Source organism: Candidatus Aminicenantes bacterium, from assembly GCA_026393855.1.
In the GTDB taxonomy this organism is placed as follows: Bacteria; Acidobacteriota; Aminicenantia; order Aminicenantales; family UBA4085; genus UBA4085.
Map to the genome: position 1 here is coordinate 1 of JAPKZJ010000061.1, position 57671 is coordinate 57671.

General features: G+C 64.4%; 50 protein-coding genes (1 of these 50 running past the window's edge). 23 read left to right on the forward strand and 27 right to left on the reverse strand.

Features of this window, described 5'->3' with window-relative positions:
- Window positions 1-212: 212 nt before the first annotated feature.
- From ltrA to lpdA, 12 genes are all read right to left on the reverse strand, one after another.
- Window positions 213-1613 (reverse strand): group II intron reverse transcriptase/maturase, encoded by a 1401-nt coding sequence (gene ltrA / locus NTZ26_05980; GenBank protein ID MCX6560048.1) that lies wholly within the window; start codon window positions 1611-1613, stop codon window positions 213-215.
- 463 nt (window positions 1614-2076) lie between these two features.
- Window positions 2077-3426, reverse strand: a complete 1350-nt coding sequence (locus NTZ26_05985; GenBank protein ID MCX6560049.1) for an NADP-dependent malic enzyme — start codon at window positions 3424-3426, stop codon at window positions 2077-2079.
- A 76-nt stretch (window positions 3427-3502) separates the two neighbouring features.
- Window positions 3503-3976 carry an NADH-quinone oxidoreductase subunit I gene (locus NTZ26_05990; GenBank protein MCX6560050.1) on the reverse strand — a complete coding sequence of 158 codons (474 nt, stop codon included), beginning with the start codon at window positions 3974-3976 and terminating at the stop codon, window positions 3503-3505.
- Window position 3977: 1 nt separating this feature from the next.
- The gene (locus NTZ26_05995) at window positions 3978-5051 is read right to left on the reverse strand and encodes an NADH-quinone oxidoreductase subunit H (GenBank protein MCX6560051.1); all 1074 of its coding nucleotides are present in this window, start codon (window positions 5049-5051) and stop codon (window positions 3978-3980) included.
- Window positions 5048-6580 (reverse strand): 2Fe-2S iron-sulfur cluster-binding protein, encoded by a 1533-nt coding sequence (locus NTZ26_06000; GenBank protein ID MCX6560052.1) that lies wholly within the window; start codon window positions 6578-6580, stop codon window positions 5048-5050. The genes NTZ26_05995 and NTZ26_06000 overlap by 4 nt, the downstream gene beginning before the upstream one ends.
- A complete protein-coding gene (nuoF, locus tag NTZ26_06005; protein MCX6560053.1) occupies window positions 6577-7797 on the reverse strand; it encodes an NADH-quinone oxidoreductase subunit NuoF in 1221 nt (406 codons plus the stop codon). The genes NTZ26_06000 and nuoF overlap by 4 nt, the downstream gene beginning before the upstream one ends.
- A gap of 51 nt (window positions 7798-7848) precedes the next feature.
- A complete protein-coding gene (nuoE, locus tag NTZ26_06010) occupies window positions 7849-8322 on the reverse strand; it encodes an NADH-quinone oxidoreductase subunit NuoE (GenBank protein ID MCX6560054.1) in 474 nt (157 codons plus the stop codon).
- Entirely contained in the window at window positions 8319-9653 is a 1335-nt protein-coding gene (locus NTZ26_06015) for an NADH-quinone oxidoreductase subunit D (GenBank protein MCX6560055.1), read from the reverse strand. Before NTZ26_06015 ends, nuoE begins: the two co-directional genes overlap by 4 nt.
- Entirely contained in the window at window positions 9650-10144 is a 495-nt protein-coding gene (locus NTZ26_06020) for an NADH-quinone oxidoreductase subunit C (protein MCX6560056.1), read from the reverse strand. Before NTZ26_06020 ends, NTZ26_06015 begins: the two co-directional genes overlap by 4 nt.
- On the reverse strand, window positions 10123-10599 hold the full coding sequence (gene nuoB / locus NTZ26_06025) for an NADH-quinone oxidoreductase subunit NuoB (GenBank protein MCX6560057.1): 477 nt from the start codon (window positions 10597-10599) through the stop codon (window positions 10123-10125). The genes NTZ26_06020 and nuoB overlap by 22 nt, the downstream gene beginning before the upstream one ends.
- 4 nt (window positions 10600-10603) lie before the next feature.
- A complete protein-coding gene (locus NTZ26_06030) occupies window positions 10604-10948 on the reverse strand; it encodes an NADH-quinone oxidoreductase subunit A (GenBank protein ID MCX6560058.1) in 345 nt (114 codons plus the stop codon).
- 54 nt (window positions 10949-11002) lie between these two features.
- The gene (gene lpdA, locus NTZ26_06035) at window positions 11003-12406 is read right to left on the reverse strand and encodes a dihydrolipoyl dehydrogenase (protein MCX6560059.1); all 1404 of its coding nucleotides are present in this window, start codon (window positions 12404-12406) and stop codon (window positions 11003-11005) included.
- A gap of 672 nt (window positions 12407-13078) precedes the next feature.
- Between lpdA and NTZ26_06040 the strand changes: the two genes are divergently transcribed.
- Both NTZ26_06040 and NTZ26_06045 read left to right on the forward strand, forming a co-directional pair.
- On the forward strand, window positions 13079-15934 hold the full coding sequence (locus NTZ26_06040) for a carboxypeptidase-like regulatory domain-containing protein (GenBank protein ID MCX6560060.1): 2856 nt from the start codon (window positions 13079-13081) through the stop codon (window positions 15932-15934).
- 15 nt (window positions 15935-15949) lie between these two features.
- Complete coding sequence (locus NTZ26_06045) at window positions 15950-17968, forward strand: heterodisulfide reductase-related iron-sulfur binding cluster (GenBank protein MCX6560061.1); 2019 nt, start codon at window positions 15950-15952, stop codon at window positions 17966-17968.
- 32 nt (window positions 17969-18000) lie between these two features.
- Here the strand turns inward: NTZ26_06045 and NTZ26_06050 are convergent, their stop codons facing one another.
- Window positions 18001-19041 (reverse strand): aminotransferase class I/II-fold pyridoxal phosphate-dependent enzyme, encoded by a 1041-nt coding sequence (locus tag NTZ26_06050; protein ID MCX6560062.1) that lies wholly within the window; start codon window positions 19039-19041, stop codon window positions 18001-18003.
- Between the two features lie 323 nt (window positions 19042-19364).
- Between NTZ26_06050 and NTZ26_06055 the strand changes: the two genes are divergently transcribed.
- From NTZ26_06055 to miaB, 9 genes are read left to right on the forward strand one after another with little or no spacing between them, the layout of a single operon-like run.
- The gene (locus tag NTZ26_06055; GenBank protein MCX6560063.1) at window positions 19365-20081 is read left to right on the forward strand and encodes a PASTA domain-containing protein; all 717 of its coding nucleotides are present in this window, start codon (window positions 19365-19367) and stop codon (window positions 20079-20081) included.
- Window position 20082: 1 nt separating this feature from the next.
- On the forward strand, window positions 20083-20751 hold the full coding sequence (gene rpe / locus NTZ26_06060; GenBank protein MCX6560064.1) for a ribulose-phosphate 3-epimerase: 669 nt from the start codon (window positions 20083-20085) through the stop codon (window positions 20749-20751).
- Window positions 20748-21731 carry an NAD-dependent epimerase/dehydratase family protein gene (locus tag NTZ26_06065; protein ID MCX6560065.1) on the forward strand — a complete coding sequence of 328 codons (984 nt, stop codon included), beginning with the start codon at window positions 20748-20750 and terminating at the stop codon, window positions 21729-21731. Before rpe ends, NTZ26_06065 begins: the two co-directional genes overlap by 4 nt.
- Window positions 21728-22552 carry an outer membrane protein assembly factor BamD gene (bamD, locus tag NTZ26_06070; protein MCX6560066.1) on the forward strand — a complete coding sequence of 275 codons (825 nt, stop codon included), beginning with the start codon at window positions 21728-21730 and terminating at the stop codon, window positions 22550-22552. The genes NTZ26_06065 and bamD overlap by 4 nt, the downstream gene beginning before the upstream one ends.
- Window positions 22553-22561: 9 nt before the next feature.
- Entirely contained in the window at window positions 22562-23356 is a 795-nt protein-coding gene (locus NTZ26_06075; GenBank protein ID MCX6560067.1) for a hypothetical protein, read from the forward strand.
- Window positions 23357-23368: 12 nt separating this feature from the next.
- The gene (locus tag NTZ26_06080; GenBank protein ID MCX6560068.1) at window positions 23369-24703 is read left to right on the forward strand and encodes a S8 family serine peptidase; all 1335 of its coding nucleotides are present in this window, start codon (window positions 23369-23371) and stop codon (window positions 24701-24703) included.
- Between the two features lie 6 nt (window positions 24704-24709).
- A complete protein-coding gene (recN, locus tag NTZ26_06085) occupies window positions 24710-26383 on the forward strand; it encodes a DNA repair protein RecN (protein MCX6560069.1) in 1674 nt (557 codons plus the stop codon).
- Window positions 26384-26406: 23 nt separating this feature from the next.
- A complete protein-coding gene (locus NTZ26_06090) occupies window positions 26407-26850 on the forward strand; it encodes a C-GCAxxG-C-C family protein (protein MCX6560070.1) in 444 nt (147 codons plus the stop codon).
- 54 nt (window positions 26851-26904) lie between these two features.
- Window positions 26905-28236 (forward strand): tRNA (N6-isopentenyl adenosine(37)-C2)-methylthiotransferase MiaB, encoded by a 1332-nt coding sequence (miaB, locus tag NTZ26_06095; GenBank protein ID MCX6560071.1) that lies wholly within the window; start codon window positions 26905-26907, stop codon window positions 28234-28236.
- A gap of 181 nt (window positions 28237-28417) precedes the next feature.
- Here miaB and NTZ26_06100 read toward each other — a convergent pair whose 3' ends face one another.
- Window positions 28418-29578, reverse strand: coding sequence for an HD domain-containing protein (locus tag NTZ26_06100; protein ID MCX6560072.1), 1161 nt, complete (start codon window positions 29576-29578; stop codon window positions 28418-28420).
- A gap of 34 nt (window positions 29579-29612) precedes the next feature.
- Window positions 29613-31856: a HEAT repeat domain-containing protein gene (locus NTZ26_06105; GenBank protein MCX6560073.1), complete on the reverse strand. Its 2244-nt coding sequence runs from the start codon at window positions 31854-31856 to the stop codon at window positions 29613-29615.
- 366 nt (window positions 31857-32222) lie between these two features.
- Here NTZ26_06105 and nusA point away from each other — a divergent pair, with 366 nt between their 5' ends.
- From nusA to NTZ26_06145, 8 genes are all read left to right on the forward strand, one after another.
- The gene (gene nusA / locus NTZ26_06110) at window positions 32223-33257 is read left to right on the forward strand and encodes a transcription termination factor NusA (protein MCX6560074.1); all 1035 of its coding nucleotides are present in this window, start codon (window positions 32223-32225) and stop codon (window positions 33255-33257) included.
- Between the two features lie 21 nt (window positions 33258-33278).
- Window positions 33279-35081, forward strand: a complete 1803-nt coding sequence (infB, locus tag NTZ26_06115; GenBank protein ID MCX6560075.1) for a translation initiation factor IF-2 — start codon at window positions 33279-33281, stop codon at window positions 35079-35081.
- A gap of 19 nt (window positions 35082-35100) precedes the next feature.
- A complete protein-coding gene (locus NTZ26_06120; GenBank protein ID MCX6560076.1) occupies window positions 35101-35379 on the forward strand; it encodes a DUF503 domain-containing protein in 279 nt (92 codons plus the stop codon).
- 8 nt (window positions 35380-35387) lie between these two features.
- Complete coding sequence (gene rbfA, locus NTZ26_06125) at window positions 35388-35753, forward strand: 30S ribosome-binding factor RbfA (protein ID MCX6560077.1); 366 nt, start codon at window positions 35388-35390, stop codon at window positions 35751-35753.
- Window positions 35734-36726, forward strand: a complete 993-nt coding sequence (locus NTZ26_06130; protein MCX6560078.1) for a bifunctional oligoribonuclease/PAP phosphatase NrnA — start codon at window positions 35734-35736, stop codon at window positions 36724-36726. Before rbfA ends, NTZ26_06130 begins: the two co-directional genes overlap by 20 nt.
- Window positions 36727-36730: 4 nt before the next feature.
- Window positions 36731-37660, forward strand: coding sequence for a tRNA pseudouridine(55) synthase TruB (gene truB / locus NTZ26_06135; GenBank protein MCX6560079.1), 930 nt, complete (start codon window positions 36731-36733; stop codon window positions 37658-37660).
- Window positions 37661-37730: 70 nt separating this feature from the next.
- Window positions 37731-38009, forward strand: a complete 279-nt coding sequence (locus tag NTZ26_06140; protein ID MCX6560080.1) for a DUF507 family protein — start codon at window positions 37731-37733, stop codon at window positions 38007-38009.
- Window positions 38006-38296 carry a DUF507 family protein gene (locus NTZ26_06145; protein MCX6560081.1) on the forward strand — a complete coding sequence of 97 codons (291 nt, stop codon included), beginning with the start codon at window positions 38006-38008 and terminating at the stop codon, window positions 38294-38296. Before NTZ26_06140 ends, NTZ26_06145 begins: the two co-directional genes overlap by 4 nt.
- Window positions 38297-38303: 7 nt before the next feature.
- Here NTZ26_06145 and rfbD read toward each other — a convergent pair whose 3' ends face one another.
- The 4 genes from rfbD to NTZ26_06165 form a co-directional block, all read right to left on the reverse strand.
- Complete coding sequence (gene rfbD / locus NTZ26_06150; GenBank protein MCX6560082.1) at window positions 38304-39170, reverse strand: dTDP-4-dehydrorhamnose reductase; 867 nt, start codon at window positions 39168-39170, stop codon at window positions 38304-38306.
- Window positions 39171-39276: 106 nt separating this feature from the next.
- Window positions 39277-40758: a PKD domain-containing protein gene (locus NTZ26_06155; protein MCX6560083.1), complete on the reverse strand. Its 1482-nt coding sequence runs from the start codon at window positions 40756-40758 to the stop codon at window positions 39277-39279.
- Between the two features lie 579 nt (window positions 40759-41337).
- Complete coding sequence (locus NTZ26_06160) at window positions 41338-42813, reverse strand: PKD domain-containing protein (GenBank protein ID MCX6560084.1); 1476 nt, start codon at window positions 42811-42813, stop codon at window positions 41338-41340.
- 84 nt (window positions 42814-42897) lie between these two features.
- On the reverse strand, window positions 42898-43590 hold the full coding sequence (locus tag NTZ26_06165) for a type 1 glutamine amidotransferase (GenBank protein MCX6560085.1): 693 nt from the start codon (window positions 43588-43590) through the stop codon (window positions 42898-42900).
- 111 nt (window positions 43591-43701) lie between these two features.
- Here NTZ26_06165 and NTZ26_06170 point away from each other — a divergent pair, with 111 nt between their 5' ends.
- A complete protein-coding gene (locus tag NTZ26_06170) occupies window positions 43702-44097 on the forward strand; it encodes an ACT domain-containing protein (protein ID MCX6560086.1) in 396 nt (131 codons plus the stop codon).
- 5 nt (window positions 44098-44102) lie between these two features.
- Window positions 44103-45152, forward strand: coding sequence for a glycosyltransferase family 4 protein (locus tag NTZ26_06175; protein ID MCX6560087.1), 1050 nt, complete (start codon window positions 44103-44105; stop codon window positions 45150-45152).
- A gap of 40 nt (window positions 45153-45192) precedes the next feature.
- Here the strand turns inward: NTZ26_06175 and NTZ26_06180 are convergent, their stop codons facing one another.
- Window positions 45193-46941, reverse strand: a complete 1749-nt coding sequence (locus NTZ26_06180; protein ID MCX6560088.1) for a carbon starvation protein A — start codon at window positions 46939-46941, stop codon at window positions 45193-45195.
- A 162-nt stretch (window positions 46942-47103) separates the two neighbouring features.
- On the opposite strand from NTZ26_06180, the gene NTZ26_06185 reads away from it, so the two are divergent.
- Window positions 47104-47493, forward strand: coding sequence for a biopolymer transporter ExbD (locus NTZ26_06185; protein MCX6560089.1), 390 nt, complete (start codon window positions 47104-47106; stop codon window positions 47491-47493).
- A 101-nt stretch (window positions 47494-47594) separates the two neighbouring features.
- Here NTZ26_06185 and NTZ26_06190 read toward each other — a convergent pair whose 3' ends face one another.
- The 7 genes from NTZ26_06190 to NTZ26_06220 form a co-directional block, all read right to left on the reverse strand.
- On the reverse strand, window positions 47595-48743 hold the full coding sequence (locus NTZ26_06190; GenBank protein MCX6560090.1) for an acyl-CoA dehydrogenase family protein: 1149 nt from the start codon (window positions 48741-48743) through the stop codon (window positions 47595-47597).
- Window positions 48744-48832: 89 nt separating this feature from the next.
- The gene (locus NTZ26_06195; protein ID MCX6560091.1) at window positions 48833-51331 is read right to left on the reverse strand and encodes a TIGR03960 family B12-binding radical SAM protein; all 2499 of its coding nucleotides are present in this window, start codon (window positions 51329-51331) and stop codon (window positions 48833-48835) included.
- Window positions 51324-52415, reverse strand: a complete 1092-nt coding sequence (gene rodA, locus NTZ26_06200; GenBank protein MCX6560092.1) for a rod shape-determining protein RodA — start codon at window positions 52413-52415, stop codon at window positions 51324-51326. Before rodA ends, NTZ26_06195 begins: the two co-directional genes overlap by 8 nt.
- A complete protein-coding gene (gene mrdA, locus NTZ26_06205; protein ID MCX6560093.1) occupies window positions 52384-54189 on the reverse strand; it encodes a penicillin-binding protein 2 in 1806 nt (601 codons plus the stop codon). The genes rodA and mrdA overlap by 32 nt, the downstream gene beginning before the upstream one ends.
- The gene (locus NTZ26_06210; GenBank protein ID MCX6560094.1) at window positions 54179-54661 is read right to left on the reverse strand and encodes a hypothetical protein; all 483 of its coding nucleotides are present in this window, start codon (window positions 54659-54661) and stop codon (window positions 54179-54181) included. The genes mrdA and NTZ26_06210 overlap by 11 nt, the downstream gene beginning before the upstream one ends.
- Window positions 54658-55497: a rod shape-determining protein MreC gene (locus NTZ26_06215; protein ID MCX6560095.1), complete on the reverse strand. Its 840-nt coding sequence runs from the start codon at window positions 55495-55497 to the stop codon at window positions 54658-54660. Before NTZ26_06215 ends, NTZ26_06210 begins: the two co-directional genes overlap by 4 nt.
- A gap of 19 nt (window positions 55498-55516) precedes the next feature.
- Window positions 55517-56548 (reverse strand): rod shape-determining protein, encoded by a 1032-nt coding sequence (locus NTZ26_06220; protein MCX6560096.1) that lies wholly within the window; start codon window positions 56546-56548, stop codon window positions 55517-55519.
- A gap of 134 nt (window positions 56549-56682) precedes the next feature.
- On the opposite strand from NTZ26_06220, the gene NTZ26_06225 reads away from it, so the two are divergent.
- On the forward strand, window positions 56683-57671 hold the 5' end (the start) of the coding sequence (locus NTZ26_06225; GenBank protein ID MCX6560097.1) for an oligopeptide transporter, OPT family. It continues 1024 nt past the right edge of the window; only the first 989 of its 2013 coding nucleotides appear in the window; it begins with the start codon at window positions 56683-56685; its stop codon lies off the right edge, out of view.

Genomic DNA, 57671 nt, shown 5'->3' on the forward strand with positions numbered 1-57671 from the left:
CCGTCCGGTTGCCGTCAATCTTCAGAAGCCCGCGCAGCATCAGGCCCAAGAGCCGCGACGGGAGCTTTCGCTCTTCGGGCGACGGCTTGGCTTTTTCCGGAAACGGGAGAAAAAAGGGCTCATCTCCCGGAGATGGGAGATATCGAGTAGGAGGGGGGCTTGCGCCCCCCGTCCTCTCACACCACCGTACGTACGGTTCCGTATACGGCGGTTCAGGACGTCGCTCGGGCTCCGAGGAAGCTGTCCAACAGTGACACGAGTCCTAAGCGGGTAAACTCGGCTTTTTGGTATGCCTCGTTCATGTGCGAGGCCCCGGCGTTCCACCAGGGTCCACGTCCGTTCGAAGCCGATTTCCAGGCCCGGTCTTGGTCCAGTCCGCGTTGCATCAGCTTTCGTCGTCGGGTCGCCGGACGCTTCCACTGTCGCCAGAGCACGCACCGGAGCTTCCTCCGGAGCCATTCGTCCAGCGTTTCGAAGACGATCCGCACCTCCGCTAATCGGAAGTACTCGAACCATCCCCGCAGCTTCACGTTCAGCGTCCCGATCAGCCTCAGGATGTTGCGGCCGCGTCCTTGCCGGAAGATGAGCCGAAGGCCGTCCTTCAGCCGCTTCTCCGATCGACGAGCCACCCGCATGCGCGGGCTCTTTTCCGAGGTGATCGAGTAGCCCAGGAACTTCAAGTCCCAGGGGCGGCCAACCGAGCTCTTCGTTGGATTGACCCGCAGATGCAGCCGCTTTCCCAGGAACCGGCTCACCGTCGCCATGACCCGCTCGCCCGCCCGTTTCGACCGCACGTAAATATTGCAGTCGTCCGCATAGCGGCAGAACCGGTGTCCGCGCCGTTCCAGATCCTTGTCCAGAACATCCAGCAGGATGTTCGACAGCAGCGGCGACAGCGGGCTGCCCTGCGGCGTGCCTTCCGTCCGAACCGTTTCCGGCCCGTCCGTCATCAGCCCCGCCTGCAGGAACCTCCGCAGTAGCCCGAGCAGCCGTTTGTCCTTGACCCGCCGCGCGACAAGCGCCATCAGCACGTCGTGGTTCACCCGGTCGAAGAACTTCTCCAGGTCGATATCGACAACCCATCGGAAGCCCTCCGCCACGTATCCCCTGGCCGTCTGAACTGCCTGCAGCGCGCTGCGCCCCGGTCGGAACCCGTAACTCGCGTCCGAGAACGTCCGATCCCAAGCCGGGGCCATCACCTGATGCATGGCCTGTCCGATCAACCGGTCCACCGCCGTCGGGATGCCAAGCTTTCGCACCCCTCCGTCCGGCTTGGGGATTTCAACTCCCCTCACCGCCTGCGGCTTGTATCGGCCTTCGAGCAGCTCCGCCTTGATCCTCGCCCAGTGGGTCTTCAGGTAGGGCTCCAGGTCCTCGACGGTCATCCCATCGATCCCCGGGCTGCCCTTGTTCCCTCGAACCCGTTTAAGGGCTCGGATCATGTTCTCGCGTTCGACCACCGCGTCCAGCCATCCTTCGTCCTCCGGATAGTCGGGCTCCGTCCCTGCCGTGACGTTTGACGCCTCCCTCCCGGAGTCCTTCGGCTTCCGGCCGTATCTCCCCCGATCGGGCTCGGGCCTCTCAGCCCTCTTCTCCGGCGTCTCCCTCGTCATCGAAGCTTCGGTCCTCCTATCGGTTCGTCCCGTTCGGCCCTTCAACCCGGTCGAGGGGTCTACTATGGCCTCGGCTGACTTCTGCCCGGCCTTCCCGCCCTCTCTCGAAGACAGTAGCCATGGGGCAACCGGACAGATCTCCCCGGGTCATGCACACCTGCTGTCCCGCCTATACCCGCCGCATATACGTCCGCGCGTTCCGGACAGGGTTGGGACGTTGAAGATTTTCGCCTTCTTATCCCGCGCGGCCGCCTCGATGCGATTCCTGTTCGTCGGGCCGGCGTTTTGCCTGCGGCTTCCTTCAGACCCCGCCTCGCGACGGGCGCCCTTGCCGTCCGGCTAACACTTCCTCCTGTCTGGCGTGTTCGGGACTTGCACCCTAAAGCAGGTGCGCCCTGCCGGGCGCACAAAAAAAAGGGGGAGAGCCTGGGCTCTCCCCCGAAAAAATCGTTGTTCGCTCGGATCACTTGTCCGGGTCGAGGATGAAGCCTTCCTTCATCATCCACTGGACTTCGTTGCGGGCGGCCCGGATGGTGTCGTTGGCCATCTTGAACCGTTCCTCGGCCGTGAAATGGAATCGGGCGACGCCTTCCTCGATGGCCTTGGTCCCGACGGCCACGGCCTCGCGCGGGAAAACCTCCCACTCGTCCATGTTCGGGATGATGTATTCCTCGTGGATGCCCTTGTCCTCGGCCACCTTGGCCAGCTCGCGGGCGGCGGCGACGCACATGCCGTCGGTAATCGTTCTGGCCCGGACATCGAGCGCGCCGCGGAAGATGCCGGGGAAGCCCAGCGAGTTGTTGACCTGGTTGGGGAAATCGCTCCGTCCGGTGGCCACGATCCGGGCCCCGGCCTCTTTGGCCTCCCAGGGCCAGATCTCCGGGATGGGATTGGCCTCGGCGAAGACGATGGCGTCTTTGGCCATGCCTTTGACCCACTCGGGCTTGATCGTGCCCGGACCCGGCGTCGACGCGCTGATGAGGACGTCGGCGCCCAGGAGGGCGTCGGCGATCGAGCCCTGCTTGCCCTTGGGGTTTGACCGCAGGCATATGTCCCACTTTTCCTTGAAGTTCTTCTGCAGGTTCTCCCGGTCGGCCCGGTCGCGGGACAGGATGCCCTTGGAATCGACCGAGAGCATGTTGTCCCCGTTGGCTCCGGCCAGCATGATCTGGTGGGCGATGTTGATGCCCGAGGCGCCGGCGCCGACGACGGTAATCTTAGCCTCGGCGATGTTCTTCTTGACGATCTTAAGGGCGTTGAGCAGGCCGGCCACGGTGACGCAGGCCGTGCCCTGCTGGTCGTCGTGCCAGACCGGGATCTCGCACTTGGCCCGCAGCTCTTCGAGGATCCGGAAGCACTTGGGCTGGGCGATGTCCTCGAGGTTGAATCCACCGAAGGACGGCTGGAGGGCCCGGCCGATCGCGATGATCTTGTCGGGATCCTTTTCGTCGAGGCAGATCGGGTAGGCGTCGACGCCGCCGAGGTACTTGTAGAGGATGCCCTTGCCCTCCATGACCGGCAGGCCCGCTTCGGGACCGATGTCGCCCAGTCCGAGGACTCGCGTCCCATCGCTGATGACGGCCACCGAGTTCCACTTGTTGGTGTACTCGTAGGCCTTCTGTTTGTCGGCCTGGATCTCCTTGCAGACGGCGGCGACACCGGGCGTGTACCAGATGGCGAAGTCGTTGAAGTCGCGGACCCGGCACTTCAGGCTTATGCCCATCTTGCCCTTGTAGAACTTGTGCAGGCGGGGGGCGTCCTTAGCCGGTTGGGCGGCTTTCTCGAGCAGCTCTTCGACGGTGACTTTCTTCATTCCGATGACCTCCTGTGGGATGAAAAGACGGAGGGTAATTATATGCGAACAGGGGTCAAAGTCAACGGGACCGGGCCTACCGCAGGAGCCGATCCAGGCTGTAAACGAGGTCCCGGCGCGATCCGGCAGCGAGGTCGATCGTCCCCGTATCCATCCGGATGGCGTCCTCGGGGCAGGCTTCGACGCAGAAGCCGCAGAAGCAGCAGCGGGCCAGATCAATCTCGAAGCGGGCGGCCGTCTTCTGGATCTCCGGGTCGGGGTCCTCGGCCGCTTCCACAAAGATGCACTCGGACGGGCAGACCGTGACGCAGAGAAGGCAGGCGACGCAGCGAGGCTTGCCGTCCGGGCGCGGCACGATCCGATGCAGGCTGCGATGGCGGGCCGCCAGAGGCTTCTTCTTCTCGGGATACTGGATGGTCACCGCCCCGCGGCGCCGGGTCTTGATCCCGACGAGGGCCAGGGTGTGGAAGACCATATTGACCAGGAAATGGCGGGCCGTGATGGCCGCGCCCCCGACCAGCGCCCAGAGAAGCCCGAGACTGCGCCGCATGTTATCTCCCCACCCACAGGGCCGTGGCGACGATGTTGAGCAGGCTCAAAGGGATCAGAAGCTTCCAGCCCAGGTCCATCAGCTGGTCGTAGCGCAGGCGCGGATAGGTCCAGCGCAGGAGAATCTGCAGCCAGCAGAAAAAGAAGACCTTGACCTGGAAGGCGAGGATGCGGACGGCCGCGACCAGCCAGGCGGGCCAGGTCCAGCCTCCGCCCCAGGGAAAATGGAAGCCGTCGGCCCCCAGCCAGGGAACCTGCCAGCCGCCGAAGAAAAGCGTCGTGATGAGCGCCGCCACGATGAGGACCTCCATGAAATCCGTCATCATGAACAGGCCCCATTTCAAGCCGCCGTATTCGGCGAAGAAGCCGATGATCTCGGACTCCCCCTCCGGCAGGTCGAAAGGCACCCGCTTGGTCTCCGCCAGGGCGGCGACGAAGAAGACCAGGAAACCCAGGGGCTGGAGGAAGACGCCCCAGCGGGGCAGGAAACCGGCCACCAGGCCGCCTTGGTAGGCCACGATTTCCGACATCCGCAGAGTCGGGAAAACCATGATCAATCCGACGAGCGACAGTCCCAGGGCCGCCTCGTAGGAGATGATCTGAGCGGCGCCCCGGACGCTGCCCAGGAGGGCGAATCGGCTGTTGGACGCCCAGCCGGCCAGAAGGACGCCGTAGACGCCGAGGGCCAGCATGGCCAGCACAAACAGCAGGCCGATGTCGGCATCGAAGACCTGGAGGGAGACGAGTCCGGAGCCGATGCGGATGGTCGGGCCGATCGGCACCGCGGCGATCGTCACGGCGACGAAGAAGAACGAGAGCAGCGGGGCCAGAGTGTGGAGGACGCGGTTGCCGAACCGCGGCACGAAGTCCTCCTTGAAGATCATCTTGATGGCATCGGCGATCGGCTGGAACAGGCCGACGATCCGCAAGCCCAGGATCTTGGCCCGATTGGCCCCGATCCGGTCCTGAATGACGGCGCTCTCCTTGCGCTCGAGCCAGGTCAGGTAGAGGGTGAAGACCAGGAACCAGACCAGCAGGACGGCGGTCTTGATGAAGAAGATCAGGATTTCGCTCATCGGCCGCCCCCGAGATCGGGATGAGCCGCCCGCATCGCCGCGGCCGCGAAGGAGGGATCGTCGGGCCGGCTGAAGACGGCGGCGTCCAGATCCAAGGCCGTCCCCAGGGAAGCCAGAATCCAGCTCTCGCTCCGGACATCGGGGCAGGGCGGATGGACGGGCTCGAACGCCTGGACGCGATCGCCCTCGCTGACGAACGTTCCGCTCTTCTCGAACACGCCGGCCGAAGGCAGGACAAGATCAAAGGCCTCTTCAAGCCCCGTCGGCTGGGGTGCGATCAAGATCTTCGTCCGGATAGCGGCGAGCGCGACGCCCGGCTCGCGCCAAGCGGCGATTCCCGCCGGGTCGGCCGCCAGGGCGATCAGCAGGGAGGAGCCCGTGACCGCGGCGGCCGGGTCGACGGATCGATCGAATCCGAGACGGTCCGCACCGCGGGCATTGGCCGAACGATCCGGCCGGAGGAGCAAGCCCTCCGCCGCTCCCTCCCGTGGGTCGAGAAAGGCGAACCGCTCGACGCCCAACCCGGCCCGGAACAGCGCCGAGGCCAGGAACAGCTCTTCCGCCGTCAGCCGGGAGCTTAAAAGGACGGCGATTTCCTTTTGTTTTCCGGTCGTCTTCATCTCCCGAAGCCGTTCGGCCAGATCTGCGATCAGCCTCTTCCAGTCCGCGGCTTCCCGTCCTCCGTGAAGACGGTTCTTGACCAGGCCCATCGACTCGTGGCGGCCGCGGTCGCAAAGCCACCAGCCGTTGATCTCCGGGTTGACACGAGGGCGGAACCGGAAAATGCCCGAAGATTCGGGCCGGCGGGCGAAGCCGGGGTGAAAATCCGCATCCATGGCGCAGCCGCGGGCGCAGAAAGGGCAGATCGTCGGCCGCGCTTCGAGGAACCAAGGCCGGGTCCGGAACCGGAAGCGGGCGTCGGTGATGGCGCCGACCGGGCAGAGGTCGACCAGGTTGCCGGCGTCGACGGAAGCCACCGGACGGTCGTCGTAAAGGCCGATCTCGGCCCGAACCCCGCGTTCAAAGAGGCCCAGTTCCCGAGTCCCGGTGATGGCGGCCAGGAATCGGACGCACCGGGTGCAGAGGACGCACCGTTCGCGGTCGAGGATGAGGCCGGCGCCGAGAGGGACGAGCTTGTCGCGCCGCAACTGTTCTTCGGCGAACGGCCCCGCGGTCAGCCCGTATTCGTGGGCGTAGTTCTGGAGCTTGCACTCGCCCGCCTTGTCGCAGATCGGGCAATCCAGCGGGTGTTCGGTGAGAAGAAGCTCCAGCACGGCCCGGCGGGCCTCGCGGACGGACGGGCTCGAAGTGGCGATCTTCATTTCCTCGCGCACGACGGTCGAACAGGCCAGCTCGAGCTTGGGCAGGCCTTCCACGGCCACCAAACAAATCCGGCAGCTTCCCTCCGGCGGCAGAGAAGCATGGCGGCAGAGGTGCGGAATGCGGATGCCCGCGGCCTTGGCCGCGTCGAGCACTGTGGCGCCTTCCCTGGCCCAGACGGGCCGGCCGTCAAAGTAAATCCGGATCATCGGGGCGCCTCCGGGGGCCGAGGATGGGCGACGGCTGCATCGAGCTCGGTGCGGAACTTGCGGGTCAGGGCCAGGATCGGCAAAGCCGCCGCGTCCCCCAGCGGGCAGAGCGTCCGGCCGCGGACGAGGCCTGCCACGCGCTCGATCTCCGCCGGATCGCCCGGCCGGCCTTCCCCTTTGGCCAGACGGGATGCGATCTTGGCCAGCCAGGAGGTTCCCAGGCGGCAAGGCGTGCATTGGCCGCACGATTCGTGGGCGTAGAACGAGGCCATGCGATCCAGCACGGTCACGATCGGCGTGTCGTCGGCGATGACGATGATCCCGGCCGATCCGAGCATGGAGCCTGCCGCGGCCAGGGAATCGACATCCATGGCAACGTTGATTTCGTCCGGGAGAAGAAGGGGCGAAGACAACCCACCGGGGATGACCGCTTTCAAGCGGCGGCCCGGGGGAAGCCCTCCGGCGTCTTCGAAAATGATCTCCCGCAGGGGGGTCCCGACCGCCCGTTCATACAGCCCGGGCCGGACGACCGTTCCGCTAACGCCGAACAGGCGGGTCCCTCCGTCCTTGGGCCGGCCCAGGGCAAGGAACGCCGCCGCGCCGTCCGCCATCAGACGAGGCAAATTGGCCAGCGTTTCGACGTTTTGAATCACGGTCGGCTGGCGGAACAGCCCGATCGTGGCGGGAAAGGGAGGCTTGAGCCTCGGCCAGCCGCGCTTGCCTTCGAGAGACTCCAGGAGCGCCGTCTCTTCGCCGCAGACATAGGCTCCGGCGCCGCGATGGACGAGAACATCCAGGCCGAATTCAGAGCCCAGGACGCGACGGCCCAGGCAGCCGCAGGCATAGGCCTCGGCCACGGCCGCCTCGAGCCGGCGGGCGATCATCTCGTATTCGCCCCGGATGTAAACGAACGCGGTATGCACCCCGACGGCGTAGGAGGCGATGATGATTCCTTCTAGAAGAAGGTGGGGGGTGCGCGTCAGGATGCGCCTGTCTTTGAAAGTCCCCGGCTCGCCCTCATCGGCGTTAACGCAGAGATAGCGCGGTCCGGCCCCGTCCTGGGGCACGAAGCCCCATTTGGCGCCGGCCGGGAATCCGGCGCCGCCCCGTCCCCGGAGAGCCGCTTTCCGGACCTCGTCCCGGACGGCCTCCGGCGTCAGGGAGGTCAGCGCCTTGCGGGCCGACTGGTATCCGCCGCCGGCTTCGTATTCGGCCAAGCGCCAGCTCCCGGCGTTCCGCGCGTCATTAAGCAAGAGGGCGGCCATGGGTTAGTCCAATCCCTCGAGCAGTCCGTCGACGGCCTCAAGATCGAGGCGGCCGTGCTCCTCGAAATCGATCATCAGGCAGGGCGAGTTCTCGCAGTTGCCCAGGCATTCGACCACGCTCAGGGTGAAGCGGCCATCCGGCGTCGTCTCGCCGGGCACGATGCCCAGGCGGGCGCGGAGATGATCCAGCAGGACGTCCCCTCCGCGCAGCGTGCAGCTCAAGTTACGGCAAACCTGGAGATGGTGGCGCCCGGACGGCCGGCGGCGGAACATTGTGTAGAACGTGACCGCCTCGCGGACTTGGATGGGGCGGAGCCCCAGCATCCCGGCCACCTCGACCTCCGCCGCGGGCGGAATCCACCCCATCTCTTCTTGGATCCGGTGCAGGGCCGGCAGCAGCGCCGCCTCGCGGGTCGGATAGCGTTCGGCCAGGCCGGCGATGCCGGCCCGGAGCGCGTCGGACAACGGCCCGCTCATCGATCCAGCTCCCCGCCGATCATATTCATTGATCCGAAGGTCGGGATGATGTCGGCGAGCAGGCGGCCGCGGATCAACTCTTCCAGGGCCGAAACAATGTGGAGGCAAGGCGCCCGCAGGTGAAGCCGGTAGGGACGATCCCCGCCGTCGGAGACGATATAATAGCCGAGCTCGCCGTTGCCGCCCTCGACCGAGGCGTAGACCTCGCCCTTGGGCGGGCGCAGGCCGTGCCCCGTCATGAAATACTGAAAGTGGCCGATCAGGCCGGCCATGGACGCGTAAGCGTCCTCCTTGGCCGGAGGGACGACGCCGGGAGCGCAGGCATAAAGACTCTCGAGCCGCTCCTTCTCGGATCCTTCGAGGTTCGGCGAGAGGATGATCCGGCCTTCGGGCTTTCGCCTCCTCGCCTCCCGGATGGCTTCGGCCGGCACCATGGCCCGCCCGTCCGCGGGGACGGCCGGGCCGGGATGCCTCTCCAGCCAGTCGCCGCACTGTTCGATCAGCCGCAGGCTCTGCTCCATTTCCAGCATGCGGACTTTGTAGCGGTCGAAGTTGTCCCCCCTCTCCCCCACCGGCACATCGAAGGCCAGGCGGTCGTAGACGAGGTAGGGCCGGGCCTTGCGGACGTCGTAGGCGAGGCCCGTCGAGCGGAGACAAGGACCCGTCCAGCCGTAGGCTAGGGCGTTTTCCCGGCTCATCACGCCCACGTCCCGGGTCCGGGCCAGGAAGATCGGGTTGCGGTCGAGCAGGCCGCGGACGTCCTTAAGGACCTTGCGGGTTTCCTTGACCGCCGTCCGGGTATCGGCCGCGAATCCGTCGGCCAGTTCGGCCCGGACGCCGCCGATCCGGATATAGGAGGTGGTCATGCGAGCGCCGGTCGTCCGCTCGATCACGTCCCAGAGAAACTCGCGGGCCTTCATCATGTAAAGGAAGACGGTGAAGGCGCCGCTTTCCATGGCCATCGCGGCCAGACAGGTCAGGTGGTCGGAGACGCGCGACAGTTCGCTCATCAAGACGCGGATATAGCGGGCCCGCTCGGGAATCTCCAGCCCAAGGAGCTTCTCCACGGCCAGGACATAGCCGAGGTTGTTGATCAGGGGAGAGACATAGTTCAGGCGGTCGGTATAGATGAGCAGGTTGAAGAAGGTTTTGCTCTCGCAGGTCTTCTCGAAGCCGCGATGCAGGAAGCCGATCTCGACCTCGGAGGCCAGAATCCTCTCGCCGTCCAGCTCGAGCATGATCCGGATCGTGCCGTGCATGGCCGGATGGGAGGGCCCCATGTTGAGCAGGAGGCTCTCCGGCCCGGCCTGGCGCTCGAGGCGCGTGGTCATGAGCCGGGCCCGTCCTGGCGGGGCGGAATCCGCGGCTGCCTCCGCCGCAGGGGGTAATCTTTTCGCAGCGGGTGGCCTTCGAAGCCGTCGTAGAGCAACAGCCGGCTGAGATTCGGATGGTCCGCAAAGCAGATCCCGAACAGATCGAAGACCTCGCGCTCCAGCCAGTCGGCGTTCTTCCACAGCCCGGTCAGGGAGGCGATCTCCGGATTCACGGCCGGCAGGCGAGCCTTGATCCGCACCCGGGCGTAAGTCTCCAAGCTTAAAAAATGGTAAACCATCTCGAACCGCCCGGACTCGTCCGGGCGGTCGACGCAGGTCAGGTCGAGGAGCATCGCCATCCGCGGCGGTCCGTCGCGCAGGAAGGCGGCCACGGCCGGAAGGTCTTCGGGACGGATCACGGCGACAGCGTCGCCCAGCGACAGCCCCGCCTCCAGGATCGCGCCCGGGCAGGCGTCCCGCAGCGCGTCTAGGGTTTTTTCTTCTTCCATCGCCAATCCGGTTCCAAGTGTTGGATCTTGTCTTGCAGCTTGAGGAGGGCGTCCAGGACCATTTCCGGCCGCGGCGGACAGCCGGGGATGTAGATATCCACGGGGATGATCCGGTCGATGCCTTGGACGACGGCGTAATTGTCATAGATGCCGCCGCTCGCGGCGCAGGCGCCGAAGGCGATGACCCACTTGGGCTCGGTCATCTGATCGTAAACGGTCTTGAGGACAGGGGCTAATTTCTGCGAAATCGTGCCGACGACCAGCAACAGGTCGGATTGGCGGGGCGAGAAACGCGTCCAACCGGCGCCGAACCGGTCGATGTCGAAGTGGGAGCAGGCGGCGGACATGTACTCCATGCCGCAGCAGGCGGTGACAAAGGGATAGTGAAAGAGGCTGTACTTGCGGCCCCAGCCCAGCATGGCGTTGAAGCTGGTCGTGATGAAGTTCCCGGACATCGGATCAGTCCCAAGTGAAGGCGCCCTTGGCCCAGGCGTAGGCCAGGCCGGCCGCCAAAATCGCGGTGTAGACGCTCATGGCCGCCAGGGCCGGGCCCTTGATCGAGCGCAGGACAAGAGCCCACGGGAAATAAAAGGCCGCTTCGACGTCGAGCAGGAGAAAGAGGAAGGCGACCAGGCTGAACTTGATGGGGAAAGGGCGGATCCCCTTCTGGAGCTCGGGGCTGCCGCACTCGAACGGCATCTCCTTGGCCGGGTTCGTCCGGCGCGGTCCAAGTACGGCGTTAAGAGAAAGGAGAATGAGGCCGAGCAGACCAAACAGCGCGAAGACGACGACGAGGGCATTCATGATTTTTCTGCGGTCGGAGGAATTTTATCGGAAAGGTAAGATTTTCGCAATGTCTCAATTGACGGCGTGGATGGCGACTCCTCCGACCTTGAGGGCGGCCTCCATGACCGCCTCGGACAGGGTCGGGTGGATATGGATGGAGCCGGCCACCTCGGCCGCGGTCAGCCCGCGAGTCATGGCCAGGGTCAGCTCCGCCAGCAGGTCGCTGGCGCAGGGACCCAGGATATGGGCGCCGAGGATCCGGTCGTCGGGCCCAGCCACGATCTTGACCTGCCCTTCGGCGCAGTCCATGGTCAGGGCCCGCCCGTTGGCCTGGAAAGAGAAGACTCCGATACGAACGTGGTCGGTCCGGGATCGGGCCTCCTCCTCCGTCAGTCCGACCGAGGCGAATTCGGGATCGGTGAAGACGGCCATCGGCAGCGCGTCATAGCGGACCGTCTCGCGGCCGCCGGCGGCGTTGGCGGCTGCCGCCAGCCCTTCGTGCGAGGCCTTATGGGCCAAGAGCTTGCCGCCGATGAGGTCCCCGATGGCGAAGACGCCCGGCACGATGGTGCGAAGGGTCTCGTCGGTCTCCAGGTATCCCTGGCGGCTGAGCGGAAGGAACGGCGCCCCGGTGAACAAGGATTCGGAATTGGGCTTGCGGCCCGCCGCCAGCAGGACCCGCTCGGCTTGGAACTCGAACGGGGTCTGATTCTTGAGGCAGGTTCCGGCCAGAATAGAGCGGCCGTCAGCCCGCCGGTGGGATTCGATTCGCATTTGGGTGAGGACTTTGACCCCCTGTCGCTTGAGGAGCAGCTCCAGACGGCCGGCCAGCTCGCGGTCGCTTCCCGGCAGGATCTGGGGCAGAATCTCCAACACCGTGACTTCGGTGCCCAGACGGGCGTAGATCGTGCCCATCTCCAGGCCGATCGCCCCGGCCCCGACGACGAGCAGCGACTTGGGGGGCGCTTCGAAGGCCAGCGCTTCCGTACTGGTGACGACGTCGGTTCCGTCCGCGGCCAGGAAAGGCAGGTTCGCGGCCCGGCTTCCGGAGGCCAGGATGATCGAACCGGCTTCATATTTTTTCTCCCCTTCACCGGTCCGGGCCAGAACGGTCCGCTCATCCGCAAGGATCGCCTCCCCCGCCACCACCTCGATGCCGCCGTGCTGCAGCAGGAATTCCACGCCCCGGACGAGACGGTCGACGACTTTGCGCTTCTCCTCCTGGACCTTGATCCAGTTGCAGCCGATCTGGGCGAGGGGTCCGGTCAGGGTCTTGCTGCGGCGGACCTCCTGAAAAACCTTGGTCTGATGGAGCAGATGCTTGGTCGGGATGCAGCCCCAGTTCATGCAGGTCCCGCCGACGCGATCGCGCTCGAAAAGGACGACGCTCCGGCCGAGCTGGGCGGCCCGGATGGCGGCGACATAGCCGCCGGGCCCGCCGCCGATGATGGCGATGTCTTTCTTGAGCGTTTCCATATGGATCTCCTCGTCCCGGCTTGAGGCCGGGGTTTCGACTTGAGGATTCTTACCATAGCCGAGTCGCCTTTCCTTTTCAAGCCGGACTCCCCCTCATGGTAGCCTATGCCGTTTGACTTGCATCTTCTCGTTCAGAAAAACGCAATCTTAAAACCAGGGCGAGGGACGTAGGGGGGATTCCATTGGAGAGGGAACCTTTAGCGGGTTCCCCGCTCCAACTGACTCCCTTGGCGGGGGAACCTTTGACAGGTTCCCCCTCCAACGCCAAGGGCTGCCTCCCTCTCAAGGATGCCTTTATCGTTTGACTTGTATTTTATCGTTCAGAAAATCGCAATCTTAAAACCAGGGCGAGGAGCGTAGGGGGGATTCCATTGGAGAGGGAACCTTTAGCGGGTTCCCCGCTCCAACTGACTCCCTTGGAGGGGGAACCTTTGCCAGGTTCCCCCTCCAACGCCAAGGGCTGCCTCCCCCTCAAGGATGCCTTTATCGTTTGACTTGTTTTTATCGTTCAGAAAATCGCAGTCTTTAAAACCAGGGCGAGGGGCGTAGGGGGCAAAACCCATCGGCGAGGGAGCGGGCACGGTCCTGTCCTCATCGGGCGAACGCTAAGCCCGATGAGGATAGGGAGCGACCGAGCCGGCCGGAGCGAACGCCCTCGCTGGGGGCGTGAGCGTGTTTTGCCCCCTATGCCCGGAGCCCTTCTTGACAGGTGAGGTCGACAATTGGACAATATGGCGAATTTTTCCTCCGGAGAGAATTCTGAAGACACTTCGCCGCTCCTCTCGTCGCTTGTTCCTGCTCTCTTGTTTTGCGGCCATCCTTTTTCTGGCGCCTTCGCCCGCTTCCGCAGCCTCAGGAAAGATCTGGGGTCGCGTCCTGGACGCCCGAAACCGTCCTCTCCCGAAGGCTTTCGTTTCGTTGTTGCCGGGCACCGGCGGTTCGGGATCGGAGACGATATCCGACAAAAACGGCTATTTCGGCTTCATGTCGATCGCCCCCGGGCTCTATTCGGCCAGGGCCTGGAAAGATGGCGCCGGGGCGGCCGAGAAGCGCGGACTGATGGTCACGGACGCGTCGGACATCGATATCGAATTCGTCCTGGCGCCAGATGCCAGGGGAGCTTTGGAGAGCGCCGCCGCCAAAGCCGTCGATTTCTCGGCCGTCGGCGCCCAAACGACGATCACCGCCGATCAGATCGACCTCCTTCCCTCCGGGAACTCGCTTGGATCCCTCCTGGAGAACCAGGACCTCTCGGCCACCACGAACCGGATCGATGTAGGCGGACTCTGGGCGACGATGCCGTTCGTCTATGGTGCCCGGGGCGGCGTCTCCTGGACGCAAAACGTCGTCCTCCTCAACGGCATGGATGTCAGCGATCCCTATGAAGGCGGCCGGGCCCTCTGGCTTCCCGACGTCTTCAGCCTGGCTTCGATCGGACACGACAACGCCATCCTGCCCGTTCAGGCGACGACGCCGGGCGGTCAGCTGTCTCTGACGCCGCGCGCGGGAACCGCCGAATTCCATGCCGCTTTCCGCGCCTTCTACACCGACAAATCGCTGAGCGCCGACAACATCACCCCCGCCCTTCAAAGCGAAAACCTGTTCGAAACCAACACCTTCAGCCGGGCCAGCGAATACGATTTCCAGCTTTCGGGGCCTCTCTCAAGCCGCGGGGCGACCTTCTTCACGGCCTGGTCGGAGCGCTCCATCGGACGCAACGCGGCCGGATTTTCGCCCGAGGACCGGTCGTCCCTGCTGTCGGGATTGTTCACTGCGGCCATCCCGGCGGCCGGCAACGTCCTCAAGTTTGTCTGGGTCGGGCAATCCGCCGCCTATGATTCCTACGGCTCGGATCGGGATGTGGCCTGGGAAGCCACCTCCCGGCGCAAGGTCCTCTCCGGCATCCTGCAGGCGATCTACGAAACGCGCCCCGAAGGCCTCCACCACAGTCGTTTAGGGCTGAGCTGGGCGGTCTCCAAGACCACCGACGGGCTTCAGGCCGAAGCCGGCGGACAGCCCTGGCTGGACATTTTCACCCGGGCGGCGGGCCGCGCTCCCGCGTCTCTGCAAGACGGGCTTCGTCAGAAGCTCGTCCTATCCTACGAGGGGGCATCGCTCTTTCCCGGTCTCGGCGACACCGATCATCGGGTTGAATACGGGGCTCAGATTCGCTCGTCGTCCGCCTCCCTGACCACGACCGTCCCCCGGAACACGGTTCTTCGGTATTACGGCCCCCGGGCGGCCGAGGTCGCGGTGTCGTCGGGTCCGTTCGATTCGCGGCTCTCCTCATTGGAAGCCAACGTCTTCCTTCAGGACGCGATCACCCTCTCCGGGCTGATCACTCTCCGAATCGGCCTCAACGCCTCCGTCCTTTCGGCCGGCAACCGGACCGCGTCGGTCCACTGGATGTCCGTCTCGCCCCGGGCCGAGCTGACCATCCCGCTCTCCCTTCGCAAGACCTCGACGTTCAAGATCGCCTTGGCCCGTTATGATCTCCAGCTTCCACTGAACACGCTGCTCTGGGGCGATCCGGGCGCGCCCGGGGCCCTGGTCTATGCCTGGACCGATCCAAACGGAGACGGCCTCTACCAAGAATCCGAACGGGGCGCCCTGCTGCGGCGGGAGGGCCCGGCTTATTCCTCCATCGACCCCGACCTCCTTCGCCCGCGCCTCGACGAATTCGCCCTGACCTTCGTCCAGAATTTCGACAAAGGCTGGCGATTCACTTTAAGCGGCTTCCTGCGGCGGACCAACCGCCTGCTGGAGACGATCAACACAGGTGTCACGGCGGGCGACTATAGCTCCCTGACGATCTCCGACTTCGGCGACAACCGGATCCCCGGCGATGCCGACGATTTGACCTTCACCGTGTTCGATCGGCGCACCTCGGCCCTCGGACAGGATTTCTTCGTCTTGACCAACCCGGATCTGCAGACCCGCACCTCGACCTACCGGGGGCTGGACTTGACCCTGATCAAGGCCTGGGACGAACGCTTCCTGTTCTACCTCTCGATGACAGCCATGGAGATCGTCGGCACGACCGATCCCGGCAACACCGAGCTCGAGAATGACGACGGCATGATCGGTTCGCTCTACGACGACCCCAATGCCGCCATCAACGCCCGCGGCCGGATGCGCTTCGACCGGGCCTACACGATCCGGCTGGGCTTCAGCGCTCCGCTCCCCTTCGGGACACGCATCGGGCTGGTGGCCAAGTACTATGACGGCCAGCCCTTCGCCCGCAAGATCATCGTGGAAGGCTTATCTCAAGGCCTGCTGTACGTGCAGGCCCACCCCCGCGGCGTGGCCAGATACGAATTCAACATGACCGTGGACCTGCGGCTGGAGAAGTCCGTGATCGTGGGACGGAACGGCGTCCTGCGCTTCCTCGTCGACGCCTTCAACCTCTTTAACCAGAGCCTGGCCACCGAGGAAAACGAATGGACGAGCCCATCCTTCCCGCTGCGCTTCGCCTCGGAGATCCAGTCTCCGCGGGTGATCCGGGCCGGCATCCAGTTCTCGTTCTAATTCTAAGGAGGGCCGATGCTCTCGACGCCCGAAAAGATCATCTTCCTTTTGGTCATCGCCGCTACCCTCGCAGCCTTCGGGGCCCCGATCCTGCGCCGGTACCGGATCGTCCGGGCCGGGCGGCCCGAGAACCGCTTCGACCGGATCGCCGGCCGGATCGGGCGGGCCCTGGGCAAGATCCTTCTCCAGCGCTGCACGCTCAAAGACGAGCGGCTCTTCACCGGCCTGATGCATGTCCTCATCTTCTATGGTGCCCTGACCTTCGACACCATGACCGTCAACCATGCCTTGGAGGGCTTCTTCGACGGCTTCTTTCTCTTCGGCGCCTCCCGCCTCGGGCTGCTGTTCTCGTTCGCCGTCGACCTCTTCGGCATCCTGGTTCTCGTCGGCGTCGCCTATTTCATCGTCCGGCGCTTTCTCATCCGGCCGCCCGCTTATGCCACGACCCGGGGCGACTCGGCCGTCATCTACGCTTCTTTGATCCTGGTCACATTGACCTACTTCTATTTCGAGGCCTTCACCCTGGCCGCCCAGCCTGACGCCGTCCGCTGGTCCTTTCTGGGCATCCGGCTGGCCCGCGGCATCGCCTCGTCGGGCCTGAGTACCGCGGCGATCGCGGCCCAAGTCAAGGTCGGCTGGTGGGCCCACATTCTGACCGTCTTCGGGTTCATCGCCTATGTCCCCCATTCCAAGTACTTGCACATGTTCACGGGCCCGCTCAACCTCGTCTTCGGCAAGCCGGAGGCCGGCCGCTCGCTCGAGCCGCTGGATCTAGAGAACAGCGAGGTTTTCGGCTTGGAGAAGGCCGCCGACTGGACTTGGAAGGACAATCTGGACGCCCTGGCCTGCATGGAGTGCGGCCGCTGCCAGGACGCCTGCCCGGCCTTTGCCAGCGGCAAGCCGCTGTCGCCGAAGATGATCATCCTCAACCAGGAAAAGCACCTGCTGGCCCATGCCGCGGCCCTGCGATCCGGGAAGCGCGAGGCGCTCCCGCCGCTCGTGCCAGAGGTCCATTCGGAAGGCGAGATCTGGACCTGCACGACCTGCGGCGCCTGCATGCACGTCTGCCCGGTCGAGATCGAGCATATCCCGAAGATCGTCGGCGCGAGACGGAGCCGGGTCCTCATGGAGAGCGCCTTCCCGGCCGAGCTGAACGGATTCTTCCGCAACCTGGAGACCAACGGCAACCCCTGGGGCATCGGCTTCGCCAAGCGGGGCGATTGGGCGGCGGTCCTGGGCGTCCCGACGGCCGCCGAGCATCCCGGGGCCGAATATCTCTTCTGGGTGGGCTGCGCCGGCTCCTACGACGAGAAGGGTACGGCCATCGCCGCGTCCCTGGCCCGGCTGTTGAAAAAAGCGGGCATCGACTTCTCGATCCTGGGCGCCGAAGAAAAGTGCTGCGGCGATTCGGCTCGTCGGCTGGGCCAGGAATATCTGTTCCAAACGCTGGCCCAGGAGAATTTGGCCGTCCTGGCCGCCCGCGGAGTCCGCAAGATCATCACCGCCTGCCCGCACGGCTATAACGCTTTGAAAAATGAATACCCCAAGCTGATCGACCGGATGTCCGACCTGTCGGCCGAGGCCAAGGAGCGGCTGCGGGGACTGACCGTCGTCCATCATGCCGATTTCCTACGACGGCTGGTGGAGGAAGGCCGTCTCACGCCCCGGCCGGCCGCGGGGACTTCCGCCTGGACTTACCACGATCCCTGCTACCTGGGCCGGCACAACGGGGTTATCGAGGAGCCCCGGGCCCTTCTCGGCCGGCTGGCCGGGGGAACGCTCCGCGAGCTGGAAAATAACAAAGAACATAGCTTTTGCTGCGGCGCCGGGGGAGGGCTGATGTGGACCGAGGAGACTCTCGGCCGCCGGATCAGCCACTTGCGGGCCGATGAGATCGCCCGATCCGGCGCCGGGACGGTCGCCACGGCCTGTCCGTTCTGCCAAACCATGCTGGGAGACGCCCTGAAGGAGCAGAACCGCGAAGGGATCGAGGTCAAGGACATCGCCCAGCTTCTGGACGAAGCGACGAGCTAGGAAAACAGGCGTTTCGCTAGTCCCCCCTCGCCTTAGCGATGGGCTAGGATTTCGCGGAACGCGGCGATAGCCCGATCCACGTCCCCGTCGTCGACGTCCTTGTGGGTGACCATCCGGATGCCGGCGCCGCCCGGCGCCGCCAAGGCCCAGATGCCCCGCCGCTCCAAATCCCCGAGCAGGCCCGGAACGTTCAGCCGGGGATGCTCGAACCCGAAGATGATGATGTTGGTCTCCACTTCGGCCGGATCGATGGCGATGCCCGGCAAAAACGCGATGGCCTCGGCCAGCCGGCGGGCCCGGACATGGTCTTCGGCCAGACGCCCGACCATCTCGGTCATGGCCAGCAATCCGGCCGCGGCGATCACCCCCACCTGCCGCATCCCGCCGCCCAACACCTTGCGCAACCGGCGGCCGTAATCAATAAAATCCCGAGGCCCGACCAGCATCGATCCGATCGGAGCCGAAAGTCCCTTGGATAGGCAGAACATGACCGAATCGGCCTGCCGGGCATAGTCGAGGACGGGGACGCCGGAGGCGGCGCTGGCGTTGAAGATCCGGGCCCCGTCGATGTGCAGCTTCAGGCCGTGCCGGTCGGCAACCGCCCGCAGGCCCTTCAAGTTGTCCAGCGGCAGAACCGCGCCGCCCCAGTTGTTGTGGGTGTTTTCGGCGCAGATCAGGCTCGTCTGCGGCGTGTGGACGTTGGGCTTCCGGACCGCTCGTTCCACCTCGGCCGGATCCATGGCGCCGCGCCGGGAGGGGAGCGGGCGCGGCGTCACCCGGGAGATGAATGTCATCTGGGTCGACTCGAGGTTGTAGATATGGGACTTGGCCTCGACGATGACTTCCTGCAGTTCCTGCGTCCAGGCCTTAACCGCGATGGCGTTGCCCATCGTGCCCGACGGGCAGAACAGGCCGGCCTCTTTACCCATGGTCTCGGCCGCCAGGGCCTCCAGGCGCCGGACCGTCGGATCGACGCCGATGACGTCGTCGCCGACCTCGGCCTCGGCCATGGCCCGGCGCATGGCCGGAGTGGGCTTGGTCACGGTGTCGCTGCGGAAGTCGGAAATCGTCATGGCGTCTCTCCTCGGGGGAATCGGGCGATATTATACTCCCCGGATTCCCCCCCTCCAAGGTAGCCTTCATCGCTTGCCTTCCATCGTATCATCCGAATACAAAATCGTTAGACCGCGCGTTATCGCCTGGCTTTCCGTCCGGAGCTCCCCCTCCAAGGAGCCTTTGCCGTTTGCCTTCCATCGTATCGTTTATAATCCAAACAAGATGGTTGATATTCGCACCGGAGCAATCGTTTCATTTGGGCTTTTCTGCAACCCCGGCCCGATTGCCAGCGTTAGGGTAATATGGTATAGATGAATCGTTCGACCGGAACGACTCGCCGATGACGAAAAAGACACCGAACGACTACCTTCTCAGCATCCTGATCTATCTTGTCCTTTTCTTCGCCGCGGCGGTCGGCACCTCGCGCCTCTTGCTGCAAGGGGAACTAGTCACCGTGCCCAACCTCGTCGGCCGCACTCTCAATGAAGCCCGGACGGAATCCGCCCGCCGCAAGACCTCCCTGACGGTTCAGGGCTACCAGTTCGACGGCCGCTATGAGCGGGGCCGCGTGGTCGCCCAGGACCCGCCGCCCCAATCCCGGATCAAATCGCACCGGACGGTCAAGGTCACCCTCAGCGAGGGCAGTGAAAAAGTCGCCGTCCCCAAGCTCGAAGGCCGGAGCCTGGAGTGGGCCGCCCAATCTTTGAAGAACGCCAAGCTTCTGCGCGGCCGCGTTTCGCAGATCCATTCGGCCCAATACGCCGCCGGGCGCATCATCGCCCAGTATCCGCCCCCGGAAGCCACGGTGGGCCGCAGCTCGGCCGTGAACTTCCTGGTCAGCCAGGGCGCCTGGGAGGACCGTTTCATCATGCCCGATCTGATCGAGAAGGACGCCAACTTCGTCCTTCGCCAGCTGCGGGCGTTGGACTTCAAAGTGGCCGAGATCCACCCTTCGTTCTACCCGGGGCTCGAGCCCGGCATCATCATCAAGCAATTCCCCGTCCACGGCTACAAGGTCCAGAAACGCAACCAGGTCGCCCTTGAGGTCAGCAAGTAAGATGGCCCTCCTCGCCCCCTCCCTGCTGTCGGCGGACTTCACCCGCCTGGCCGAGGCCGCGGCCGCGGCCGAAGCCGGAGGCGCGGATCTGCTCCATGTCGACATCATGGACGGGCATTTCGTCCCCGGCCTGACCTTCGGGCCCGGCCTAGTCGCCCGCCTCAAGAAGGCGACCCGGCTGCCGCTGGACGTCCATCTCATGGTCGATACGCCGCGTGAGGTCGTGCCGTGGTTCCTTGACGCGGGGGCCGATTGGATCTCGATCCACGTCGAGGCGACCCCCCACCTCCATCGCGACATCGACGCCATCCTGACCGCGGGCCGCAAAGCCGGCGCCGCGCTCAATCCCGCGACACCGCTGGCCGCTCTGCAGGACATCCTGCCCGACCTCGACTTCGTTCTGATCATGTGCGTCAATCCGGGCCGGGGCAGCCAGCGATTCATCCCGGGCTCGCGCCAACGGATCCGCGATTTGCGGCGGACGCTGCGGGAAGCCAGCCTCCCGGCCCTGGTCGAGATCGACGGCGGGGTCAACGACGACAACGTGGCCGGGCTGGTCCGCGACGGCGCCCAGATCATCGTCGCCGGCAACGCCGTGTTCAACGACCCCGACCCGGCGCGGGCGGCCGCAAGGTTGAAAAACCTGGCCGCCCGGGCGGAGAGCGCATGAACATCGTCGTCACGGGGGCGGCCGGATTCATCGGATCGCGTCTCTCGCTGCGACTGCTCGAAAACGGCTGCCGGGTCACCGGCATCGACTGCTTGACCGATTTCTACGCCGAACGGATCAAGCGCCGGAACCTCGCGCCGCTCCTCGGCCACAAGAAATTCCGTTGGCTGAACGCCGACCTCAACGAGCTGCCCCTGCGCCCTCTCCTGCGCGGCGCCGACGCCGTCTACCACCTGGCCGCCCAGGCCGGAGTGCGGGATTCCTGGGGCGAACAGTTCGATGTCTACATCCGCCAGAACATCCGGGCCACCCAGCGGTTGCTCGAGGCGGCTAAAGGCCTGCCTCTGCGCCGCTTCGTCTACGCCTCCTCATCCTCCGTCTATGGCCTGACGCCCGACATGCCTTTCAAAGAGACGAGCCCCCTGCATCCGCTCTCGCCCTACGGCGTCAGCAAGCTGGCGGCCGAGAACCTGGCCTTCCTCTACTTCCAAAACTACGGCGTGCCCGCGGTTTCGCTGCGGTTCTTTACCGTCTACGGCCCCGGCCAGCGCCCCGACATGGCCTTCCACAAGTTTCTCAAAGCCATCCACGCAGGCGCGGCGATCACGGTCTACGGCGACGGCAAGCAGACCCGCGATTTCACCTACATCGACGATATCGTCTCGGCCAACCTGGCGGCCCTGGAGCGCGGCCGACCCGGCCAGGTTTACAACGTCGGCGGCGGCCATCGCGAACGTTTGGACCGGATTTTCAAGGTGTTGGCTTCAGTCTGCGGGCGCCCTCCCCGCTTGCGCCGCGTGGCTCCCCAAAAAGGCGATGTCCTGCACACCTTCGCCGACATTTCAAAGGCCGAGCGGGAGCTCGGCTTCGCGCCCCGGACCGGGCTGGCCGACGGGCTGGCCGCAGAATGGGATTACATCCAACAACTCTACCCCCTCCCGGCCTCCGGCCAAGAAGCGGTCAAAGGAACGATTTCATGAACCAAAAGATCATCACGGGACTGGCCCTCGTCTGTCTTATCGTCGCCGCGGCCGACTGCGGCAAGAAGGCCAAAGCGGTCGTCGTCCCCGGCGCCGGCCAAGCGGCCTCGGACGAAGCCCTCTACAAAGAAGGGGAACAATACCTGAAGAAGGATCCCGAGCGGGCCCGGCTTTACATGCGCCAAGTCATCGACTCGTTCCCCAAGAGCTTCTATGCCCAGCGGGCCAAGCTGGCCGTCGCCGACACCTATTTCCGGGAGAACGACGAGGGCAATCTGATCCTGGCCGCGGCCGAATACGCCGAGTTCATCCGCCTCTTCCCCTACAGCCCCTCCGCCTCCTTCGCCCAATACAGGATCGCCCTGAGCTTTTTCAACAAAGCCCTGAAACCGGGACGCGACCAGCAGAAAACCCTGCAGGCCTTGGCCGAATTCAAGAAGGTCTTGAGCATCTATCCGTTGAGCGAAGAGGCCAAGACGGCCCGCCAAGGCATCCTCAACTGCGAGGAACGCCTGGCCCAGCACGCGGTCTTGATCGCCGAGCACTATGTCCGCACCAAAGCCTACGCCGCGGCGGTCGACCGACTGATCGAGATCCTGACGAGCTACCCGTCGTTCTCGGGCATGGAACAGGTCTACTACTATCTGGGGCTCTGCTACGTCGGATGGAACAAGGCCGATCAGGCCGTGCCTTACCTGACCAAGCTGGTGACGGACTATCCCAAGAGCAAGCTGGCCGTCAAGGGTCAGAAGCTCCTGGCCGAGGCGAAAACAGCCAAGCCGCCCGTTCCGCCTCCGGCTAAGCCCCCGGTCAAGAAATAAGGAGGACCCATGCGCGCACATCGTCTTCTGGCGATTCCGGCCCTGCTGCTCATCGCGATCGCGGGCAGCGCATCCCCGGCCGCTCAGACCGACGCGGGGACCTCCGGCTTGCACTTGAAGCCCGCCTTCCATTTCGAACTGTTCTCGCGGACGCTGACCTGGGACGACGGCACCCGCTCTTCGCGTCTCCTCAGCCCGCAGGCCTTCGTCGGACTGGATTTCGAGATCACCCCAGGCTTCGATATCGGCCTCATCGGCGGCTACAGCCTGTCCAACTGGAACGGCCTGGTCTTCCGGAACCTGCCCTTCTCAATCGATAATCAGGCCGGCTCGATCGGCGGCCTCATCGTCGGGGCCGAGGTGCGCAAGCGGCTTTTCGTCTCCGGATTCTGGGAGATGGACGCCGAGGCCCGGTTCAGCGCCTATCTGGGGCAGGCCGCCTCTTATCCCATCACGGGCCTGGCGGTCGAGGGCCAAGCCGACCTCAAGGGGAACTGGATGCGGGTGGAAGTCGGCCCGGTGCTGATTTACCGCGGCTTCGAGCTCTTCTCGCCATTCCTCGGCGTCGCCTACGACCGGCTCTGGGGCAAGATGACCATGACCGAGACGATCGAAGACCTGGAGGGGACGGAAGAGAAGAAGGTCGCCGGCGCCGGCGCCTTCGCGGTGAGCTTCGGAACCATTTATGAACCTTCGACCGCCTTCCGGATCAAGATCGGCGCGACGCTTATCCCCTTCCAGAAAATCGGCGGCGGCCTTGGCCTTGACTACGGCGGCACGGTACGCGCCGGGTTGGCCTTCTAAGGAGGATGAACCATGACCCCCCACCTGCGCCAAGCAATTCTCATCCTGGCCGCCGTCGCCACGGCCGCCGCCGCCATGGCCTTCCAAACGACGCCGGCCGTTCCGCGCGATGTCGCCTCCGCCGGTGCGTCCTTCCTCGGCGACGCTTCCGGGCTGCCCGCTTACGCCCCCGACCAAGTCCTGGTTAAGTTCAGGCGCTCGATTCCGCAGATCCTGAAGGCCGCCACCCTAGCCGCTTACGGCTCCCGCATTGTCGCCCGGGTGGACAGGCTCGATGTCTACACGATTCAAACGCCCGAGGGGACGACGGTCGAGGAGATGATCGACGCCCTAGCGCGCAACCCCGACGTCGAGTATGCCCACCCCAACCATTATCTGCGCGCGACGCTGACCCCGAACGATCCTTTGTTCAAGTACCAGTACGCCCTCTCGAACACGGGCCAGCAGATCGGCAGCGTCCCCGGCAGCCCGACGGGCAAGGCCAGCGCCGACATCAAGGGCCCGGCCGCCTGGGAGGAGACGATCGGGAGCGAGACGGTGACCGTGGCCGTCGTCGACTCCGGCGTGGATCTGACGCATCCCGACCTCGTCGACAAGATCAAGAACAGCGGCTATGACTTCGTCAACAACGATCACGACGCCACCGACGATTATGTCCATGGGACATTGGTGGCCGGCATCATCGCGGCCGGAACGGACAATAGCGAGGGTATCGCCGGCGTCGCCTGGAACTGCCGGATCCTGCCCGTCAAGGTACTGGACAAAACCGGCACAGGGACGACCGACAAGGTCGCCCAGGGTATCATCTATGCGGCCGACAACGGCGCCTCCGTCATCAACCTCAGCCTGGGCTCGCCGACCGGCGACGAGACCCTGCGCAGCGCCCTGCGCTACGCCTACGACAAGGGTGTCGTCATCATCGCCGCAGCCGGCAACTCGGCCGGGCCCGTATATTATCCGGCCGCCTACGACAACTACGTCTTCGCCGTAGCCGCCACCGATTACAACGACGTCCGGGCCTCGTTCTCCAACATCGGCGCCGAGATCGACGCCGCGGCCCCCGGCGTCCAGATCCTGTCCACCGTGCCCACCTGGTTTTTCGGTCCGGCGACGCTTCCCTATGGATACGCCGACGGCACCTCGATGGCCGCGCCGCACGTCTCCGGCCTGGCCGCCCTGATCAAGGGCCTCAAACCCGGCTTGACGCCGGCCCAGATCATGGCCATCATGCGGTACTCGGCCGACGACGTCAACGCCGCCGGCTACGCCGGCAAGGACGAATTTCTCGGCTACGGCCGCATCAACATGGAAAAGGCCCTCGTCCCCCTCATCCTCCAGAAGAAATAAGCCGGCATGATCCGTCACCTGCGCGTCCGGAACCTCGCCACGATCGAGGATCTGGAGATCCGGTTCGGGCCGGGATTTTCCGTCCTGACCGGCGAAACGGGAGCCGGCAAGTCCATCCTCATCGACAGCCTCCGGCTCATCGGGGGCGAAAAGGCCTCCGCGGATCTCATCCGGACGGGCTGCCGCGAGGCCGTCGTGGAAGCCCTCCTGACCCGCCCGCCCACCGCCCCGGCCGCGCCTCCGATTCTCGAAGCCGAGGAGATGAGCGTGCAGCGGATCGTAGCCGAGGAGGGCGCGGCCAAGGCCTATTGCGACGGCGTCCTCGTGCCCCTCAAGCGGCTGCGCGACCTCGTCTCGGGCCTGATCGACGTCTACGGCCAGAACGACCACATCTTCCTGCTCCGGCTGGACAGCCATCTCGATTACCTGGACCAGCAGGCCGGCACCCTGGCCTTGCGGACCGAGACGGCCGGCCTGGCCGGCGAGCTGCGGGCGCAATGGCAGAAGCGGCTCGAATGGCGGGCCAAGGAGCGCGACCGGCGGCAGCGGCTGGACTATTTGGAATACCAGATCCAGGAGCTCGAGAAAGCCGCTCTGCGGCCGGGCGAGGAAGACGAGCTGCGGGCCGAGCGCCATCGCCTGCGCAACGCCGAGAAGATCGGCGGCCTCCTCGACAAGGCTCTCGGCCTGGCCTACTCCGGGGAGCCTTCCCTATCCGAGCTGGCCGTGAAGCTGCAGGCCGTGCTGGACGAGCTCGTCGGCTTCGACGCCGCCTTCGCCGACTACCGGGAGGCGCTGGGCCCGGCCGTCATCGCCGCCCGCGAGGCCGCCGATTTTCTGATGCGCTACAAGGACGGCCAGGATGTCGCGCCCGAGCGGCTCGAGACAATCGAGGAACGCCTCAGCCGGATCGAAAGCCTGAAAAGAAAGTACGGGGGCCAATTGGAGGAGGTCCGCGTCCGGCTGGACGAGCTGGTCGCCGAGCGCGACGATCTGGTCCGGATCCAGGACCGGCTGGCGGCGGCCGACGAGGAGATCGCTCGGCTCCACGCCGCTTTCGCCGAGAAAGCCGCCCGGCTGTCGGACCGGAGGCGGGCTGCGGCCGCGGAGCTCGGGGGCGCCATCGAGCGGGAGATCGGGATGCTCGGGATGAAAAAAGCCCGCTTCGAGGTCCGCGTCTCCCCGCAGCCGGTCCCGTTGGAGAGCGCCGACGCCGTTCGGGATTCCGGCTGGGACGAGGTCGAATTCCTGATCAGCCCCAACCCGGGCGAAGACCTCAAACCCCTGCGTCGGATCGCCTCGGGCGGCGAACTCTCCCGAATCATGCTGGCCCTCAAATCGGCCGGCCGGGCCCGGGAAGGGGCGCCGACCCTGATCTTCGACGAGATCGACGCCGGCATCGGCGGCCGCACGGCCGACTTCGTGGCCCAGAAGCTGCGCCGCCTGGCCCGAACCCATCAGGTCATCTGCATCACCCACCTGCCCCAGATCGCCTCCCACGCCGACTATCATTTCCGGATCGATAAACGGATCGAGAAGGATCGCACCTTCACCACCGTCCGCGCCCTCCTGGGCGAAGAGCGGGTAGAGGAGATCGCCCGGCTCATGACCGGAAGCCGGATCACAGACGCGGCTCGGGCCAGCGCCCGCGAGATGCTGCGTCCCGACGGCCGGGAATGATCCGGCCGGACAAGGAGACTCTCATGGCCGAAAATCCGCGCGTAGCCAAGGCCGCGGCCGTCTTCGAGGAAGGATTCAGCTGTTCCCAGGCCGTCTTCCTCGCTTTTGCCGAGGACCTCGGCCTGGAACGCGAGACGGCCCTGCGGCTCAGCCAGGCCTTCGGCGGCGGCATGGCCCACCTCGGGGAGGCTTGCGGCGCCGTGACCGGGGCCTTCATGGCCCTCTCCCTCAAGCATGGCAGGACCCGGGCCGACGACCTGGCCGCCCGCGACCGGACCTACGAGCGCATGCGGCGGCTGGCCGACCGCTTCAAAGAGCTCCACGGCTCGCTCAAGTGCCCGACCCTCATCGGTGTGGACCTGGCCACCCCCGAAGGCATGGCCGAGGCCCGCGACCGGGGGCTCTTTCGCACGCTTTGCGCGGGCTACGTCCGGACGGCCGCCGAGCTCGTCGACGAGCTGCTCTAGAAGGCCCGGCGCCTCCCCGCGCCCCTTCCCGGCTGGTGTATAATGGGCGCCGCCATGTCCAACGATCTCGTCGGCCGCCTCTTTTTCATCCGGACCTTCGGCTGCCAGATGAACGAGAACGACTCCGAAAAGATCGCCGGCGTCCTCGCGGCCGAGGGCGCCCGGCCGGCCGGGCGCGCAGAAGACGCCGACATCCTGATCATCAACAGTTGCGCCGTCCGGGCCAAATCCGAGGAGAAGATGTACTCCTACCTCGGCCGTTTGGCCCAGATGAAGGCCCGCCGGCCCCTCCTTATCGGCGTCGCCGGCTGCATCGCCCAAATCGAGGGCGATCGAATTCTATCCCGCCGGTTGGGAGTCGACTTCGTGATCGGTCCCGACGAATACCTGAAGCTCCCCGAGATCCTGGCTCGGACCGACGCGGGCCCCGTCGTCGCCGCCGAACAGGTCGCCGCGTGGCAGGAGGCGCCTCCCCGTCTCTTGGCCCGCCAAAGCCCGATCAGCGCCTTCGTCACGATCATGGAGGGCTGCGACAACTTCTGCTCCTACTGCATCGTGCCCATGGCTCGGGGGCGGGAAAAATTCCGTCCCCTGGAGTCCATCCGGGCCGAAGTCGAGGACCTGGCCCGGCGCGGCTACCGGGAAATTCAATTCCTCGGCCAGAACGTCAACTCCTACCGCGACCCGGACGGCCGGGCCGACTTCGCCCGCCTGCTGGCGGAGATGGAGCGAATCCCGGGGCCGGAGTGGATCCGCTTCCTGACCTCGCATCCCCGGAGTTTCGGCCCTTCGATCATCGAAGCCATGGCCGCCTCCCCCCGCATCTGCCGCCAGCTCCACCTGCCGATCCAATCCGGATCGAGCTCGGTCCTGGCCCGCATGAACAGGGGCTATTCGCGGGCTGATTACCTTGGGCTCGTCGCCCGCCTGCGCGAGCGCCTGCCCGGCCTTTGCCTGAGCACGGACATCATCGTCGGCTTTCCGGGCGAGACCGAGGAGGAGTTTCTCGAAACCCTGGCGATTCTGGAGGAGATTCGATTCACCTCCATCTTCTCCTTCCGCTACTCGCCCCGGCCGGGGACGGCGGCGGCCCGCGGCCCCGACGATGTTCCCTTAGAGGTCAAGCGCCGCCGACTGATCGAGGTCCAAACCCTCCAGAAGAGGCTGCAAACGGAATTTCACCGCAGCCTCATCGGCCGGACCCTGAAAGTACTGGCTTTGGGACCGGGCAAGAAAGACGCCACGGCCTTTTCCGGCCGCACGGAAGGCGGCCAAGTCGTCAATTTCCGGGCCGAGGGCGACGTCACCGGCCGCTTCCTGGACCTTGAGATCATCGGCGCCGGCCCGTATAGCCTGCGCGGGGCTCCTGCCTCCCTCCCCAGCTAGCCTCGGCCGTTTGAAAACGATATTTTTTGCTTCCGAACATAGTTTTTCGCTGGGCCAAAGCTGCGGCGCCGAGTACGAACTGGCCCGCGGGTGCATCATCAAGCTCTGGCCTGAGGGAGCTAAGCTCATGACCCGGGCCACGGATCCGGCAGCGCGGGAATGAGCCGTCGCCGGCCGAAGCCTACATCGGCGGCTTATGGCCCGCCAACAGCCCCAGAAAATTGTCGAGGAGTCGAGGGTGGAAGGCGATCCCCCGTTCCTGGCGCAGGATTTCAAGAATCGCTTCCATCGATTTCGGTTCACTATAGGCGCGGCGGCTGCGCAAGGCGTCGAACACATCGGCGATGGCGACCATTTGTCCGACGATGTGGGGCTTCCACCCCGGGCCGAAGTAGGGGTATCCGGTCCCGTCGAATTTGCGGTGATGTTCGAGAGCCACCAGCGCGGCCAGCTTGGGAACGCCCTCCTGGGTCATCAGATACCGGCCGCCTTTCAGGGTATGCTTTTCAATGACGACGCGTTCCTGCGGCGTCAACCGGCCCGGCTTGCCCAGGATCTCGGGGGGGATGAATATCTTGCCCATGTCGTGGAGCAAGGCCGCGATCCCGATCTCGCGGACGGACGCGGAGGAAAAGCCGAGAATACGGGCCTGTCCGATGGTTAGAATTCCGACATTCACGGCATGGGTGAAGGTGTATTCGTGGACCTCCTTGACCGAAGCCAGCAGGCCGATCGGATCGGCGTCCAAACCCAGTATGCCGATGAACCGTTTGACGATCTCTTCGGCGTTGTGCATGTCGACACGTTTGTTCCGCTCAGCCAGTTGGTATAGCTCTTTGATCCGGTCGAATTCCTGATCGCCGCCGATCAGGCTGACGTCCGTCGTCGGCCGCTCCCCGGCTGGAATAGAGCAGGCTTCCAATGGCCAGGTCTCCTCCCCCATCCGGAGTTCCACTTTGCCGAGCCGGATGCCGGTGGAGGATCGGAGCGGGGTGCCGCCTTTGGCCGCCAGGCCGGCTATGAAGCTCATCAGTTCGAGCTTGGTGATGCCGGCCGCAAAGGTGAGACGCTCGATTTCGTTTTCCTTTAAAATAGAGATGAATTTTTTTATAAAGAGCCTGGTTTCCGCCAGAGGCCGATCCTCGACGATGAGGCGATCGCCGACCAGGAAAACCGTTATGGACTTGATTGTCCCCAACAGGCTCGTCAGCTCCCCAAAGGCCGATTGGACATAGTCCACGACATAGGGGTGATCACAGCCGTAATAGCGCATATTGGAGATCGCCGACGTCAGAGGATAAGCGGCCCGCAAAAATCCCTCTTGAACATCGAATTCCGTCATCAGCTCGTCGCCTCCGTTCCCAAATCCGAAAAGCTCATAGCGGGCCCCGGATGATGGTTTGAAGAACCCCGCAAATCGCCTTGATTCGGAAGTCCTTGTCCCGCCGTCCGAAGCTCAGTAATCCCGCCAGGTTCTCCGGAGGATAGCCTTCCAGGGACTCAAAGATGGCCAGCTTCAAGCTCCGCCGGGCGCCGGCGTGAAAAGGCCTCTTCCGGCGCGCCAGCTTCTCCAGAGTGGGCAGGGTCAGGGGGTCGCCGATGCGGCCCAGTGCTCTGATGATCTCCCCATTGCGCTGGTCATCCGGCCAGCGGATGACGGAGGGATCGATCATCCTCCGAAGATCGCTCGCCACTAAACGGACCCTATACAGCCCGGCCAGTTTGATCGCTCCCCGCGATTCCAGCTCGATTTCGGATTGAATGGCTCTGCGCAGGACGTCCGGCGCCGCCTCATCCCGGAAGCTCAGTAAGGCGGACAGGGCTTCCAATCGAACCTGCGAATCCGCATGACGGAGGAGAGGCCGGAGACTCGGGATACCGGCGGGAGTGCCGTTTTGCCTAATGAAGGCCAGCAGCGTCCGAATCGCGCCCGGGGGCCGGTCCATAAGCCTGCGTAGGGCTTCCTCGACCGCGGCCTCACGAAATTGCTTGAGCAGATGAAGTAAAGGCCGACTGCCGCCAAGCCCTTCCTTCGCGACGAGCAGGTCCATCAGCTCCGGGACGCACGAAGCGCCCAGCGCGCTCAATAATGCCGAGGCCTCGCCGGTCTTCAGGAGTTCGCAGTTCTTGAACGCCCGGACCGCCGCGGAGATGAACGCCGCGTCTTCGAACGCCCGAAGGGACGTTTCGGTCGCTCGCGTCAGGGGCCCGGGCGTCTCTTCGGCCCGGCGGCGAAGCCGGCCCAGGATCTTGAGCAACAAGCCGAATTCGCCGGCGCGAAGATGATGGGGCGCATATTCGGCGGCTTTCCCGGCGAAAACCTCATAGTCCTCCGCATCGAGCTCTTGCTCCAACAGCGCAGCCAGGAGATAGCCGATCCCCGTTTCGATCCGTTGCTCATCGAGAGCTCCGTCGAGCTCGGCAGGAGAAAAGGGAGACCCTGATTCTTCCTCAGCCGGAGAAAAATCCGCGGCGCCGAGTACCGGCATCCGGCCCAGATCCTCGAGAGTCGCGTCATACTCCGCGTCCACGTACTCTTCGTGTTTTTCCCGGGCAAAGAGAACGCGGTATTTTTCCCGAGACAGGCGGGACGGGCTTTCCGCCGGCCCGATCGTCCCCCCAACGGAGGGCAACGCCCCCCGGAGGCCGGACAATTCGCCGATCATGGTCAGAAGAGCGGGAGAGATGGCCCGATTCTCCGCATCGGCCTGCTCCAGCATTTCCAGGATTAGGCTTTCATCCAAGCCGGCCAGCGATTCGTTGGGCCGGTCATTCACATGGGGAAAGGCCTGGGACAAAAACCGCCGTTTAATCTCCGGCCGCAAATTGCGCAGAAAGACGCTCAGCTTCTCCATGATCAGCGGATCGGACTTCCGGCCGGACGGTTCCGCCAGGATTTCGCCCCAATCGCCGGACAGGACCTCCGGGATCGAGGGAAGCGTATTGATGAACTCGGAGAGCTTGAGGGGATCGATGTCGTCCTGGAAGTCCGGAGGGTTTCCCGGATCAATCCCGGCCCGTCCGCCGCCGGTCATTTTCTTGACAAAATCCTGCCAGAGGTCGGATTGGCGACCCGGCCGATGGTCGGCTGAAGAGGGAGAAATCTCCGCTTCTTCAGTCAGGTGAAAAGCCTTGTAATCCATTTCCTTGAGGAGAATATGGGTCAAGCCCGCCTGCGCCGCCATTCCCTCGATGCCGCCCCCCGTTCGAATTTCCTCCGGGGAGCGATTCACGAGGCGATGAAGGTCGACCAGCTCTTCCCTTCTCAATCCCTCGAGGAGCGTGATGGAGATGATATCCCGTCTATTTAAAACCCCGGCGAATTCCCTGAAAACGGGATTCCCGGGGTTCAGAGGCTCTCCGCCGGCCAACAGAAAATCCTTCGCCGCCCCCAGGATCAAAGAAGGCCGGGTCCGGAGCAGAACCAGGAGCATCTCATAGACCCGATCGATGCTTTGGATGACCTGAGGATGGTCGGCCGGATAGAGGCCGGCATAGGTTCGGGACAGGTTGAATTCCTTGATAACCCGCGTCAGGGATTCTTTGTCCGGAAAAAAATCCCGCTCCTCCGGCCGGACCTCGGCCGCTTTCCGCACTTCTTCATCTTGATCGGAAACCATTCCCTTTTTTTAGAATATCATTATTGTAGCGGGTTGTTCAAACCGTCTTCGGATCAGCCTCGGCCTCATTGGAGATTCCGGTCTGCCGCCCCAGCCCCGGTTTGTTCCCCTTTCCTGATCAAGTCGCCGGGGAATTCCATCATCTTCGACGCTATTCGCTGGGGGGGGGGGTCGCGTTTTTTGCCCCTCACACCCCGAGCCCTCCTCGCTGGGGGAGCAAGCGTCTTTGGCTCCCCACATCGTGAACCGCATCCTTCCGCGGTTCACGGGGCCGCCCAAAGGGCTGTTGCCCGAACCTCCCCTTTGCAAATCGGCCTCTTTCCGCTATAATCCCGGTTCGCCGTTCGGAGAAACCAAGGCCGACTTATGAAGATCAACGTCTGGAATACTATCCTCCAGCTCAGCAAAGAGCGGGGTGTGATTCCGTCCGTCATCGTCTCGGCCATCGAGGAATCGCTAAAAGTCGCCGCTTCCAGGTACTACACCCGAGGCGAGTCTATCCACGTCTTTTTCCGCCCCGAGAAAGGCGATCTTCGTGTCTACACCGAGCTGAGGATCGTCGAAGCCCCCGCCGATCCGGCCCGCGAGATCTCCCTCGAGGAAGCCCGCCGCCACAATCCGCTGGCCGAGATGGGCGAAACGATCGAGATCGACCTGCCCTCCGATACTCTGGGCCGGATCGCCGCCCAGGCCGCCAAGCAGGTGATCGTGCAGAAAGTCCGGGACGCCGAGCAGGAGAAGATCTACGGCGATTTCTCCCCCCGGATGGGCGAGATCATTTCGGGCGTCTATCGCCGGACGGAAGCGGGCCATGATTTTATCGAGGTCCTCCATACCGACGCCATCCTGCCCCACCGGGAGAAGCTGCCCGGCGACCGCTTCGAGCGCGGCGACCGCGTCCGGGCTTCCATCATCCAGGTCCGCCGCGGGGCCAAGGGCCAGGAGGCCCAGATCGTGCTTTCCCGGGCAACGCCCAAGTTCCTGGAGCGCCTGCTGACGCTGGAGATCCCCGAAATCGCCGGCGGGACGATCCAGATCAAGGATATCGTCCGCCAACCCGGCGAACGAGCCAAAGTGGCCGTCCTGACGACCGAGCGGGACGTCGACCCGGTCGGGGCCTGCATCGGCGTCAAGGGCGCCCGCATCCTGGCCATCAGCAAAGAGCTGGGGGGCGAAAAGATCGACATCATCATCTGGTCCCCCAATCCGGCCGCCTTCGCCAAGTCGGCCCTCAGCCCGGCTCGGGTCGACCGGGTCGAGATTCTCGATCAGACGGCCCAGACGATGCAGGCCGTCGTCCCCCAGGACCAGCTCTCGCTGGCCATCGGTAAAAAAGGCATCAACGTCAAGCTGGCCTCGATGCTGGTCGGTTGGAAGATCGCCATCCAGCCCCGGCCCTAATTTGTTGCAAAGGAACCGCCATTGAGCGAGACAAAAACCGTTGTTAAAACCGCCAAGCCGGCCAAGGACGCGGCCAAGCCGCGCCCGGCCATCTATCTGCGCGAAGGCGCGGCCTTCAAGGCCCTGGCCGACAAGCTCAAGGTCCGGCCCAAGGATCTCCTCGACCGTCTCATCGCCCGCGGCTACGCCATCGGGTCCAACGACGTCATCGACGAGCCCCTGGCCGCCCAGCTGTCCAAAGACCTCAACGTGCCCATCGAGATCGTGCCCGTAGAGCGGGAGATCCGGATCATGGCCGAGAGCCGGAAGGCCGACCTCGTCACCCGGGCCCCGGTCGTCACCATCATGGGCCACGTCGACCACGGCAAAACCACCCTGCTCGACGCCATCCGGACCTCCAACCTGGTCGACAAGGAGTCGGGCGGCATCACCCAGCACATCGGCGCCTACCGGGTCACCCACGGCAAGCGCTTCATCACCTTCATCGATACGCCGGGCCACGAGGCCTTTACCCAGCTCAGGGCCCGCGGCGCCAAGCTGACCGACATCGTCGTCCTGGTCATCGCCGCCGACGAGGGCATCATGCCCCAGACCCGAGAGTCGATCAACCACGCCAAGGCCGGCCGCGTCCCGATGATCGTGGCCATCAACAAGACCGACAAGCCCGAGGCCAACCCGGACAAGATCAAGCGGGAGCTGCAGAAGGACGGGCTGCTGGTCGAGGAATGGGGCGGCGACGTCATCGCCGTCGAGGTCTCGGCCCGCGAAAAAAAGGGCATCAAAGAGCTGCTGGAGATGATCCTCCTGATGGCCGATGTCCTGGATCTCAAGGCCAATCCCAAGGTCCCGGCCCAAGGCGTCGTGCTCGAAGCCCGCATGGACGGCAAGAAGGGGCCGCTGGCCACCGTCATCATCCAGCACGGCACCCTGTCCGTCGGCAACGCCTTCATCGCCGGCACGACCTTCGGCCGGGTTCGGGCCCTGGCCGACGACGCCGGGCGGCTGATCAAGACCGCCGGCCCGTCGATTCCGGTCGAGATCCTCGGGTTCAGCGAAGTTCCCCAGGCCGGCGACTTCTTCCAGGCCATCGAGAACGCCGATGAGGCCAAAGCCATCGTCGATTACCGGCTCTCCCGGGGCGGCAAGTCGGATGCCCCGAAGGGCCCGGCCGTAACCCTGGACGACATGTTCAAGAAGCTGGAGCAGGGGGAATCCAAGGAGCTGGCGCTCGTCGTCAAAGCCGATGTCCAAGGCACGGTGGAGGTTCTCAAGGCCCTCCTGCCGACCTTCGGCACGCCCCAGGTCAAGATCAAGATCATCCACGCCGCTACCGGCGCCATCAACGAATCCGACCTCCTGCTGGCCTCCACGACCGGGGCCGTCATCATCGGCCAGAACGTCAAAGCCGGCGCGGGTATCGAGGAGCAAGCGACCAAGCAGGGCGTCGAGATCCGGACCTACAAGATCATCTACAAGCTGACCGACGAGATCAAGAAGGCCGTCACCGGAATGCTGGAGCCCGTGATCAAGGAAACCTACCTCGGCCGGGCTCAGGTCCGGAAGGTTTTTCACATCCCCAAGGTCGGAACGATCGCCGGCAGCTACGTCCAGGACGGCCGGATCACCCGCAACGCCGAAGTCAGGGTCCTGCGCGGCAAAGAGGTCGTTCACAGGGGCAAGCTGTCCTCGCTTAAGCATATCAAGGAAAACGTCAACGAGATCAAGAGCGGCCACGAGTGCGGCATCGGCCTGGCCAACTTCAAGGACGTCCAAGAGGGCGACTTGATCGAGGCCTTCATCACCGAGAAGGTCGTCCCGCGCTGATCCGCCGGGGAGGCGAGCCATGGTCGTCGGCCTGCTGACGCTGGAGCTTCACTTCCCCCACGCCCGGTCGCTTAAGGACAAGCGTCGGGAGCTGCAGGGGCTCAAGGACCGTTTGCGGCGCACGAACGCCGCGATTGCCGAGCTCGATCACCAAGACGTCTGGCAGCGAACCCGGCTGGGCATCGTGACCCTCAATTCCGACGCCTCGGTCGTCGAGGCCATCCTGGACGGCGCCCTGCGCGACATCGAATCCCACCTCAACGGTATCGTGGCCATGGCCGAGCGCCGGTTCCTCTGAGCGAGGCCATGCCCCGCCCCGCCGATCTGCGCGTCCGGAAGGTCGACCGGCTCCTGCGCGAGGCCCTCAGCGGGATCCTGGCCCGCGAAATGGACGAGGCCGAGGCCGGCCTGGTCACGGTGACCAGGGTCCAGACGACCGCCGATCTGCAGTCGGCCCGGGTCTTCGTCAGCCTCTACGGGGCCCCGGATCCGGAAGCCGCCCTGGAGCGCCTCCGGAAGCGGACCGGCTGGCTTCGCCACTGCCTTGCGACCCAAGTGGAATTAAAGTATAATCCAATGCTATTTTTTGAGCTGGATCCGGCTCCCGAGTTCTCGGACCGGCTGGAGCGGCTCATTGAAAAGGCCAAGCGCCATGACCCGGAGCCCGATTGACCCGATCGTCGAGGCCCTGAAGTCCGCCCGCCGGCTGGCCATCACCTCCCACCTCCGGCCCGACGGCGATTCGCTCTGCACCTCGCTGGCCCTGGCCCTGGCGGCCGAGCAGATGGGCAAGCAGGTGGAGATCGTCAACGCCGACCGGACTCCCTACCCATTTTCGACTTTTCCGTCCTGCGCCCGCATCCGCGTGGGCCAGATTCCGGCCCGGGGCCAGGACGTGGTTGTCCTCCTGGAATGCGCGGACGTTTCCCGCTCAGGCATGACCGAGATCGAAGGCGACTTCAAGATCAACATTGATCATCACTATTCCAACGACCTCTACGCCGACCTCAATTGGGTCGACGCCGAGGCCTCCGCGGTCGGCGAGATGATGGCCGAGCTCTGCCGCCGGCTCCCCGTGGCCCTGACGCCGGAGATGGCCGGCCACCTATACTGCGCCATAGCCTCGGACACCGGATCCTTCCAGTTCTCCAACACCACGGCCCGGGCCTTCGCCACCTGCCACGAGCTGGTCCTGGCCGGGGCCGATCCGCTTAAGGTCAGTGAATCGCTCTACCACAACAACACCCCCGAAAAGATCCAGCTTCTCGGCCGGGTGCTCTCGACCCTGACCATCGCCGGGGACGGGGACATCGCGGTCATTTCGATGCGCCGCCAAACCCTGCGCGAGCTGGGCCTGTCCGAAGTCGACACCGAAGACATCACCACCTTGGCCCGCTCCATCCGCGACGTCAACGTCGTCCTCTTTTTTAAGGAGGTTGGCGAGGAGACCTTCCGGGTCAGCATCCGTTCGCGGGGCATCGCCCACGCCGCAGCCATCGCCGAACGATTCCAGGGCGGAGGCCATGCTCACGCCGCCGGCTTCACCGTCTACGGCCCGCACGACCGGTTGATCGTCGAAGTCCCGGCCCAAGTCGCGGCTATCATCCGCGAGCTCGCCGCGCGGCCGACCACGACCGCTCCTTGATCTCATGGACGGGCTCCTCCTCGTCGATAAGCCCCCCGGCCCCACTTCGCACGATGTCGTCGCCCGGCTGCGTCGGGCCCTGGGCCGTCCCAAGACCGGCCACTTCGGCACCCTGGACCCTATGGCCACGGGACTCCTCATCGTGGCGGTGGGTCAAGCCACCCGTTTGAACCAATATTACGCCGGCCGCGAAAAGAGCTATCGGGCCGTAGCCCGGCTCGGGACTGCGACCGACACATACGATGCGGAAGGCGCTCCTCGGCCCGGCCCGGCCGCCGGTCCCATCCCGGACAGGGACGCCGTCGATCGGGCGCTTCTGCCGTTGCGGGGCGAGATCGAACAAGTCCCTCCCCCCTACTCGGCCAAAAAGATCGCGGGCACGCCCCTCTACCGCCTGGCCCGGGCCGGACAACCGGTCTCCCCTCGGCCCGCCCGCGTCATCATTCATGACCTCCGCGTGCTTCGCTTCGAACCGCCCGACCTCGAGCTGGACATCCGATGCTCGACCGGGACCTACATCCGATCGCTGGCCCACGATCTGGGACAAAGCCTTGGCTGCGGAGCCCACCTGACGTCCCTCCGCCGCACCGCGGTGGGAGAGTTCCGGGTCGAACAGGCTTCGGCCCTCTCGCTATGGGACGGAGACGCCCCGGATGTAGCCGGACTCCCCTTCTGGGTACCGTTGGAACAGCTCCTGCCCGAATGGCCGCGGTTCGATTTGGACGAAGCGGATGCCCGGGCCGTCCGAGACGGGCGCTCCCTCCCTCCGGATCGCGCTATGGCGACACCCGCCCCCTCCGAAGCGGGCCCGGTCGGACCCGACGGCGAGGCTCTGATTCGCCTGTTCGATGCCGGCGGCCGGCTCGCCGCCCTGGCTCGCCGGGACCCCGGAACGTCGCGGCTGGCCCCGTTCCTTGTCTTTCCGGCGGCATGAGGCTTTTTTTTCGCCGCCGGAAGCGAAAGGCCTTGAATTGTCCGCCCTATTTGGTGTAAATTACCCGGTCATGAGGCTCAACAAGAACCAACTCGAACACCTGGCCGTCCTGATCGTCCGCAATCTGCTGCGGGACGGCAAGGTGCTGATCGAAAGCAAGGAGGCCCTGCTCCAGGACCTCACTTCCCTTCTGAATGAGGAGTTTCTCAAGGAAGATCAGCTCGACCAAGAGGTCCGCGAGCTGCTCGGCAAGCATATGGACGAGATCCGCAAAGGCAACATCGAGTATCAGACGATGTTCCGGATGATCAAGATCAAGCTGGCCAAGGAAAGGAACATGCCCTTATGAGCGGCCGCCTATCCCGGGAGAAGGTCAACTATCTCTCCAAGAAAGTCCTTGAGCTTTTGACCCGCAGCGACAACGTCGAGTTCCTCGACGACCCTAATGAAATTCGCCTGGCCGTGGTCCGCGCTTTCGAGGAAGAGATGAAGCTCTACGAGCTCCTCGACAAGCGGGCCATGGACAAGATCAAGTCGCAGAAAAAGCCGATCGAGGAAGGCAGCCGCGAATGGGACATCCTCTATCGGAAGTATTACAACGAAGAATTGAACAAGCTCGGCAAGCTATCCGAGTGACGGCCGTTCAGACGGCTGTTTCCCTGGCCCTCGCCTCCAGATAGACCGCCAGCGCGGCCTTCCAATCCGAACACCCAGGCAGCCCCAAGGCCCTCGCCTTGGCGTCGGCCAGGACGGAATAGGCCGGCCGCCGGGCCCGGGCTCCGAACTCGGCCGACCCGACCGGCCTCAGATCCCCCTTCACCTTCGCCAGATCGAAGATTGCCTGGGCAAATTCGAGCCAGGAGCAACAGCCCCGGCTGGTCAGATGGTAAAGCCCGAAGGCTTCAGTCCGAAGCAGAGCTTGGACGTTGGCCGCCAGCTCAAGAGTCGAGGTCGGAGCCACGATCTGGTCGGAGACGACCCGGATCGGTTTTCCCGAAGAGGCCAGCCAAAGCATGGTTTCGACGAAGTTCCGCCCTTTTTCCAAGCAGCCGGCCCGGCCGAAGAGGCCGCAGGTTCGGATAATGAAATGGCGATCCCACTCCGCCGCCAGGAGATGCTCGCCGGTCAGCTTGGAGGCGGCGTAGACGCTCAACGGCCCCGGCCGGTCCTCCTCCGTGTAGGGGATGCCGCTCCGCCCGTCGAAGACGTAGTCCGTGCTGAAATGGACCAGAACGGAGCCCATCGCCCGGCAGGCCCGGGCCAGGTCCCTGACCGCGAAGGCGTTGACCCGGAACGCGTCCTCGCTCCGAACCTCACACTCGTCCACGCGGTGGAAAGCCGAGGTGTTGATGACGACGTCGGGGCGGAGAGCCTGCAGCCGAGCGGCGGAACCGGCCGCGTCCGTCACATCGAAGTCGGGAAAGAAGAGGGGCTGCACGGAATCGGCCGGAAGGATTGTGCGCAAGTCCGATCCGAGCTGGCCGTCGGCGCCGATCAGGGCGATGTTCATGGCCTCATTCTAACGATTCCCCGGCCGGATTTGCAAATCCCAGCTTAAAAACAGGGCCGGTCCCCTTTCGGGAACCGGCCCTGCGATTCGCTTGGAAAGGGCGGGATCAGAAGATGTATCGGAACCCCAGCAGGAGCTTGTAGTGGTCCGCCACGAGGCGGTCCGTGGTGATAACCGGGATTCGAGCCTCGGCGAAGATCGAGCCGGCCGAGCTGAAGTTGTTGAAGATGTTCACCCCGAAAGCGCCGATCAGGTCAAAGCCGCCCAACCGATCGGTCTGCTCCTTAGTCGTGTAGCCAAGGCCCGCGTCCACATAGACGGCCGGACCGAGGTGCAGGTTGAGCAGGGCGTCGATCATCAGGAAGGGCTTCCAGGGCGAGCCCTGGCCGAAGACGGCGCCGCCGGCGCGCAGGATGAAATCGAGCGCGTTGGGCGCCAGGTTCCACATCAGGCCCGCCCGGGCGAAGAAGAACCCGGTGTAGGTGCCGCGGGCCAAGCCGGGACCGGCCTCGACCAGGAAGAAGAGCTTCTTCTGGGTCACTTCGAAGGCGATCCGGCAGGGGTCGGCGTTGGACGAAGCGGCGCCCATGTCGTCAAAGACGACGACGTTGATGCCGTACTTGCCCGGGGCGTAGAAAATCTTCTCCCAGACTAGGGGCTTTTCGGTCTTAGTGAAGGTGTCGATGACCTTGCCGCTCTCGTCGGTGATCTCGAAGATGGCCTTGACCACCTGGCCGTCGGGATCGGTCGAGCCCGAGGCGTCGAAAGTGATCGGCTTGCCGACATAATCCTCGCAGGGCAGGCACGACGTCCAGAGCTTGCAGACAGGCGGGGCATTGACCACGATCTTGGTCTGGCAGGGATTGTCCGAAGCCTTGCCGTCCTCGTTGACCGCCCTGGCTTTGAACAGGTACTCGCCGGGCTTGTCGAACTTGATCTGCCACTTGGGCGCCGCGGCCGTGAAGGCGTGGCTCTGGATCTTGACGCCCTGGGCGTTGAAGACCTCGACGTCCATGCGGACGGCGCCCTTGGTGCCGGTCATGTCGACGGTGACGGGCTCGTTCAGGTTGGCCTTGGCCGGGCCGACGACGATGTTGCAGACGGCCGCCGGGATGATCTTCTTCTCTGCGACGCCGACCTTATAAAGGGCGATGTTGCCGCACGGCTTGGGGATGATGAACTCGTAATCCTTGTCGTCCTTGAAAACGTGGAAGGAGAAGACATCGAGGGGTGCCTTGCCGGCCCATTCGACATCCTCCCAGACCTTGACCTGGTTCCGGACCCGGAAGAGCATCCAAACGAACCGATCGCCGATCGGGATGGCCTTCTCCACCAAGGCGGCTGAGCGGAGCTGGTCCAGGAACGGGAGATAGGTATCTCCCATGCCCACCAGCTCAAAGCCGTACTTGATGTCGACGGCGTATTTTTCCGCGATCATCTTCATGACTTCGGCCGTAGGGATATTGCCCCTGACCTGGGCGAACGTGTTGACGCCGACCCGGCGCAGCTTATGCGCCTGAGCGGACGCGGTCATGACGGAGAAAACCATCAGGACCGCGACAAACAGAATGAGCTTTCTTCCTCTCATGGGAGTCTCCTTTCTCATGGAACCCTCGCCTTGGCTCGCCCGACCAATCCGGCAAGGCGTACGTATCTGCAAGGGTCGATGGATATCACTGCACGATTCATGCCAAGCTCGTTCCAAGTTGGCTATTGGTCTAGAACCCGGGCCGGCTTCAGGGAAAGGCGTCGATGACGTCTCCAATAATGAGAATCCTCTCAGAGACGCACCGCTCCGCCCGGCATCTATTCCAAGATTCGTCCAAAGAAGCAGCACCATTCCTATTCCATAGGAAATCCGCTCCCCTTTCGAATGGTCGACGGAGAGGGTCAGCCAGGCCCCGGGAATAAACCCGCTCGATACCCCGGGCTGAAGCCCGCCCTCATTCGCTTCGCGGCTGAGGACTGCAACCCCGTCGTCGAACTGCCGGGGCGAAAGCCGAGCCCGAGGTATTAGAAGGGTTAATACTGAGCGGCGCTTATAACCCCGATTTGAAAATCGGGATTTGGCGCTGCGAACGTATCACTTAAAAAAAAGCCCTCACCCTCACGCTCCCCGAAGGGCGCGTGAGGATGAGGGCGGCTTGTCTTAGCTTCGGTTCCTGGATCAGAAGATGTAGCGGAACCCCAGCAGGAGCTTGTAATGGTCGTCAACGAGGCGGTCCGTGGTGATGACCGGGATCCGAGCTTCGGCGAAGATCGAGCCGGCCGAGGTGAAGTTGTTGAAGATGTTCACCCCGAAGGCGCCGATCAGGTCAAAGCCGCTCAGCCGGTTGGTTTGCTCCTTGGTCGTGTAGCCAAGGCCCGCGTCCATATAGACGGCCGGACCGAGGTGCACGTTGAGCAGGGCGTCGGCCATCAGGAAGGGCTTCCAGGGCGAGCCTTGGCCGAAGACGGCGCCGCCGATGCGAAGGATGAAATCGAGCGCGTTGGGCGCCAGGTTCCACATCAGGCCCGCCCGGGCGAAGAAGAACCCGGTGTAGGTGCCGCGGGCCAAGCCGGGACCGGCCTCGACCAGGAAGAAGAACTTCTTCTGGGTCACTTCGAAGGCGATCCGGCAGGGGTCGGAGTTGGATGAAGCGGCGCCCATGTCGTCAAAGACGACGACGTTGATGCCGTACTTGCCCGGGGCGTAGAAAATCTTCTCCCAGACTAGGGGTTTGTCGGTCTTAGTGAAGGTGTCGATGACCTTGCCGCTCTCGTCGGTGATCTCGAAGATGGCCTTGACCACCTGGCCGTCGGGATCGGTCGAGCCCGAGGCATCGAAAGTGATCGGCTTGCCGACATAATCCTCGCAGGGCAGGCACGACGTCCAGAGCTTGCAGACGGGCGGCGCGTTGACCACGATCTTGGTCTGGCAGGGATTGTCCGAAGCCTTGCCGTCTTCGTTGACCGCCCTGGCTTTGAACAGGTACTCGCCGGGCTTGTCGAACTTGATCTGCCACTTGGGCGCCGCGGCCGTGAAGGCATGGCTCTGAATCTTGACGCCCTGGGCGTTGAAGACCTCGACGTCCATGCGGACGGCGCCCTTGGTGCCGGTCATGTCGACGGTGACGGGCTCGTTCAGGTTGACCTTGGCCGGGCCGACGACGATGTTGCAGACGGCCGGCGGGATCACTCTCTTCTCAACGACCTTGTACAGGGCGATGTTGCCGCACGGCTTGGGGATGACGAACTCGTAATCCTTGTTGTCCTTGAAAACGTGGAAGGAGAAGACGTCCAGAGGCGCCTTGCCGGCCCATTCCACATCTTCCCAAACCATGACCTTGCCGCGAACGCGGAACAGCATCCAGGCGAACCGGTCCCCGACGGGAATGGCCTTCTCAACGAAGGCGGCCGAACGGAGCTGGTCCAGGAACGGGAGATAGGTATCTCCCATGCCCACTTGGTCGAAGCCGTACTTGATGTCGCCGGCGTATTTTTCGGCGATGGTCTTCATGACTTCGGCGGTGGGAATCTTGCCCTTGACCTGGGCGAACGTGTTGACGCCGATCCGGCGCAACTTATGCGCCTGAGCGGACGCGGTCATGACGGAGAAAACCATCAGGACCGCGACAAACAGAACGAGCTTTCTTCCTCTCACGCGAGCCTCCTTGTCCAACGGATCAGGCCGGTAAAGTATTTAGACAGAATCACTAACTATAAAATACCTTATTTCGGACCGATGTCAAGAAGAAAAATGGATGAACTGGCTGACAATCCTGGTAATCAAACCAGTATCCCGGTCCTCCGTCTCCAGGGCCGCAAGGTCGAGATCCCCGCTCTTGGCGCCGCGGGCGGCCAGATCGCGCATGAAAGCCCGGGCGGAAGGGACGTCGATCTCCGGGTGCATCTGCAAGCCCCAGACATTCCGGCCGTCGATCCCGAAGCCCTGGACGCTGCAGGCTTCGGACCTGGCCAGAACGGTGCACCCCGCCGGGAGGCTCCGGACTTCGTCGAAGTGGTGCGAAAAGGCGAAGACGACGCCGACAGGACCGAGCAGCCGGCTCGCAACGAGGGTGCGGATCGGCAGCCAGCCCACCTCGGGACTCGGGCATCGCCCGATGTGCGCCGGCCCGAACAGGGCGAAGGCCAGCAACTGGTGTCCATAGCAGCTCCCGAGAATGGAGGCCCCGGCAGCGAAAGTCTCCCGGACAAAACCGACCTCGGATTCGACCCAAGCCTCCCGATCCAGGATCGAGGCCTCGGACCCGGTCAGGATGTAATGGCTGAAATCCGAAGGCCGGGCTGGAAGGCAACCCTCGGGAGCGCGGAAAGCCTGCCAGGGGACCGCGAGCCAGCGCGACCAATGTTCGACGGGCTTGTACGCCTCTGGTTCGATCGCGTTGTCAATGATAGCCACTCGAACATCGGATCGCATGGGGCCTTCCTCCGGGGAGCATTATACGGATTTCCCGGACCCCCCGCCAGGCCCCTTTTTGGCAAAGCCGCCGCGTTCTGATATAATTCTCCCCCTTGAGGAGAGCGGAACTTGCATAATGTAAGCCTGGGCACCGAGCTGCACGTCATCACCCCCAACGAACCCGGAATTCAGGGGCGCGTCCTGGGAACCCTGGCCAACGCGGGCGTCAACCTGCGCGCCATCAGCGTCTTCGCCCACGAGGCCGAGGGCCATTTCCGCCTGCTCACGTCGGACAACAAGAAGGCCGAGACGGCCCTGCGGACGCTGGGCTACAAGGTCAAGGTCAACAAAGTCGTCGTGGTCGAGATCAGCGACCGGATCGGGGCCGGCGCCGAAATTGGGGCCCTCCTCGGGAACGCCGTGATCGACGTCGAATACAGCTATGGCAGCTCCTCGGGCAAAGCGGCGGCCTTGCTCGTCTTCAAGACAAACAATAATAAGAAGGCTTACGACACTCTGCGTTGAGGACCGTGGACACCCAACGCGTCCTAGTTGTCACATCCGACGTCGCGTTCGTCGAGGGGGGACATTTGTCCATCGCCCGCGGCACGGTGCGGGCGCTTCGCGAGCTCGGCCACGAGGCCGACCTGATGCTCACCCCGCAAAACCGGTTCGGGCGGCAGCTTCGCGCCTACTGGGCCACCCGGCTGACCGACGTCGGCCTGGACGGCCTGGGCCGGCCGATCGACCGGGTCATTTCGCTTCGCTTCCCCAGCTACGCCGTCAAGCACCCCGCCCACGTCTGCTGGCTTAACCACCGCATGCGCGAATACTATGACCTCTGGGACGACCTTAAAGCCCGCCTGTCCTGGAAAGGCCGGATCAAAGAGGGCGCCCGGCGCTTCCTCATTCACCGTATCGACGGGCGCCTGCTAAAGAAAAACGTGCGCAAGGTCTTCGCCATCTCGGGCGAAGTCAAGAAGCGGCTGGACCGCTGGGGCCATATCCCGGCCGAGGTTCTCTACCCGCCGCCGCCGCAGCGGCCGTACCGTACGGAAGCCTACGGCGATTTTGTCTTCGCGGTCTCCCGCCTGACCGGCCTGAAGCGGCTCGATCTGCTGGTGGAGGCCATGGCCCGGACCCGGAACAAAGGCCTGCGGGCGGTCATCGCCGGCGAAGGCCCGGAGCGCGACGCCTTGGCCGGGCGCATCCGCGAGCGGGGCTTGGAGGGAAGGGTGTCCTTGGCCGGGCCGATCGACGAGGCCGGCCTGCTTGATCATTACGCCCGCTGCCGAGCGGTCTATTTCGCCCCTTACCACGAGGACTACGGCTTTGTCACAGGGGAAGCCTTCGCCTCGGGCAAGGCGGTGCTCACGGCCGAGGACAGCGGCGGCCCGGTCGAACAGATCCGGGACGGCGAATCGGGCTACATCGTCCCGGCCGATCCTGCCGCCATGGCCCAGAAGCTGGACGCCTGGGCCGACGACGCCGGCCTGGCCGAGCGCATGGGGCAGGCGGGCCGGCGATCCATCGCCGCCCTGAATTGGCCGGATACGATCCGCCGCCTGCTCTCGGCCTAGCCGCCGGCTCGCGCGTTCACCAGCCGCCCCCCCGGCCGCTTCAAACCGCCCCCGCGACCGAAGGAGGGCGCTTTTGCCGGAAGGTTCGCACGGCCAGCATGATGACGCCCACCGCCAAGCCGAACATGATCACGTCCGCGGCCAGTAGGAGATAATTTCGCTGACGGACATATTGGGCGAAGAGGATGCCCATCGAAGCAAGGGTGGTGACCATCATGAAGACGGCCGGGACTAAAACGAACCCGGCCTTGCGGCGCCGCAGCAGAAGCCAGGCCGAAATCGCCAGCAGGCTGAGCGCCGCCAGCATCTGATTGGCCGTCCCGAATATGGGCCAAAGCAGGTTGAAAGCGTTGGATCCGGCAAGGGCCAGCATGATGATGACCGAAAGGCCGGAATTCACCCAATACAGGCGAAGCAGGCCGGGGATCCTCTTGAATACGATGCCCCAGAGCTCCTCGAAAAGATAGCGGTTGAGCCGCACGGCGGCGTCCAGGGTGGTGACCACGAAGCCTTCGACCAGCAAGATGCCGAAAACCGTGCCCAACGCCACCGGAATGCCCAAACCGCGATGGAAGAGGTTCCCGGCCGCCAAGCTGAACCCGAGGATGGGGTTGGATTTGACGCCCGGATCGGTCGGCCAGACGATGGCGCGGTAGTCGGAGAAGGCCAGCGTCGCGCCCACGGCCAGCAGAACGCAGACCGCCAGCAGGGATTCCAGGAGCATGGCGTTATAGCCCACCCGACGGGCGTCCGTCTCCAGGGTCAGCTGCTTGCCCGTCGTGCCCCCGGCCACGAGCGCGTGGAAGCCCGAGATGGCTCCGCAGGCGATGGTGCAGAACATCATCGGCCAGATCAAGCCCAGGCTGGCCATGCCTTGGGCCAGGTTGAAGCTCGGCGCGGTCACCCGCAGTCCGCCCAGGCCCGTCCGCAGCAGTGAGACGACCATCAGCGCGACGCCGCCATAAAGGATTTGGACGTTGATAAAATCGCGCGGCTGCAGAATGAGCCAGACAGGCGTCCCCGCCGCCAGGAGGACGTAGCCCGAGATGATCAGCATCCAATGGGTCGGCTGGAGGCTGACCGGGAATTGGATGCCCAGCCAAACCGAGACGACGCAGATAACGGCCGCGATCAGATACGCGGGCAGGGTCTTCAGCCCCCGCTTGTGAATGAGCCAGCCGAGGAACGGCGAACACAGGGTGATGACGATGACGGACATGGAGGCGATGCCCCCGATCCGCCCCATCTCGACCCCGTTCCGGACCACGACTTTGAGGAAGGTCGCGCCGGCCGTGACGCCGATCTTGCTGAGCGGCCAGAGTGAGGTCAGGGAAATCGAGGTGGCGCTGAGGAAGGACGAAGTCACCAGAACGATCATCACCAGAGTGAAGGCGATCATTAGGTTGAAGCCCCGCCGTCCCAGCGTCTTGCGGGCCACCTCGGCCATCGACTTGCCTCCCTCGCGCATGCTGACGAACAGGGTTGTGAAGTCGTGAACGGCGCCGATGAAGATGCCGCCGAGGACGATCCAAAGCCAAGCCGGGACGAAACCATAAAGCAGAGCCATGGTCGGTCCCAGGATGGGGCCGGCCCCGGCGATGGCCGAGAAGTGGTGGGCGAAGACGACATAGGTCTTGGTCGGAACATAATCGCGGCCGTCGCTACGGGAGATCGCGGGCGTCGGCACCGCGCGATCCTCGCCCAGCCGGCGCGCAATCCAGGCGGCATAAAATCGGCCGGCAAGGAGGAAGGCGACGGAAGCCAGGATCAGAATCAGCAGGACGTTCATGGGAGACCTCCGGCACGGGTCCCGGCGCCGAAGCGTCAGACTCGGCCGGATATCTTATCGCGGGCCGACGAAATTTTCAATTTGACTGAGCCGCCCGATTCTTCTAAAATAAGAATTCCTTAAGACTCTATCCGATCGGACTCTCAAAGGAGGAATAGCCTCATGGCCAAAGCCGAACCCAATGTCGTCCCGCTGTGCGATGTTTTGCTCGTCCTGCTGATCATCTTCATGGTCATCACGCCGCTCGTCCAAAAGGGCATCGATGTCCGCCTGCCCGAGACCGCCTCCGACACGGCCGGCGGCCAGCCCGTCGGGCTGATCGTCGTCACCCTGAACAAGGACCTGACCGTCGATATCAACAAGGACCGTTTCGCCGACTTCAAGCTGGCCGGGGAAGAGCTTCGCCGGCTGTATTCGACCCGCGCGGACAAGACTATCTTCCTGCGGGCCGACGCCAAGTGCGCCTTCGCCCGGGTCGTCGAGCTGATCGACGTCTGCAAGGGCTCCGGCGCCGAAACGCTGGGCCTGGTTCCCGAATACTTCACCGAATAACCCCATCCCGCGGCCCGGCGGCCCGCCCGCCGCGGCCTCGACCAAGACGATGGCCAGGGGACGCTCGCCAGAGCGTCCCCTTTTTTAATGCCCCGATCCGGCTATTCCTTGACCGGGCCGATGACCTCGTGGCTGATGACCAACCGCTGGATCTCGTTGGTCCCTTCGTATATTTGGAGCAGCTTGGCGTCGCGCCAGAGCTTCTCGACCGGATAGTCGCGCATGTAGCCGTAGCCGCCGTGGATCTGGATGGCCTCATTGGCCGCGGCCACGGCGATATCCGAGGCAAAGCACTTGGCCATGGCCGATTCCTTGCCGTTGGGCTTCCCCTGGTCGGAGAGCCAGGCGGCGTGCCAAACCAGATGCCGGGCGGCCTCGAGCTCCATGGCCATCTGGGCGATCTTCATCTGGGTGGTTTGATAGAGGGCCAGGGCTTTGCCGAAAGCCTTGCGGGTTTTGGCATAGGCCACCGAATGCTCCAGGGCGGCCCGGGCGATGCCCAGGGCGGCGGAGCCGACCGAGGCCCGGGTCACGTCGAAGGTCTTCATGGCGATGATGAACCCCATCCCCTCGCGGCCCAGCCGATTGGCCGCTGGGACGCGGACATCCTCGAAATACACCTCGGCCGTGTTGGAAGCCCGCTGGCCCATCTTATCCTCGACCTTACCGACGCTCAAGCCGGGCGTATCGCGCGGGACGATGAATGCGCTGATGCCCCGGGCGCCCTTGTGCGGGGCGGTATTGGCAAAGACGGTATAGAGCCCGGCCACTCCCCCGTTGGTGATGAAGCACTTGGCCCCGTTGAGAACGTACTCGTTCCCGTCCTTGACGGCCTTGGTCCGGACCGCTCCGGCGTCGGACCCGGCCTCGCGCTCGGTCAGGGCGTACGCGCCCAGGGTGTAGGTTCGGCACATCGAGCCTAGAAAAGTCTTTTTCTGCTCCTCGCTGCCGAAGAGCACGATCGGGGTTGTGGCCAGCGAACAAGCCATCATGCTGGTGAACAGGCCGGCGCAGCCCCAGGCCAGTTCCTCGCTCAGGATGGCCAGGTCCAGGCTGGACAGCCCGCCGCCGCCGTAAGCGTCGGGGATATTGCAGGTCAGGAACCCGGCCGCGAAGGCCTTTTTCATGACGTCGTGGGCGAATTCGTGGCTTTGGTCATAGCGGGCCGCCACCGGCCGCATCTCGTTCTGGGCGAATTCGCGGGCCATTTCCCGCAGGGCCGTCTGTTCCTCGCTCAGGGTGTAATCGATCATGGGCCGACCTCCTTACTCGATTGTCCTTTTCCGTAAAAAAACTGCCCTTTTATACATGATTCCGATTGATTTTGTCAAACCCAACCTCAAGCCGAGGCCAGGACGTAGCCTTCGCGGATCATGGCGAAGGACGGCCGCTCCAGGCCCAAGGCCCGCCCGACGAGATCCTGCGGCCGCGGGATCTTCTGGGGCCGGAAAGCCACCCGGAGGACGAGACGGACGCCGACTCCGTCCGCCTCGACCGCCTCCAGCCAGTCGAAGGCCGGATCGGCTGCGGCGGCCGATCGGACCGCCGCCGCCGCCTCGTCCGGATCGGGCGGATCGGCGAACGCGGGATCCCGAAGATCGACCGCATAGATCATCCCCCGGATGCGCTCTTGAAATGGGCGCTCGGTCGGTCCCCGTCGGCTCAAGGCGTTGAATCGGAGGCCGCCCGGGGATACGGCGTTGAGGGCGCTTAGGAACTCGGGCTCGTCTATCTCCCGCCCCGACTTGAACTCCATGAACTCGTCTCCCCCGCCCATCCCCAAAGGCAGCGCCGGCCCGAACGACATGACCGGCTTGGGGTGGAATCCCTCGCTAAAGGCAGTCTCCGCCCCGGCTCGGCGGAACACACGCTGCAGGGCGTTGACGAGGTCGTTGTGCCCGAGGAACCGGGCCGGCCCTTCTTTGGCGTATCGGACGAGATAGCGAATCGGGGCTTCAGCCGGCCGGCCCAGGAACGCGGGCCCGGCATCGGGCCCGAGATCGATCCGCTCCGGCCCGGGTCCCCGCTTGTCCATCCCCGTCTCGCAGCCCCGACAATCACCGCATTCGCGGCTCTCGCAGGAAGGGGTCGTCTCGGCCTGCAAGGCCAGCTCCAGCTCGCGGCGAAGGAACTCGGGCTTCATTCCCGTCGCGATGGCGTCCCATGGCAAGGGGGCGCCCGGCTCGATGGCCCGAAGATAATCGCCGGAGTCGATCCCGGATCGCCGGAACGCGTCATCCCAAAGCTCGGGCCGGAATTGATCGTTCCAGCCGTCGAAGCGCGCCCCGGCTTCCCAGGCTCCCAGCAGAACGTTGTGCAGCCTCCGATCGCCCCGCGAGAAGGCCGCCTCCAAAACAGATTGCCGAATGTCGTGGGTCTTGATCTCGATCGAGCGATCCCGCCCGAGGGCGGCCCGAACCCGCATCTGCTTGTCCCGCAGCCGCCCGGGCGAGTCCATGGCCATCCACTGGAACGGCGTGTGCGGCTTGGGGATGAAAGAGGCCAGACTGACATGGATGCGGGGCGGACCGCCGAGGATGGCCCGTCCGCGGGCCAAGAGCTCGCGGACTAGGATCGGGATGGCCGCCACATCCTCGTCCGTCTCGGTCGGGAGCCCGATCATGAAGTAGAGCTTAAGCAGCCGCCAGCCCCGGCGGAAGGCGCTCTCGGCCGCGGACCACAGGTCGCGATCCTCGAGATGTTTGTTGATGACCCGACGCAGGCGTTCCGTGGCCGCTTCCGGAACCAGGGTGAATCCTGTCCGACGCACTTTGGTGATCGCTTCGACGATCTCCGGCGATAGCCGTTTCGGGCGGAGCGAAGACAGCGATAAAGAGATGCGCCGCGGAGCCAGCCGCGCCATCAGAGCTTCGATGACGGGCTCGAGGCAGGGATAGTCGCCGACCGAGAGGCCGAAGAGGGAAGCGTCCTCGTAGCCGGTGGCGTCCAGGCTGGCCAGGACGGTCTTGACGACGCTTTCCGGGCTCTTGGTCCGATGGGGATGATAAAGGCTGGTCGCTTGGCAGAAGCGGCACTTCTGCGGGCAGCCTCGGGCCACCTCGACGGCCACCCGGTCGAAAACGGCCTGAAGGTTGGGCACGACGATTTTTTCGGGGAAAGGCGAATCCGCGAAACCGGCCAGAACCCGCTTGCGGACCCTGGCCGGCACGGCGCTTCCCGGCCGGGGCCGGACGGCTTGCAGCGGCGAGCCCGCCGCTTCCCATGTCTCGTAAAGGGAAGGAACATAGACGCCGGGAATCCGAGCCAGCGCGGCGATGGCCGTCGCCCGATCCGGCGCGGTCCGGCGGACCACGTCCCAGGCATCCAGGATTTCGAGCAAGCCTTCTTCGCCGTCGCCGAGGAAGAAGGCGTCGAAGACGCGGGCCAGGGGCTCGGGATTGAACGCGGCCGGGCCCCCCGCCAGGATCAGAGGGTGGGCCGCCGTCCGGTCGGCCGCGGCGATCGGGATCCGGCCCAGGTCAAGGATGGTCAGCACGTTCGTGTCGTTCAGCTCGTAGAGCAGGGAAAAAGCGACGGCGTCGAAGGCGTCGAGCGGGAGGCCGTTCTCGAGCGACCGCAGCGGCTCCCCGGTCCGGCGAAGTGCGGCCTCGAAGTCGGGCCAGGGGGCGAAGACCCGCTCGGCCAGGATGTCCGACCGACGATTGGCCCGATCGTAGAGGATCTTCTGGCCGAGATAGGACATGCCGATCTCGTAGACGTCCGGGAAGGCCAGGGCGACCCTGATCCGGGCCGCTGCGGGATCTTTGCGGATCTCGTTCCACTCGCCGCCGGCATAGCGGGCCGGCTTCTCGACCGAGCGCAAAGCCGGTTCAGACATTTGCGAATCGGCGCATTTTAACGTTCAGGACGAGGCCGACGGCCAAGAAGGTCGAGACGAGTGAGGAGCCGCCGTAGCTCAACAGCGGGATGGGAATGCCGGTGATCGGGAACAGCCCGATGATCATGAAGACGTTGACCAGGAACGGGAAGGTGATCATGCAGCCGACCAGGAAAATGATATACAGCCCGGCCCGATCCCGGGTCTTGCCGACGGCCCGGAAGATCCGCAGCACCAAGGCGAAGTACAGCCCCAGGACGATGATCACCCCAACGAAGCCGAACTCCTCCCCCAGAACGGAGAAGACGAAGTCGGTATGGCGGGCCGGCAGGAAGCGGAGCTGGCTCTGGCTCCCCCGCAAAAAGCCCTTGCCGAGCCAGCCGCCGGCGCCGATGGCGATCTTGGACTGCAGAACGTGATAGCCGGCTCCCCGCGGGTCGAGGGTGGGATTGAGGACGGTCCGCAGCCGGACCTTCTGGTAATCGTGCAGCAGAAAGTTCCAGCCGAAGAAACCGAGCAGAATCGCGGCCACCAGCAGGATGACCAGGGTTTTGCGGTTCAGTCCGGCCAGGGCCAGGCAGCCGAACCAGATCGGCAGTATGCTCATGGCCGTGCCCATGTCCGGCTGCATGGCCACCAGGACGATGGGCGGCAGGGCGACCGCCGCGCTCATGGCCGCGGCGCCGAAGCTGACATAGGACCGCTTGTACTCGGCGAAAACGCGGGCCAGCAGGAGCAGGACCGCGATCTTGACCATCTCCGACGGTTGGCCGCCCATGAAAGCCAGTCCGATCCAGCTTTTGGCCCCGCCCTTGGCCTTGCCGAAGGCGAGCAGGAAACCGAGGACAAAGAGCAGCAGGATCAGGGCGTACGGCGCCATCGTCATCAGCAGCTTGTAGTCGAAGGCCAGGCAGGCGAACATCAGGGCCAAGGCAATCAGGAGCCAGAGAGCCTGCTTCAGGGCCGGGGCCCCGGGCGAGATGTGCGAAGCGCTGAAGATGAGCAGCAGGCCGATGGCCGCATTGGCCAGCAGCAGCCCGATCAGAATCCAGTCAATTTCCCGCAGGTGGATTCGGTCCAGCATATTTGGCCTTGTAGAGATTAAAAAGCTCGCGGGCGACCGGCGCGGCCGTCGCGCCTCCCAACCCGCCGAATTCGATCAGGATGGCGACGACGATCTGCGGATCGTTGCGCGGGGCGAAACCGACGAACCAGGAATGGGTCTTGCGCTGTCGCGACTGGGGGCTGATTCGATCCGCTTTTTCAGAGCTGATCGTCTGGGTCGAACCGGTCTTGCCGCAGACGTCGAACCCCTCGACCCGGGCCCCCTGCCCCGTGCCTTGGGCGTTGACCGAGCGCCACATACCCTCGACGACCGCATCCATGGCGTCCCGGGTCAGGCCCGGGACCTCGGTCGGCGTTCCGGCCGCCTCTCCTATCACCAGCCGCGGCCGAACGGACCGGCCCCGGTTGGCGATCAGGGCCGTGACGGCGGCCATCTGCAGCGGCGTCACTTGGAGGGGGCCCTGGCCGATGGCGACCGAGATGGTCTCTCCGGGGAACCAGGCCGTCTTGCGGGTCAGCTTCTTCCACTCCGGGGTCGGAACCAGCCCCTCCTTCTCGCCGGGGATGTCGATGCCGGTCTTGCGGCCGAGGCCCATACGTTGGGCATAAGCGGCGATCGTGTCGATGCCCAGCCGGCGTCCCAAATTGTAGAAGTAGATGTTGCAGGAATAACGGATTGCGTCGGTCATGGTCAGAGCGCCGTGGACCCCCATGCAGGAGAAGCTGTTGCCGTAGATCTCGATTTCGCCGCCGCAGACGAACTGGGTCGACGGCACGATGGATCCCGACTCCAGGCCGGCCGAGGCCATGACGATCTTAAAGGTCGAGCCGGGCGAATAGAGGCCTTGGATGGCCCGGTTGAGCAGGGGACGGTCCGGGCTGCCGACGAGACCCGTCCACTCCTCCGGAGTGAATCGGTTGATGAACTTATTGGGATCGTAGGTCGGGAAGCTGGCTAGGGCCAGGACATCGCCGGTCTTGGCCGAGAGGACGACGACGGCCCCTTCTTTGCCGCGCAGGAGGTCTTGAGCTTTGGCCTGGAGGTCATAATCCAGGGCCAGATGCAGTCCGGAGGCCGCTTCCGGCGCGACGTTCATCGCCTCACTCTGCTTGCGGCCCAGGCTGTCGACCACCTCGACGATCTGCCCTTCGCGCCCGGTCAAGTCGTTCTCGTAGCCTGCTTCAATCCCCGTCTTGCCGACCATGTCGCCCGGCCGCCGCCGGTCTTTATAGACCGTCCGCAGCTCCTCGGGCGTCAATTCCTGGAGATAGCCGAGGGAGTGGGCGGCGAACTCGCCGAACGGATAGGTTCGCTTGGGCTCGGTTTCGATGATCAGCTCGGGCAGCTGGGCCTTGCGCGCTTCCAGCATGGCCACTTCCTCTTGGCTCAGCTCGTCCTTGACGACGATCGGACGGAAGGCCGGCTCGGCCGCGTACCTCTCGATCCGCTCGCGGATGACGGCCGGCTCGAGCGACAACAGCCGGGCCGCCGCGAGGATGGATGCCTCCAGGTTTTTGGTGTTCTCCCGAATCAGGGAGGCTTTGAACGAAGCCCGATTGTCGGCCAGGATGATCTTGCCGCTGCGATCGGTCAGAATCCCGCGCGGCGCGGGGACGATGATTTCCCTGGTCCGGTTGGCCTCGGCCCGGGCCAGAAAGCTGCCGTGGTCGAGGACCTGGATCTTCCAATAGAAAAAGATCAGGGCGACGAAAGCCGCGGCGATGATCGTCCGGACAAGCAGGGCCCGCTTCTGCAGGAGGCTCAGGTCCTCGTAGATCTTCTCACCGAACACGGGTCCTCCGGAAGCGTCGGAACAGGGCGAAGGCGGCCGCGCCGGCCAGGCCCGTCGCCACGGGACGCAGCAGCAGGCCCCCCCGCTGCCAGGGAATCGGTTCGGCGATCACGACGGCGTTCAGAACCAATCGCTCGCCCAAGGCCAGAGCGGAGAGTCCAGTCAGGAAGATGAACGAACGCAGGAAGGTCATAATGTTGATCCGACGCGAGATCCAGCCGGACAGGAAGCCGGCCACGATGAAAGCCGCGCCGGAGATGCCGAAGACGCCTAGCGAGAAGGCGTCGGCGAACAGGCCGGCCGCCGTCCCCATCACCGCCCCGGCCAGATCGCCCTTGACGATGGCGAACAGCAGGACGGCCACCAGGAAAGAATCCACCCCGAAAAACGAGGCGGCCAGGAAACGGCCCAGGACGGCGTGGACGAGAAAGGCGGCCATCAGGATCAGGCCGCCGTGCAGGACATCCCTCATCGTGTCTCTCCCGTCGCCGACGTCAGGACGGCCAGCGTCTTCAGGTTCCTGATCTCCAGATAGGGCCGGACGGCGATCGCCTTGAACAGGGCGGCCTCGGTCTTGATCGAGGCGATCCGGCCCACGGGGATGCCGGCCGGAAAGATCTTATCGTAGCCGGAGGTGACAAGCTCCTCCTCCACCTCTAGGGCCTCATTGGAAGCCTCGACGTACTTCATGCGGCATTGGCCGGTCCGCTCGTCGCCCGAAAGAACGCCCACGACCCGGGCCTTGACCGAGACCACACCGACGCCGCTGTTCTGGTTGGTCAGGAGCTCGACGGTGGCTTGGCGAATCGAAAGGGGCTTAATCGTACGGCCGACCAACCGGCCTTGAGCGTCGACGACCGGCATGTCCAGTCGCAGCCCATCGGCCGTGCCCCGGTCGATGACGATCGACTTGCGCACGTTCAGGGCGTCCACCCCGATGGCCGATGCGGTGATGAACGAGCCGTGGAGTCCGGACAGGACGCGGGAGGCGGCCTCCCGATCCTGCAGCCGCTCCAAGCCCCGGCCCATGATCAGGTTCTCCTGCCGCAGCTGGAACGTCTCTTCGCGCAGGTCCCGGTTTTGGGCCTCGACGTCCTTCAGGTAGAGGTAGCGGTTCCAGGCGCCGCTCAACAGGCCGTAAGCGCCGTTGAGCAGGCCTTCCACCGGCGACAGGACGATGAAAACGACCCGCTCAAGATAGCTGGGGGCCTCCCCGAGCGGTACCTGTAAGGAGATGAGCAAAAGGTGGACGAAAAGCAGGCCGCCCACCACCAGGAGCTTCCTGCGTTCGGGCCGGGCCAGGGGCATGATCCACCTTCCCGACGGCTTAAGGGATGGAAACCTTCTTCAGCAGCTCCATGTCGTCCAGCATCTTGCCCGCGCCCAGGACGACGGTGGTCAAGGGTTCCTCGGTGATGAAGACAGGGAGCTGCGTCTCCTCCCGGATCCGTTTGTCCAGGTTCTTGAGAAGGGAGCCGCCGCCGGTCAGGATGATGCCGCGGTCGATGATGTCGGCCGAGAGCTCGGGCGGGGTTTTCTCCAGGGCGATCCGGATGGCGTTGACGATGGCGGCCACGACTTCCTCCAGCGCCTCCCGGATCTCCTGGTCATCGATGACGATGGTCTTTGGGATGCCTTCGCGCAAGTCGCGGCCCTTGATCTCCATGGTGATCGGCTCGTCCAGCGGGTAAGCCGAGCCGATGGTCATCTTGACCATCTCGGCCGACCGCTCGCCGATCAGGAGGTTGTATTTCTTCTTCAGGTACCCGATGATGGCTTCGTCCATCTCGTTGCCGGCGATCCGGATGGAATGGTTGAAGACGACACCGTCCAGCGAGATGACCGCGATGTCGGTCGTCCCGCCGCCGATGTCGACGACCATGTTGCCGGTCGGCTCGGAGATGGGCAGGTCCGCCCCGACGGCCGCGGCCATGGGCTGTTCGACCAGATAGACCTCAGTCGCCTTGGCCCGCATGGCCACGTCCTTGACCGCCCGCCGCTCGACCTGGGTGATTCCGGTCGGAATGCCGATGACGATCCGCGGCCGCAGCAGGAAGCCCTTGTTGTTGGTGGCTTTCTTAATAAAAAAGTCCAGCATCTTTTCAGCGATCTCGAAGTCGGCGATGACGCCGTCATGCATGGGCTTGATGGCCAGGACGTTGGCCGGGGTTTTGCCCAGCATGTCCTTGGCCCGCGTGCCGACCGCCTCGACCTTGCCCGTCTGCTTATTGACGACGACGATGGAGGGCTCTTGGATGATGATGCCCTTGCCCTTCAAATAAACCAGAGTATTGGCCGTGCCCAGATCGATGGCCAGATCGCAGAATAGGCGGTTCTTGAACCAGCGGACTACGCTCATGATGCATCCTTTGAATGCCACTTTTTAACACAATTTCGCTCTCCTGGCAAATGGAACGGCGGCCGCGGCCCGGATTCTTGACTCCCCCACGGTCCTGGGCTATAAGTAAGCCATCTTCCCGCAAGGAGTTCCGGATGCCCCAACAACCTTATGTCCCCGAGAAGACGAACATGAAGGAGTTCACCTTCCGGGCTCTGATCATCGGCCTCTTTCTGACCATCGTTCTCGGCGCGGCCAACGCCTACTTGGGGATGCGGGCCGGGATGACCATCGCCGCAACCTATCCCGCAGCCGTCATCGGCATGGCCGTTCTGAAGCTGATGAAAGGCTCGATCCTGGAAGAGAACATCGCCCGAACCGTCGGCTCGATCGGCGAGTCCGTGGCTGCCGGGGCCATCTTCACCCTCCCGGCCTTCCTCATCACCGGGGTCTGGGGCCAGCTCGACTACTTCAAGTCGACGCTCTTGATGTTCGTCGGCGGCTTCCTGGGCATCATGTTCGTGACCTTTCTGCGCCGGGTCATGGTCACGGACCCCGAGCTCGCTTTCCCGGAGTCCGTGGCCGCGGCCGAGATCCACAAGGCCGGCCAGCGGGGCAGCGCCGGGGCCAAGTTCCTGTTCCAGGCCATGGGCCTGGGCTCTTTGATTTACACCCTGGGCATGTTCCAGTTCTTCGCCGCCAGCAAGGATTTCATCATCCGGGTCGGTCGGCTGGGAACGAGCTTCGTCCGCATCGGCGGAGCCGCCGATTCACCGAAGATCGCAGCCGGCGGCACGGTGGCCGTCGCCGGTCCGGGCATCTTCCCGGCTTACCTGGGCGTCGGCTACATCATCGGGCCCCGGCTCGCGTCGCTCAACTTCGCCGGCGGCATCCTGGCTTGGGGTCTCTTCGCTCCCCTCCTGGTCTTCTTCCTCGGCCCCGAGCTGGTAGCCCAGCTGGCCGGGCCCGGGACGGCGGCGGCCTCCATCGATTGGTCGGCCAACGTCACCAACGTTTGGAAGTTCATCATCCGGCCGATCGCCGTCGGCGGCATGCTCGTCGGCGCCGGCTATACCCTGTTCAAGATGCGCAAGAGCCTCGGCGCGGGCATCAAGCGCTCCCTTAGCGACGTCAAAAAAGCCAC

What these genes read in the sequence shown, in the direction of transcription:
- NTZ26_06165 (MCX6560085.1), bottom strand. Translation starts at nt 43,590, where the DNA reads ATGCGATCCGATGTTCGAGTGGCTATCATTGACAACGCGATCGAACCA.
- NTZ26_06140 (MCX6560080.1), top strand. Translation starts at nt 37,731, where the DNA reads ATGAGGCTCAACAAGAACCAACTCGAACACCTGGCCGTCCTGATCGTC.
- NTZ26_06055 (MCX6560063.1), top strand. Translation starts at nt 19,365, where the DNA reads ATGACGAAAAAGACACCGAACGACTACCTTCTCAGCATCCTGATCTAT.
- bamD (MCX6560066.1), top strand. Translation starts at nt 21,728, where the DNA reads ATGAACCAAAAGATCATCACGGGACTGGCCCTCGTCTGTCTTATCGTC.
- nuoB (MCX6560057.1), bottom strand. Translation starts at nt 10,599, where the DNA reads ATGTCCGGGAACTTCATCACGACCAGCTTCAACGCCATGCTGGGCTGG.
- NTZ26_06090 (MCX6560070.1), top strand. Translation starts at nt 26,407, where the DNA reads ATGGCCGAAAATCCGCGCGTAGCCAAGGCCGCGGCCGTCTTCGAGGAA.
- miaB (MCX6560071.1), top strand. Translation starts at nt 26,905, where the DNA reads ATGTCCAACGATCTCGTCGGCCGCCTCTTTTTCATCCGGACCTTCGGC.
- NTZ26_06080 (MCX6560068.1), top strand. Translation starts at nt 23,369, where the DNA reads ATGACCCCCCACCTGCGCCAAGCAATTCTCATCCTGGCCGCCGTCGCC.
- NTZ26_05995 (MCX6560051.1), bottom strand. Translation starts at nt 5,051, where the DNA reads ATGAGCGAAATCCTGATCTTCTTCATCAAGACCGCCGTCCTGCTGGTC.
- NTZ26_06065 (MCX6560065.1), top strand. Translation starts at nt 20,748, where the DNA reads ATGAACATCGTCGTCACGGGGGCGGCCGGATTCATCGGATCGCGTCTC.
- NTZ26_06145 (MCX6560081.1), top strand. Translation starts at nt 38,006, where the DNA reads ATGAGCGGCCGCCTATCCCGGGAGAAGGTCAACTATCTCTCCAAGAAA.
- NTZ26_05990 (MCX6560050.1), bottom strand. Translation starts at nt 3,976, where the DNA reads ATGCGGCGCAGTCTCGGGCTTCTCTGGGCGCTGGTCGGGGGCGCGGCC.
- NTZ26_06050 (MCX6560062.1), bottom strand. Translation starts at nt 19,041, where the DNA reads ATGACGATTTCCGACTTCCGCAGCGACACCGTGACCAAGCCCACTCCG.
- NTZ26_06045 (MCX6560061.1), top strand. Translation starts at nt 15,950, where the DNA reads ATGCTCTCGACGCCCGAAAAGATCATCTTCCTTTTGGTCATCGCCGCT.
- lpdA (MCX6560059.1), bottom strand. Translation starts at nt 12,406, where the DNA reads ATGGAAACGCTCAAGAAAGACATCGCCATCATCGGCGGCGGGCCCGGC.
- NTZ26_06030 (MCX6560058.1), bottom strand. Translation starts at nt 10,948, where the DNA reads ATGAATGCCCTCGTCGTCGTCTTCGCGCTGTTTGGTCTGCTCGGCCTC.
- rpe (MCX6560064.1), top strand. Translation starts at nt 20,083, where the DNA reads ATGGCCCTCCTCGCCCCCTCCCTGCTGTCGGCGGACTTCACCCGCCTG.
- NTZ26_05985 (MCX6560049.1), bottom strand. Translation starts at nt 3,426, where the DNA reads ATGAAGAAAGTCACCGTCGAAGAGCTGCTCGAGAAAGCCGCCCAACCG.
- truB (MCX6560079.1), top strand. Translation starts at nt 36,731, where the DNA reads ATGGACGGGCTCCTCCTCGTCGATAAGCCCCCCGGCCCCACTTCGCAC.
- NTZ26_06180 (MCX6560088.1), bottom strand. Translation starts at nt 46,941, where the DNA reads ATGAACGTCCTGCTGATTCTGATCCTGGCTTCCGTCGCCTTCCTCCTT.
- NTZ26_06120 (MCX6560076.1), top strand. Translation starts at nt 35,101, where the DNA reads ATGGTCGTCGGCCTGCTGACGCTGGAGCTTCACTTCCCCCACGCCCGG.
- NTZ26_06210 (MCX6560094.1), bottom strand. Translation starts at nt 54,661, where the DNA reads ATGAGGGATGTCCTGCACGGCGGCCTGATCCTGATGGCCGCCTTTCTC.
- NTZ26_06215 (MCX6560095.1), bottom strand. Translation starts at nt 55,497, where the DNA reads ATGCCCCTGGCCCGGCCCGAACGCAGGAAGCTCCTGGTGGTGGGCGGC.
- NTZ26_06220 (MCX6560096.1), bottom strand. Translation starts at nt 56,548, where the DNA reads ATGAGCGTAGTCCGCTGGTTCAAGAACCGCCTATTCTGCGATCTGGCC.
- NTZ26_06020 (MCX6560056.1), bottom strand. Translation starts at nt 10,144, where the DNA reads ATGGAAGAAGAAAAAACCCTAGACGCGCTGCGGGACGCCTGCCCGGGC.
- NTZ26_06195 (MCX6560091.1), bottom strand. Translation starts at nt 51,331, where the DNA reads ATGTCTGAACCGGCTTTGCGCTCGGTCGAGAAGCCGGCCCGCTATGCC.
- recN (MCX6560069.1), top strand. Translation starts at nt 24,710, where the DNA reads ATGATCCGTCACCTGCGCGTCCGGAACCTCGCCACGATCGAGGATCTG.
- nusA (MCX6560074.1), top strand. Translation starts at nt 32,223, where the DNA reads ATGAAGATCAACGTCTGGAATACTATCCTCCAGCTCAGCAAAGAGCGG.
- NTZ26_06100 (MCX6560072.1), bottom strand. Translation starts at nt 29,578, where the DNA reads ATGACGGAATTCGATGTTCAAGAGGGATTTTTGCGGGCCGCTTATCCT.
- NTZ26_06185 (MCX6560089.1), top strand. Translation starts at nt 47,104, where the DNA reads ATGGCCAAAGCCGAACCCAATGTCGTCCCGCTGTGCGATGTTTTGCTC.
- rodA (MCX6560092.1), bottom strand. Translation starts at nt 52,415, where the DNA reads ATGCTGGACCGAATCCACCTGCGGGAAATTGACTGGATTCTGATCGGG.
- NTZ26_06105 (MCX6560073.1), bottom strand. Translation starts at nt 31,856, where the DNA reads ATGGTTTCCGATCAAGATGAAGAAGTGCGGAAAGCGGCCGAGGTCCGG.
- rbfA (MCX6560077.1), top strand. Translation starts at nt 35,388, where the DNA reads ATGCCCCGCCCCGCCGATCTGCGCGTCCGGAAGGTCGACCGGCTCCTG.
- NTZ26_06000 (MCX6560052.1), bottom strand. Translation starts at nt 6,580, where the DNA reads ATGATCCGGATTTACTTTGACGGCCGGCCCGTCTGGGCCAGGGAAGGC.
- ltrA (MCX6560048.1), bottom strand. Translation starts at nt 1,613, where the DNA reads ATGACGAGGGAGACGCCGGAGAAGAGGGCTGAGAGGCCCGAGCCCGAT.
- nuoE (MCX6560054.1), bottom strand. Translation starts at nt 8,322, where the DNA reads ATGAGCGGGCCGTTGTCCGACGCGCTCCGGGCCGGCATCGCCGGCCTG.
- NTZ26_06155 (MCX6560083.1), bottom strand. Translation starts at nt 40,758, where the DNA reads ATGAGAGGAAGAAAGCTCATTCTGTTTGTCGCGGTCCTGATGGTTTTC.
- NTZ26_06075 (MCX6560067.1), top strand. Translation starts at nt 22,562, where the DNA reads ATGCGCGCACATCGTCTTCTGGCGATTCCGGCCCTGCTGCTCATCGCG.
- NTZ26_06015 (MCX6560055.1), bottom strand. Translation starts at nt 9,653, where the DNA reads ATGACCACGCGCCTCGAGCGCCAGGCCGGGCCGGAGAGCCTCCTGCTC.
- NTZ26_06130 (MCX6560078.1), top strand. Translation starts at nt 35,734, where the DNA reads ATGACCCGGAGCCCGATTGACCCGATCGTCGAGGCCCTGAAGTCCGCC.
- rfbD (MCX6560082.1), bottom strand. Translation starts at nt 39,170, where the DNA reads ATGAACATCGCCCTGATCGGCGCCGACGGCCAGCTCGGATCGGACTTG.